We start from the raw sequence: 57,671 nt of genomic DNA, 5'->3' as shown, positions 1-57,671 counted from the left end.
GCTGGTACAATTCAACTGATTGCCGACATTGTCAGGCATCTCTTTATAAGTATGATTGGCGATTTGTAAGCCGCGACGTACTGCTGCGCCGAACTCATCATCTGGAATAGTGGACTCATCTGGCATGCTAACGCTCAGTTTGGCGCTTGGATTTGCAGCCATCTCGTCTTTAATTTCTGCAGCACGTGCCTCAAGTGACTTAACGCGGGCTAATGCTTCAGCTTCTTCGACACGGTCGACCGCCTTGGTATCTGATTCACTACAGCCTGACAGGCTAACTGCACCAATAGCAAAGATAGCAGCCAGTAAAACGGAGGAAGAGGGTTTGACCTTTAAAAGTATTTTCATTGGAATATCCTTATTATCAAAAATAATATGTAATAATATATTTTTATGATAATTTAGCTGTCAAAATGACAGAAGTAATCTTAATTTTTGTGCAAAAAATCTGAATGAGTCATCAATCTGTAAGTTGCTAGAAACATAATTGTACCAAATATTAAATAATTAAAGTATATAAATAGATAAAGTGTTTTGGCTTTAGAGGGACATGAATTAATTTCATACCGTATGAAGAACCATATTGAAAGACAGTGTTGAAATACTACCTACAAAAAAGCGCTTAAATATTGATAATATTTAAGTGCTTTTTTGTAGGTAGTGATTTTTAAAACATACTATTTTGGCGTGCTTGGTTTTTTATGGCGGCGTGGTTTGAGCTTACGAGAGAGCGTATGGACATCGTTCAATATTTGACTGTATGTCGCTGGAAAGACACGCTGTACCGCGTCAATTATCTTGGCATCGTTGCCAATCAGACAGCGCGGTTGATTGGTCGCGGCAGCCTGCAAAATAATCCAAGCGGCATTGCTTGCATCAAATTTCAGAAACTTATTAAAGCTCTGAATGGCTTTGGGGCCAGTACGCATGCCAATATCATTGATACTGTCATTGCCACGGGCACTATTGGCAATATTGGTTTTAATCCCGCCTGGATGAATGCAGGTCGATGACACACCGCAGCGCTGAATATCTAGCTCTTGACGCAAGCTTTCGGTAAAGCCGCGTACAGCAAATTTACTGGCGTTATACGCAGATTGTGATGGCTGAGCGGTTAAGCCAAACAGGCTTGAGATATTAATGATGTGACCATGCTCGTTAAATTGGCGCGATCTGTTTTTTTTGCTGCCATTTGTCGATTCGCTTTGTTTGACACTATTTTTAATCAATGGCAAAAATGCCTTGGTGCCATAAACCACACCCCAAAAATTGATGTCCATGACCCATTCAAGCTCGCTAATACTACTGCCTTCTACGGTCGAATATAGCGCCACGCCTGCATTATTAAAGATAAAGTTCACTTTGCCATGGTCTACCATCACGCTATCTGCCCACGCTTCCACGGCTTTATTGTCTGAGACATCAAGCACCGTCATAGTCGCTTTTATATTATAACCGACCAGCAATTCTTTGGTCTGTGCCAGTTGCACCGCGTTGATATCAGAGAGCGCCACGTGGCAGCCCATTTTTGCCAAATGAATAGCCAACTCGCGCCCCATACCAGAGCCAGCACCCGTAATAGCCGCGACATGATTATGATAATAAGGAGTAATATCTTGGTCTATCGTGGTATGAAAAGGCAAGTGTTGATGTAATGAGGTTGCGATAGAAGTAATATTGTTAAGCATGATAAACAGTCCTTTGTTTCATCAGTGATAGGTGTTGGTAGCACATTTACCTTAGCATGCTTTGTTGTTTTAGCTGTGAACGATTGATAGACGCCGCTGTCACTTTATCCATACATTGGCTGTCATAAAAAAATCATAAGTGAGCAGCCATAAAAAAACGTCTAGTATAAGATATGCTAGACGCCTTTACTTCAATGACAGTTTTAATAAAGCTGATAACAACCGCTAAGCATCTATCGCTATTTGCTCTGAGTCGTCGGTAGAAAAGATAATTTCAGGTGTTTTACCTTCATTAATCACTTGCTCATCGACGATGACAGTCTTGGCATTTTTCATCGAAGGCAACTCGTACATAGTCTCAAGGAGCGCATTTTCAACGATAGAACGCAAACCACGAGCACCAGTCTTACGCGCCATGGCTTTTTTGGCAATCGCATCGAGCGCTTCTTTGGTAAAGCTAATGTCAGCGCCTTCCATATCGAATAGATACTTATATTGCTTAACCAAAGCGTTTTTTGGTTCTGTCAATATCTGCACCAATGCGTCCTCGTCCAGCTCTGTGAGCGCAGCAAGAACAGGAAGACGACCGATGAGCTCAGGAATAAGACCAAATTTGATCAAATCTTCAGGCTCTACTTGTTGCAGTAATTCTGAGCTGCGTTTGCTATCGTCTTTTGAGCTGACATCGGCGTTAAAGCCGATACCGCCTTTTTCTGTACGCTGCTGAATAACCGCATCAAGACCGGCAAACGCCCCGCCGACGATGATTAAAATGTTACTCGTATCAACTTGGATCAGCTCTTGCTGTGGATGCTTACGACCACCATGTGGCGGAATGGCAGCGACCGTACCTTCGATAAGCTTTAGCAACGCTTGCTGTACGCCTTCGCCTGACACATCACGGGTGATAGACGGATTGTCGCCTTTCTTACTGATTTTATCAATCTCATCGATATAGATGATGCCTTGTTCCGCTTTGCTCACATCATAATCTGATGCTTGCAAAAGTTTTTGCACGATGTTTTCGACATCTTCACCGACATAACCTGCTTCGGTCAAGGTCGTCGCATCGGCCATCGCAAAAGGCACATCCAGTAGACGCGCCAAGGTTTGCGCCAGCAAAGTCTTACCAGAACCCGTTGGGCCAATCAGCAAAATGTTACTTTTCGCCAATTCAACCATGGCATCGTCAGCGCCAATCTTCGCTTTTTTGCTGTCATTGGCTAAGGTTTGGCTAACTTTTAGACGCTTATAGTGGTTATAGACGGCAACTGCTAGTGCTTTTTTAGCAGCGTCTTGTCCAATGACGTATTCGTCAAGCTTGGCACGCAGCTCTTTTGGCGTTGGTAGCTTTTTATTGACCCAAGACGTATCAATGTCGCTGTCATCATCGCCATCTTCGGCGCTATCTGCGATTAAATCGGTACATAGCTCAATACATTCATTACAGATATTGGCATCGTCAGCGGCAATCAGCTGCTGTACATCGCTTTTGGCTTTGCCGCAAAACGAGCAATGCGGGGTGTTATCTTCTGCCATAAAAGGCGCTCCTAAAATTTAAAACTTACAAATATTTTGATTTTTTACATCAAAGCCAAAACGTATAACGCTCAGGCTTTTGATGCCCATCAAAGCTTTTGCTCTTATGCGGTAATTATAAAGAAGTAGGGCGGCGCTCTAATACTTCATCAACCAGACCGTACTCTTTGGCTTCTTTCGCATCTAACCAAAAGTCACGCTCAACGTCTTTTTCAATTTTCTCTAATGGTTGACCAGTACGTTCTGCCAAAATCTCGTTTAAGCGGGCACGCGTTTTTAGAATTTCACGCGCATTAATTTCGATATCGGTTGCTTGACCTTGCGCGCCGCCTGAAGGCTGATGAATCATGACACGAGCATTGGCAAGAGAGTAACGCTTGCCTTTTTGACCAGCCGCGAGCAAGAACGAGCCCATGCTATAAGCACCGCCCATACAGATGGTTGACACTTCAGGTTTGATGAAGTTCATGGTGTCAAAGATTGCCAAACCTGCACTCACTGAGCCGCCTGGTGAATTGATATACAAGTGAATGTCTTTATCTGGGTTTTCTGCTTCTAAAAATAGCAACTGTGCAACAATCAGATTGGCCATATGGTCTTCGACTTGACCAGTCAAAAAGATAACGCGCTCACGCAATAGACGCGAGAAAATATCAAACGAGCGTTCACCGCGAGAGGATTGTTCAACGACCATCGGTACTAATGCTGCATGCGCAGCTTGAGGAGCGCTTTGGGTATATTGCATGCCTTGTGCGTCATTGTGCGCACTCATCAGCATATCAAAATGTGGGTTGGCAGTGATGCGATCATAATCTGTCATAAAGATGTCCTGTTTATAAGTACATAAAATAAAGGGATTGAAGCTAGCGAGCGGCTACGCTTGTAGGGCTGCTTATCATGCTAGATGTTGCCGCTTTTTAATAATATTCGTTGGCTGAAATAATAAGCGCCAGATATCGCTAAAAATAATTGAGCTAATGGTAACTTTTTTATTGAGGCAATAGTAACTTTTTCATGTGAAAAATAATTTTCTATTTATAACATGAGTGCTATTAATAAAATGATTGACTCACTATTAATAAGGCGTCTGTAACCATTTATCAAGGGGCTTGGTTATAAACTGTCCATAAAGATAGCATATAAATCCCCAATAAAAATGCCCTAACACATATGTTAGAGCATTATGTTAGAGCATGTTTAGATTGAGATTAGCAATTTGCCATTGAATGGCAACTTGCTAAGTTATCTCACTAAATTACATGCCTTGCTGCTGTTGTTGCTGTGCAGCTAGCAAGTCTTGGTAGCTAACTTCTTTGTCAGTTACTTTACCTTGCTCGATTAAATAATCAACTACTTGGTCTTCTAGTACTACAGACTCAATGTTCGCGCGCTGCTGCTTGTCATTGGTGTAGTATTCGATTACTTCACTTGGATCTTCGTAGTTTTCAGCCGCTTCTTTGATGAAGGTTTCAACGCGTTCTTGATCGACTTCTAAGCCTTTGGTATCGATAACACGAGCAACGATGATGCCAAGACGAGCAGCACGTAGCGCTTGCTCTTCAAATAGCTCATTTGGTAGCATGTCTTTATCGAAGCTATCAGCATTGGCACCAAACTGCTGAGAAAAACGTTGCATCATCATGTTGCGCTGACGCTCGATTTCTTGCTCTAGCATAGCATTTGGTACATCAAACTCGTTCTTTTCTAGCAATGCGTCAAAAGTCGCTTGCTTAACTTGGCTACGAGCCGCGTTTTTGATTTCGCGTTCCATGTTTTTGCGAACGTCTTCTTTCAACTTCTCAACGCCGCCTTCTTTCACGCCGAATAGCTCAAGGAACTCTTCGTTGATTTCTGGTAGCTTAGATTTTTCAACCAATTTTACATTGATTTTGAACTGAGCTTCTTTACCCGCTAAGTTTTCAGCTTGGTAATCTTCTGGGAAAGTGACGTCGATAACCTTCTCTTCGCCAGCTTTCATGCCTTTGATACCCGCTTCAAAACCAGGAATCATCTGGTTGCTACCGATAACCAGTTTGAAATCTTCAGCAGAACCGCCTTCGAATTTTTCGCCATCGATAGAGCCTTCAAAGTCAAAAGTTACTTGATTGCCTTTGTCCGCTTTACCTTTTTTCTCAACGAATTCTTCACGTTGCTTTTGAAGGTTTTCGATCATAGTATCGACGTCTTCTTCGCTTACTTTAGCCGTGTGACGCTCAACTTCGATCTCATTGATACCTTGTACGTCTACTTCTGGGAAGATTTCAACAGTGGCTTGATAAACCAAGAAATCGTCTTCAAGTTTTACATCGTCGATGTTAGGCATGCCAACCGCGCGGATGTCTTCAGATTTGATCGCTTCAAAAACGGTATCACGGATCACATCGTTGATGACTTCTTGTTGAATGCCAGCACCATACTGAGAGCGGATGTGTGACATAGGGACGTTACCTTTACGGAAACCGTCAATCTTGGCAGTTTTCGCAACTTGGCGAATACGACCTTCGACTTTGTTTTGAATTTTTTCGACAGGTACTTTAACTGTCAATTGGGTTTCTTTATTAGATAGCTTGTTGGTTGTGACTTGTAAATCTGTAGCCATGTTAATTACACCTTTAGGATTAAATAGTACGTTTGATTAAATAGTACTTAGGGTTAAATGGTAATAGACAAACCGTGCCTCAAATTACGGGCGTGTACCATGGGTTGCCGTTGGAATAAATAGGGGATAGCGATAGCGCGCAATGTCAAAGTCAGTACCTTGAGCAATCGCCTTTGGTCACCACTGGCGCTGACTGATACTAAAATGTGAAACGGATATCTTAGTAATAGGCGCTATCAGATATCAATCATAAACCGTTAATGCACCGCATAATAACGCTTTTTGGTGAATTATACAGACAAATAACGGCTTTCAACAAAATTTTAAAAGTAGAACAGTATAATCTATCTGTTTATTAAAGTAAAAATTATCTCTTTATCGTCCATTCACTTTGAATCTGCTACATCGTCAATCTCGCTTAAAGTACGATTTGTACCTCTGCGCTAGACTTTTAGCTATCTTGTATCAGCATTAATAGCTAAAGGAATAAATTGAATCGACTATAGCTTTTAGAAGTTATCTACAACGGTAACTGCGCCAATAATCGCTGAATCGCCTGACCACGATGACTGATGCTATTTTTATCAGCAGCACTTAAGCTCGCGGCGCTAGCTTGTAACTCTGGCAACCAAAACAGCGGATCATAACCAAAACCGCCGTCACCATGCGCTGTCTCTAAAATCTCACCCTGCCATAGACCTTGCGCGATAATCGGTAGCGGATCATCAGCATGGCGCACCATCGCCAGTACGCAAACAAATAACCCTTTAATAGGTTTGTTAGCGTGCTCAGTACGAATAGGCTGCAAGTCAGCGATGAGCTTGATGTTGTTTTTACCATCGTTACCATGCTCACCAGCATAGCGAGCAGAGTAGATGCCCGGTGCGTTACCGAGTGCAGGCACACATAGTCCTGAATCATCTGCAATCGCAGGTAGACCACTAATTCGACTGGCATGTCGCGCTTTTATAATGGCGTTTTCTACGAAGCTTAGCCCGTCTTCGATTGCATCTTCGATATCAAGCTGTCCTTGCGGGATGATCGTCACATCCAAATCTGCCTCGGCAAACAGCCTTTTAAACTCAGCCAGTTTGCCTTTATTATTACTGGCGAGCACCCATTGATTATCAGGGGTCGATTGGATGGAGGAGCGTGAGGTATTCGTGGTGCTCATAGGGTTATTCCGTTATGTCATTATTAAGAATATGGTTGGTGAAAGTATGATCGGTTTTTAAATTATATCGGTATCTTAATGCCAATTTCATCAGTTTATCAGTCAGCTAAGTGCCTAGCACGATTGGCATGGCAAGGCATTCTGCGCTTAGTCTATAGACAACCAAAGGCTATACTAACAGTGTTATCCATAACATTTGGTAACTGATATTTGTCGCTACTGTTGCTATAATAGCCGCCAAGCTACCGTGAATGATATCTTATGGCTTGTGAATATTAAGTTAATAAATGCTTATGAAGTCAAGCACTTGGCTTTTGAGCAAACTGTAACAAAAGTAAGTTAATTTTGGATTCATAATAATACGTGATACTGTGTTAAACAATAAACGGTATTAAGCAATAATATTCATTTCAAACAATAAACTCAGCCAATTTAGTCCGCCATTTTATCGTGTTTTTTATCATGTAAAAATAGCGTAAAATTCAGTTTCTATAATGAGTTTTTATCAAATGACGGCTAAAAACAGCAAGGATAAAATAACTATGTCAAACATTACTTTACCAGAGCTACCATACGCAAAAGACGCACTAGAGCCACATATCAGTGCCGAGACGCTAGAATACCATCATGACAAGCATCACAATGCCTACGTGACTAAGCTCAACGAATTGCTACCAGGTTCTGGTCTAGAAGACAAAACATTGCCAGAAATCATCGTGGCAACCGCTAAAGATGACAGCAAGCAAGGTATGTTCAACCAAGCAGCCCAAGTATGGAATCACACGTTCTACTGGAACTGCATGACGCCAACTAACGGCGGCGGCGAACCTACTGGTGATCTAAAAGGCAAAATCGAAGAAGACTTCGGTAGCTATGATAAGTTCCGTGAAGAGTTCAAAAATGCAGCATTGACTCAGTTCGGTTCAGGTTGGGCATGGCTAGTCGCTGATAAAGTCGGTGGCAAATTGTCTATCGCCAAAACAGCTAACGCTGACACGCCACTTGCACATGACCAAATCGCAGTATTGACTTGTGATGTATGGGAACATGCGTACTATATCGATTATCGTAACCGTCGTCCTGATTATGTTGACACGTTCCTAGACAAGCTAGTGAACTGGGACTACGCAAATGCGAAATATAAAGGTCAAGATGCTGGCGTAGAAGAGTAATCTTTAACGACTAAGTATTTGATTGATAAAAAAGGACGCTGCGAGGCGTCCTTTTTTTTGTGGTTATTTAGCTGTACTTATTATTAGCTAGCTTTAAGTTTTTCTCGCACTTCTTTATTAGCTTGCATTAATATTTCAAAGGAGTTTTTTATACACCCAGATGACCATGCTAAGCTCCAAATTGTTTTATCCAAAATATCATCGTTAAAGCTTCTATTAGTTAGGCGGGACATAACTCTTTTTTCTTGATTATCACAAGTAATTTCTTCTATATGTGACCAATAGCTTGTATTTCCTATAAAGCTAGGATGAGCTATGTCACAAAGAAACTCGTAAGTTGGCATTAACGCTTTGGCGTTTGGATGTTTAGCTACTTTCTGTAAGGAAGTCATAATATTGGTTTGTATAAGGTGCTCTTCGGGTTTTCCATAGCGTGTACCCCAAATCATTTTCGTTACTAAGCCCTCAACTTCTGTAGAAAAAACAATTGTTTTACTAGGGAATTCTAGCTCAGCAAAAGTTTTCTCTAAAATATTGGCATTTAACAAAAATATTGCAGAGATTTCAAGTAAAGATCTAGTAGCTATAGCTGGAACTATGGTCTCTTTAGTATTTAATCCATTTATACATGATTTAATAAGTTCAATGCTACGCCACAAGGTCATATAGCAATATGCTTCTATATTTGAAGTTTGATCATTCCAATATATAGAGTTCATTTTTTTATAATCATTTTTATTTAAAGACTTTAGTTGTTCAGTTATGGACTCAACAGAAGAAAAAAGCCAATGATATTCGCTAGGCACTTGCCTATCAACATCTGAAAATTGTGAAAGAATAAGATTCACAGATTTAATCATTGGGTCTTTATGGTTTTCTGTATAGTCAATTAAATCTCTATTAAGAATATAACTCAAATTAAAAATCCTTTATTAATACGCACATTATATTATCTAAATATAAGATATCGTCATTATATATACTCACTATGTTGAAGTGCTTTTTTATCGCATCTTTGAGTATAAGTTTGTATTATCGTACTATGGATAACTAACTCTACAACACCTCAAACCTAAACTTACTCAACGCTTCCCGCAGCATTGCAATATTATAAAACGCATGCGCATTGACGGTATTTTGGAAGAAGATATATAGCGTATCAAAATGCTGACGCTGATTGGCAATCGCTTGTGCCCAGTCCTGCATTTCCGCCTCGCTATAACGATAATCATGACGGTCAGCGGCGCTCATCGCATCCCACCAGTTTAGATTATTACCATGCATACGCAGATAGCCAGTTCGCTCGGTAAATATCAACCGTGATGGCGGTAAGCCACTGACCTTGGGATAATCGACGCTACACCAAATCAAACCTTGTTTGATAAAGCTATCGACCACTTGCGGGGTATGCCAACCGTTATGACGAAACTCAATAGCGAGTGGATAATCCTTAAACCAACTAACGAGATTTGCCAGATATAGACGGTGCTCACGAGTACGATCAAAGCCGTGTGGGAACTGTAATAATAGTGGCGCTAGAGCATCCGCTTCGATAAGTGGCGTTAGCGCAGTCAGGAAAGCTTGCGCATGTTCAGCAGTGCCCTTACGCGCATGAGTGAAGTCCTGATGCAGCTTGACCGCGAACTTCAACTCGCTATCTGCTTGCACATAGGCTTTATCAACCATCCCAGCAAAAGCCTTTTGTCCGATAGGCGCGTAAAAGGTGCTATTAATCTCGACAGCACCGTACTGCTTAGCGTACTCGCGTAAGAAATCCGTTTTCTTTGTGCCCGTTGGATACAGCGTACCAAGCAAGTCGGTATCGCTATAACCGCCAGTACCAAGGTAAATACGCGGGGTAGGGTTACTGTCCATGTTGACCACTCATTACCGTTCTTTGATGATTAAATTTTTGGCTATTTTTTACGTGCCCATAGCCATTCTATTAATGCCAGTAAAGCATCATTGTTTGCGTCATTGCCAAGCTCGCTACTGCTTGATTCATGACGACTCAGTTCACGAATGATGGCTGTGCGTCCATCATTAAATAGCGATTGCGCATAGCTAGTCGCGTTTTCGACACCCATCAATTTCACATAGGTGGATTTATCTAGTTTCTCATCGCTGCCAGCAGGTTTGCCAAGGGTATCGGTGCTAGTCGTCACATCTAAGATATCGTCTTGTACTTGAAAGGCGAGACCAATATGCTGCGCGCACTCTTGTAATGCCATACGCTGCGGAGCGGTCGCACCAGCACAGATACCGCCCATAAGAATAGCGGCTTCAATCAATGCACCTGTTTTATCACGGTGGATAGCTTCTAGATCGCTTTGTGAAATATTAGTACTAGCCTCAGCATTCAGGTCAAGCATTTGACCAGAAACCATACGCCGTGCACGTGGCGCAAATATTGCGATAAGCTGGCTGGCGATAGCTGAATCAAAGGGCGCAAAAGTGGGCAGCTCTGCGGTCAGTATTTCAAAGGCGAGTGTTTGCAATACGTCGCCAGCGAGTAGGGCGGTTGATTCTTCAAAGACGATATGCGCCGTTGGCTGACCACGGCGCAGCTCATCATCGTCCATACAGGGCAAGTCATCATGTACCAATGAATAGGTATGCAGCAGTTCCACCGCCAATGCCGCACGGCGCGCCATATCATAATCGGAATCGTTTTCTAACAGAGCTTCCAAACCATCAGCGTTAGCCATACTGTTTTTATTGTCAGTGCTTTTATCTGTATTTTCATTGGCATTAGCATTGCTTTGATTGACACTATCAAAGGCACTGGCAACCAATAGTGGACGCACCAATTTACCTTGACCGGTCATCACATAACGACAGGCATCAAGCAGCGGACTTGGCAGCTCAGCGTAAGCAAATAGCATCTCGATATCTTGCGCCAGTTGCGCGCGCACGGCGCTATGAAATTGCTCAGTATTATTATTAAAGCTCGCAAAAGGTACCGTTGTTGAAACAGTGTTTGAAGCCGTTGTTGAAGACATAGGGCTTGGCATAGAAGTAGAAGCAGGGGAAACAGTCATAACCCAACCATTTATCAGGTGAATAATAAAAATATCGCTAGTGTAGCATGATAGATTATATAGCTTATGGGGTGAGCATCATCAATGCCATATTTTTGCAGCTTACTATTAAAAATCCGATTAAGCACACCGAAATAATGCAACAAGCCCTCGTTACGTATTGGTGATTTAACTTAGTCAGTGGATATGTTTTGATAAAGAATCAAGTTAAGCGTGTGACGGCGTGTGACGATAAGCATCTGTCATTATAATCTTTAAAAGACGAATTTTTAGTATACAATTTCAGTATACAAACCGTCACTTAAAGCACATTACTAGTCAGGTAAAGGGCTGCTGCTGATTTAAGAGTGACTTGCGAGTATGGTATTAGCTTGTGACAGTTAGGGGCATAATCCCCTACACTAATTGGCGTAAAAATGATCTGATGATTCAGGGCAGAAGGTTTGCGTGCTTATTTCAGCGAAAAATTTGCTCAACTCTCAGTCCATATTTTTAATGTTAGTATGTTCAATATCAGTACTGGTCACAATATATATAAATGAAGCGCCGTATTCACTTGTGCTAACGCAGTAATATTAAGCATAAAAAATGAATATATAACCATGAGCGCTGGATAATAAAGACATCTTCACTGCTTACTCTATACTGACTTTATAACACAGTATATTGGCAGTGTTATTACTCGTTTTACTAACAATAACTGGCTATGTACTTTAATTTTAAAACTTTTAATTTTAAAACGTAGCTTTCGTTATATAGCAAGGAGTTCCAAATGGTATACCAAGGAAATCGCATCACGGTGACAATGCTAGAGGATGGCATCGCCAACATGCAGTACAACGCCGAAAATGAGAGCGTGAACAAGTTTGATGCTGAAACCAATAAGCAATTTGGTGAAGCCGTTACTGCTTTAGAAAAAGCCGATGACGTTAAGGGTTTAATTGTTACTTCGAGCAAAGGCGTGTTTATTGCTGGTGCTGACATTACAGAATTTGTGGCGTCTTTTAAACAGCCAGAAGAAGAGATTAAAGATTGGGTTATTAATATTAATGACGCCTTTAATCGCTTTGAAGACCTGCCTTTCCCGAAAGTAGCGGCCATCAATGGCGCGGCGCTTGGCGGTGGTTGTGAGATGACCTTGGTTTGTGAATATCGCGTCATGAGCGACAAAGCCATCATCGGTCTACCAGAAACCCAACTGGGTATCTTCCCAGGTTTTGGTGGTACGGTTCGTAGTACGCGTGTCATCGGTATCGATAATGCGCTTGAGTTGATTGCGACTGGTACACCAAAGAAACCACTTGATGCTCTAAAACTAGGCTTGGTTGATGCGACTGTTGCTGCTGATGATTTGCAAGATGCTGCTATTGATTTGGTCAAAAAATGTATCTCAGGTGAGCTTGATTGGAAAGCGAAGCGTGAAGAGAAACTCGTTCCTGTTAAATTAAATCAGCTTGAGCAAGCGATGGCGTTTAACAGTGCCAAAGGTATGATCTTTGCTAAAGCCAATCCTAAGCAATATCCTGCGCCAGCACTGGCTATCGCTGCGATGGAAAAACACGTTAACTTACCACGTGATAAAGCGATTGAAGTAGAAGCCGCTGGTTTTGCAAAAGCGGCGAAAACCCCACAAGCAGAAAGCTTGGTTGGTTTGTTCTTAAGCGATCAGTTGGTTAAAAAATTAGCCAAGCAGCATAGCAAAAAAGCGCATGAAATCAATGAAGCGGCAGTACTAGGCGCTGGTATCATGGGTGGCGGTATCGCTTATCAAGCAGCCAGCAAAGGCTTGCCAATCATCATGAAAGACATCAAGTCTGAGCAATTAGACCTTGGTATGGGCGAAGCCAGCAAGTTACTTGGCAAAATGGTCGATCGCGGCAAAATGACCCCAACTAAAATGGGTGAAACCTTAAGCCGTATCCGTCCTACTTTGAATTATGGTGATTTTGCTGAGACTGATATCGTTATCGAAGCAGTCGTAGAAAATCCAAACGTGAAGCGTGCGGTATTAAAAGAAGTGGAAGGCTTGGTAAAAGACGACTGTATCCTAGCGTCAAACACGTCGACTATCTCTATTACATTCTTGGCTGAAGCACTTGAGCGTCCAGAAAACTTCGTTGGTATGCATTTCTTTAACCCAGTACACCGTATGCCATTGGTAGAAGTTATCCGCGGTGAGAAATCATCTGAAGAGGCGATTGCAACCACCGTTGCGCTAGCCTCTAAAATGGGCAAAGTGCCAGTTGTGGTTAATGACTGCCCAGGTTTCTTAGTGAACCGTGTGTTGTTCCCATACTTTGGTGCATTTGACTTGTTGCTTAAGCAAGGTGCTGACTTTGCTCATGTCGATAAAGTCATGGAAAAATTCGGCTGGCCGATGGGTCCTGCTTATCTAATCGATGTGGTTGGTTTGGATACGGGCGTACATGGCGCTGAAGTCATGGCAGAGGGTTTCCCTGACCGCATGAAGCCTGATTATAAAGGCGCTATTGAGCTTTTATATGAAAACAAACGCCTAGGTCAGAAAAACGGCGTTGGTTTCTACAAGTATGAAATGGACAAGCGCGGTAAGCCAAAGAAAGTTGCTGATGAAGCCACTTATGAGCTATTAAAAACCACCACTGATAGCGACAAACAAACGTTTGAAGATCAAGCAATTATTGACCGCACTATGCTGGCTTTCTGCAATGAAACTGTACGCTGCCTAGAAGACAACATTGTCAGCACGCCATCTGAAGCCGATATGGCGATGATTATGGGTGTTGGTTTCCCGCCATTCCGCGGTGGTCCTTGCCGTTATATCGACCAAATGGGTCTAGATAACTACTTGGCTCTGTGTGAAAAATACGCATACCTTGGCAAAGCTTATGAAGCCCCGCAAAAGATTCGCGACATGGCAGCAGCAGGCGAGACCTTTTACGCCACCGCGTAATGGGTAGTCATTACTAGGATGAAGTGCCGTACGTTTACTATTTAGGCTGAGAAAAATTAGTTTATCACTACTCTTTAGTAGCAAGGTTCTTTAATAGTAGACGTACGATTATAGTTAGTTTTATTTAATGCTAGTACAAGGAAATCGAGCGCAGAGGCACGTATTGTACTTCAAGTGAGATTGACGAAGTAATAGCATTGAAATGGGCTGACTACACTGACAATAAAAATTGAAAAGGAAGTATAGTATGACAATTTTAAGTCCAAAAGACGTGGTCATCGTAGATGGCGTACGCTCAGCGATGGGTAAAACCAAAAACGGTATGTTCCGTCATGTCCGCGCTGATAGCATGTCTGCTGAATTGGTTCGTGCATTGGTTGAACGTAATGACTTTGACCCACGTGACGTCGAAGACATCATTTGGGGCTGTGTCAATCAGACCTTAGAGCAAGGCTTGAACATCGGTCGTAACATCGGTCTGCTAGCTGGTATTCCAAAAACTGCTGGTGGCCAAACAGTCAACCGTCTATGCGGTTCATCTATGCAGGCGCTTCACACTGCAGCGGCTCAAATCATGACCAACCAAGGTGATGTGTTCATCATTGGTGGTGTTGAGCATATGGGTCACGTCGGCATGATGCATGGCGTTGATCTTAACCCTGAAGCATCAAAGCATTATGCCAAAGCCTCAAACATGATGGGCTTGACCGCTGAAATGCTTGGTCGCATGAATAATATCACTCGTGAAGAGCAAGATGCCTTTGGTCTTGAGTCGCATCGCCGTGCATGGGCTGCGACGACTGAGGGTCGTTTTGACAATGAAATCATCGGTATCGAAGGTCATGACGAAGCAGGTCGCCTGCAACTATGTACCGTTGATGAAGTGATTCGCCCTGATGCGACGATGGAGCAAATGCAAAAGCTACGTCCAGCCTTTGATCCAGTAGGTGGTACGGTGACTGCTGCTACCTCATCTGCATTATCTGATGGCGCATCAGCGATGCTAATCATGAGCGCGCAAAAAGCCAAAGAGCTAGGTCTAAAGCCACGTGCGCGTATTCGTAGCATGGCGGTTGCTGGTTGTGATGCTGCTATCATGGGCTATGGTCCAGTACCTGCAACGCAAAAAGCATTGAAGCGCGCTGGCATGAGCATCGATGATATGCAAACGATCGAGCTAAACGAAGCATTCGCTGCACAAGGCTTGTCAGTACTTAAAGCCTTGAACTTGACGGATAAGCAAGACATCGTCAATATCAATGGTGGCGCAATTGCTTTAGGTCATCCACTAGGGTGTTCAGGTGCTCGTATCACGGTTACTTTGCTAAACGCCATGGAGCAGTCAGATACTGAAATCGGCCTTGCAACGATGTGTATCGGTCTTGGTCAAGGTATTGCGACTATTATTGAGCGTGTTTAAGTTTTTTAACTAGCAATTTTAGTCTAATTGATCTAATAAAAACCCTAATCTTCGCGATTGGGGTTTTTTTATGGGTGAATGTTAAAAAGTGCGTTATGAGCTCATGTTCATAACGTGTGCATAAGTTGTTAATAAAAATTATCTCCATTGACGCCCTCAGCAAACTATGACTAAATAAGAGTAAGGCTAATAAAGACAATATCAATGATAAAATTAACATAGCCTTTAACAATAAAGTCAGCCGTACAAGGAGTGTGCCATGTCTACTATGATTACCGACCGTACCTATCGAATCGCTCGCGAAAATACCCAAGCGATGATAATCGATGTTCAAGAACGCTTAACACCGCATATTTATGACCATGAAAACATCATCAAAAAAACAGTGACGCTTATTAAAGGTCTGCAAGCACTGAATATTCCTATCATGCTCAATGAACAGTATAAAAAAGGGCTCGGCGATACGCTACCTGAAATACGCGAGGTGTTAGAAGGCAATAACGCCAAAAGCTTTGAAAAGGTCACTTTTAGCGCCTGTGATAATGATGATTCGTGGCATTATTTAGCGCAGCAAAATCGAAGTATTGTTTTGCTATTTGGCGTAGAGACACATGTCTGTGTACTACAAACAGCGCTTGATTTGCTAGATAATGGTATGCAGCCCGTCATCATTGGTGATGCGGTGGGATCTCGTTTTCCATATGATAAAAAGCAAGCAATTCGCCGTATTCGCCGTGCTGGTGGTGTGATTACCACAGTTGAAACCATTCTGTTTGAGTTATGCCGCAGTAGTAAAGACCCTGCTTTTAAAACCATTAGTAACTTGATTAAATAGTTCTTTTACTCAAGATAGAACCGATAGCGCTTACTCACATAAGCGCTATTTTTTTATAATGGTGACGCTCATTAACGCTATTCTGTCATTCTCTTTTATAGCGCTGATAAAAGGTATAATGTATATCGGTGCTCAAAAGCGATTTTGAGTGTTATAAACTTACCTGCCAAATGCTAGAGATAACATAACCATGCCATCAACCAAACCCCTTTTATTAACCAACCCAACGCTTGCCTCAAACATTGACATAGATCATGTCACTCATTTCTTATTAGAGCTTGATGCGCTTAAACGTATCAATCGTCGTAGTTATGTGACGCATACCACACGCAAAGAAAACTCTGCCGAACATTCATGGCATTTAGCCATGGCGTGCTGGTCTATCGCTGAACAGTTTGAGCTAGATGTCAATCATGAAAAACTACTTAAGATGGCATTGGTACATGACTTGGGTGAGATTGACGCTGGCGATACGTTTTTATTCGCAAACAGTCGTAGCGAGGCGCACATTGAAGAACGCGCAGGCATTGCTCGATTGCAAGCTGAGCGTGGCAATGGCATCATGGATTTAAATGAGATTTGGGAAGAGCAGGAGACGGGTAGTAGTAAAGAAACCCAGCTGCTCAGAGTGGTTGATCGCTTATTGCCTTTTTTATTGAATTTAAATACCAATGGAAAAACGTGGATTGATGCTAACGTCACACGTTCGCAAGTGGCTGCGGCACTTGCTTTTATCAAAGACAGCTTTCCTCCCATTCATGATTGGCTATCAAAAAATATCGACTATGCGACTCAGAAAGGATGGTTGGTTGATGCTTAAGTAAAGCCATCATTTTGCCGTTTACATGTTTGCAAATATTTGTATTCTTTAAATATTAAAGCATTTAGAATTAGCTAAATGAGCGATTAAATACATTATATAGAGAGATTGTTAAATGAGAGTCACTGGCACTTATAAGGTTTTCGCTAAATCGCTCGTCTTTGTTAGCCTATTAACTTTGGCGCAACTAACTCAGGCCGCCGAGCCTATCAGTAATGGTGATAAACTGGCGCACGATGCTAAAAAACAGATAGGCATTACCACCAGCTATGATCCTGCTTACCGCAAGTTGGATTTTCCGCGTGGTGATGTACCGATAGAAACTGGCGTCTGTACCGATGTTATTGTCCGTGCTTATCGCTTGCAAAATATAGATCTACAGCAATTAGTCAACCATGATATGAAGTCAAATTGGTCGGCTTATCCAAAGACTTGGGGGCTGAAATCAACCGATAAGAATATCGACCATCGCCGAGTGCCCAATCTTGAAGTGTTTTTTGCGCGTCACGCAAAGACATTATCGACGACTGATAAAGCCAGTTTTCAAGCAGGCGATGTGGTGACGTGGCGGCTACCGAATGGCAATTTGCCGCACACGGGCATCGTCTCCGATAAAGTCGCTGCGGATGGTACACCGCTGATTATTCATAATATCGGACGCGGTACGCAAGAAGAAAACATCTTATTTGCTTATCCTATTCTCAAGCACTTTCGTTATTAACTACTTTTTTTATTAACTACTTTCATTATTAAGCTAGTACGTTGCGATAAGATAATTACCCACAATAAAAAGCTCAGTTCAACATAGATTAGGATGCTGGACTGAGCTCTTTTGAGTCGTTAAATCGCTTGCCTATGGAGTGTTAGCGACACCCAATAACTGTCCCATTTTCACCACACTATCGGCTTTCATACTGTCTTGCCAATCTGCTTTTGCGCCTTTTGGTAGAATGACAATTGCGGTTGAGCCTAAATAAAAACGACCCAGCTCATCGCCTTTCTCAAAGCTCATATTGTGCTCAGCTTCTTGAATATCATCAGTGCGAGCAATCTTACCAGTCGCCACTGTTTCGATACCAGCGACAATCATCGCCCCAACCATCACCACCGCTGCTTTACCATATACTGTATCAAACAGACAAACCAAGCGTTCATTACGCGCAAATAAGTCCGGCACGTTCGCCGCCGTAGTATTGTTGACCGAAAACAGCGTACCCGGTACATAACGGGTTTTGGTCAGAGTGCCGGCGAAGGGCATATGTACACGGTGATAGTTACTGGGCGCAAGATAAACCGTTGCAAAACTCCCATCCGCAAAATAGCGGCCATCTTCACTGTCAGCAAGCAGTTGACCAACGTCATAATAGCGACCTTTTGCTTGGAGCAATTTATGGTCGTCAATTTGACCCAACTGCGAGATAATACCATCGGCAGGACTGACGATACCATGAGGCGTCATGTCGATAGGGCGCGCGTCTTCTTTTAGCTCACGAGTAAAAAAATCATTAAAGCTCTCATAGGCGTTGAGACTTTGGCGCTCATACTCGTCTAAGCTGACGTTGTAGGCTTTAGCAAAGCTACGGATAAACGTGCGTTTAACATAAGGGTGGCGGCTAGCAGCTAGGCGCCCAGCAACTTTACTCAGTTGCTGCTGCGGGACAAGCTGTTGTAAAGTAATGAATACATTCATAATGAGGCTACCAAAATAGGGTGTGATGTAATAATTAATAAGCAAGAGAATGGCCGTATTTTATCATGGACGGCGTATTATTGTATGGGCATAATTGGTAAGGAATCCGTAAATGAAAGCACTTATACAGCGCGTACGCCGTGCTAGTGTCACCGTCGATGCGCAGTGTGTTGGTACGATTGAGCAAGGCATATTGGCTTATATTGGTTTAGGGCCTGATGACGACCTAACAAGCGCTCAGCGCATGGTAGATAAAATCCTCACCTATCGTATTTTTGACAATGATGATGATCCTGCCAAGTACGGCAAACTGGATAAAAATGTCCAGCAAGTTGGTGGCGGACTGTTATTGGTATCACAGTTTACGCTAATGGCAAAAACAGACAAGGGTCGTCGCCCTGACTTTGGTGGGGCGATGGCACCTGATGCGGCGCAAGCGTTGTTTGCGCAATTGGTCGCCTATGCCAACACGCAACATCCAAACCTGGCAACGGGTCAGTTTGGCGCTAATATGCAAGTGTCGAGCGTCAATGACGGGCCATTGAATTTCTTGTTAGAAGTGAATTGAGTAAACTAAGCATTAGCCGTCATTAGACTTATGAACCGCCTAAAAGTTGAATGTCATTAAACTGTCATAATTACCCCGTTTAATAGGGAGCAGCAGGCGAGCATTTATCGCCTTTTTTGTCAGCTAAATGTTGTCCTCTAACACTGAGAATGCCGTATGTATAATGAGCAAATTTTGATTGTTGAAGATGAACCTGCGATTCGTGAAATGATCGTCATGACGCTAGAGATGGCGGGATTTGATAGTCTGCAGGCAGCGGATGTATCTGAGGCGCACCAACAAGTGGTCGATCACCGCCCTGCGCTGATTTTGCTAGATTGGATGCTGCCCGGCGATAAAAGTGGCATTGATTTTTGCCGATTGCTCAAAAACGATGAGCTACTTGCTGAGATACCAGTCATTATGTTGACAGCTAAAAGTGAAGAGGACAGCAAGGTGCATGGCCTCGATGCTGGTGCTGATGATTATATGACCAAGCCTTTTTCGACACGTGAGTTAATATCCAGAATCAAAGCAGTACTGCGGCGTAGTAACGCGCTCAGTAGTGATAAACCTATCGAAATCGGCAATCTGAGCCTTGATCCCAAGAGTCAGCGAGTGACAGCGGCTGGTAAAGTGGTTGATGTTGGTCCTACGGAATATCGATTATTGGCATTTTTTATGAGTCACCCAGAGCGTGCCTATACGCGGACGCAGCTGCTAGACCAAGTATGGGGCGGTAATGTATATATCGAAGATAGAACCATTGATGTGCATATCAAACGTTTGCGGACATTATTACGACCGCATCAATGTGATACGTTGATACAGACAGTGCGTGGGACAGGCTATCGATTTTCTAGCTTTATTGAACCAATTTAACGGACGGTTTTTATTCGCTATAAAAGTAGTATGTTAATTGCAGCACAGTGAAAAACGGCGAATAGTGATAAGGATGATGGATGAACACCCTAATATCGGCTCAAGGCGACCAACAAAATAAGTCACTGCTAGCAACTCAGCAGAATACAACGGATCAACTCAAAAAAATTAGAAGCGCACTACGCGCATTGCGTGATGCGGTGGTTTTGCTCAATGACGATGATGGGCTCGAATGGTGGAATCAGGCTGCCGAAGATTTAATGTTGTTACAGTTGTCAGATAAAGGTAAGTGCATTTTTGACTTTATTAGTGCGCCTGAATTTCGTCAGTATTATCAGGCGACGACCAACCCTATCGATGGTGCTCAGGATGGTGTGCACATTGTCTCGTGGCGCGCGCCCAAGCGTTATCTAAAGTGTGAGCTCACGCCTTTTGGCGATGAGAAGCTGCTCATCATTTATGATGTGACGCGCTTGCATCATTTAGAAGAGATGCGCCGCGATTTTGTGGCGAATGTCTCGCATGAGTTACGCACACCGTTGACCGTCATGATGGGTTATCTAGAAAATTTTTCGGATCAGCCAGATATGCCGCCGCATTGGAAGCGCGGGTTTGAGCTGATGAGCCAACAGACTGCGCGTATGAATAGAATTGTAAATGACTTATTGCTGTTATCTCGCATCGAAATCGAAGAAACCCATGAGCTCAGCTATATTGATATGACCAAGCTGCTGACCCATGTTTATGATGATGCGCAAGCGTACAATCAAGAATATGGGCATACCATTCACTTGCAAATAGACACTTATGACGGACTGTATGGCTCAGAGATGTATCTAAATAGCGCGCTTTCTAATCTGGTGATTAATGCCATCAAATACACGCCCAAAGGCGGTAATATCGCCATTAGTTGGACAAAAACGTCAGAAGGTTGCCGATTTGCCGTCGAAGACAACGGTATTGGTATTGCACCTGAGCATATCGCACGGTTGACGGAGCGCTTTTATCGTATTGATAAAGGTCGTAGTCGGGCGACTGGCGGCACAGGGCTAGGTTTGGCCATCGTTAAACACGTCTTGTATCAGCATGAGGCTAATTTAAAAATTGAATCAGTAGAAGGAGTAGGCTCGACGTTCAGTATGGTTTTTCCAGCTGCCCACATTAGATCAGCTGCGATACCCTAATCTTTTTGTAAAAGTGGATAGGGGTTCACTGCACTGCCGCTGATATAAATACCGTAATGCACATGTGGCGGCGTACCTTTTGCATTGCCACTGTCGCCGACGTAGCCGATGATATCGCCAGCATCGACCCAGTCGTTTGGACTAATATCTGCATAATCTTCTAAATGCGCATAATAATGCCCTGCGCCGCCTGGTCCAACCACGACCACCACACGACCGCCTAACGTATTTTCACCAACTTTGCTGACGATGCCTTGTGTCGTGGCTCGTATTGGTGTGCCTCGTGCGGCAAAGATATCGATACCTTCATGACTGCGACCTTGACTGCGTGCAGCGCCCCATGTATCTGTTAGATGTTGTTCTGGAAGTGGACTGGGTAAGCTGTTTTCCGTCGGTAGTTCTTGCTGTAATAAACTGAGCTGTTGCCATTTTGCCATCACAAATGACTGAGTTTGTTGGCTGATACTGGGTAAGAGCCTGTCAAATACAAATAATAGCATCAACAATACAGCCGCTTTCATGAGTACACTGAGTACACGATTTAAAAAGGTTGGCCTTTTCTTTTGTTTTAATTGCGGATTATTGTCATCTGCTAGCATCGATCTCTCTTTAGTTTTTTAAATGGACTTCAATTGATATTATATAAGTGAAGTTATCTATTCTTTGTATGCCATTGTTATCTCTAGTTTTTATCCCCATAAATATAACGTTTCTTTTAAAGTTTACGTATTTTTAAAACGTTACATAAAATATCAATGTTGTTATCTATTATTGTTATCCATGGCTGAACTTTTATGACTGACACTGCGCTGATTATCGATACCGAAACCGACCAAGGTCGTGATCCGCGTCCGATTCAAGTGGCGACTATTAATGCGATGACGGGTTTTGAGTGGATGAAGTATTTTAATAGTGGTCGTTCGATATCACCAGTTGTCATTAGAATTCATGGCATTACTGATGATGATGTCGCTGGTCTTGAGCGCTTTGATTTAGAGGCGTTTGAGTTGCCACAGTATTTGATTGGTCATAATGTCCGCTTTGATTGGCGGGTTATTGGCAGTCCATCTACTAAGTTGATATGTACGGTTCGGTTGGCGCGTGTGGCTTTTCCAGAGTGGAGTGCTTATGGTCAGTCCAAATGTATCGAGCAATTATTAGGCAAAGAGGAAGCAAGTAGGATGACGATTGCCGCTCATGATGCGCTGGGTGATGCGCGTATGTGTTATCTGCTTTATCAGGCGTGTTGTGAGCGCCTAGCCATAGCACCGACGGATTTTGCTGCTGTCCATGCTATCGCTAATAAAGCCAATCCAGTGAGCAAAATGCCCTTTGGCAAACATAAAGGCACGCTGATTAAAGACGTGCCCATCAGCTACGTAAAATGGATGCTGGGTAATATCCACAATATGCAGCCGTCGCTTTATTCTGCCTTAACCAAGCGTGTCAAAGTAGAACAGGCAGCAAACATGAAAGAATCAATAGACGAATCCGTAGTTAAATAGGCTCTGAAGTCTATTGATTCTTTAGCCAATCAATCGCCATTTGCCACAGCTGCGGTGCTTTAGCGTTGGTTCTGCTACTAAAATAGCGCATATGACCGATGCTGTTTAGACCAAAGTCTTTGGGATCTAAAAACTGCTTTTCGACTGGCATTTTAGTAAAAACACGAATCATATCATCCATATTTTTGCTATTGGCAATGTCATCATCACTAAACCCTAGCCATAATGATGGCATAGTAATGTCATCATAAAAGTGCGTTTGTATACTTTTGCCAAAGGCTGTTTTGATATAGCCTGCGCCATTACACCATTCGCGCCACTGCCGAGACACGCCCCGTGGTAGCGGTTCGCCCATACCAATTTTATCTGACGGCGTGTACCCTAACGCCAAGTTGGCGAGTGGAATAAAGGCATCCATAAAACCCATCGCCTTGAGTTTATAAGGCATGCTCATATTTTTAATACGACCTGATGAGCAGGCGACATTGAACACTGAAGCGAGCGCACTATAATTTGGCATCAAACCAATCAGCTGACCGCCTGCACTATGACCAATTAAATGATAAGTGGCGTCGGCAAATTCATCTTGCAACGCATCAAGGACGGCTGGCATATCATGGCGACCCCAGCTAATCAGCGAGGCATCGCATTTAGCCAATGCAGACGACAGCGATTCACCGATGCCTTCATTGTCAAAGGTTAGTACACCAAAGCCATTTTCTGCTAAGTGAGTGGCAAAATTGTGATAAAACTGGCGCTTGATACCCGTTGCTGGCGCGATCATAACCGCTTTTTTTACCTCATTTTTAGGGCGATAGACAGTCGCTGCCAATGCCTGATTGCGCTCAGTCATGATACTCAGTGAATAAATATCCGTCTGATACTGTTTATTTTCCATGCTGTAACCTTCATATTGTTATGGTTCTATGCGGTGTGGAGTGGTTATTTATTTGCAATTATTTATCAATAATCTGCTCTTAAAATGTAGTCATTACGTAGTGATAAACCGCTTAAATTAGCTGATAGCCACCTGATAGCATCGCTTATGTTAAGATAAATGCTGGCAAGCAAGGCGTTCAATTGTGACTTTCAAGTTCTATGCTATTTATCTGGGGTGGTATTATCCATTAGGGTTTTAACGAGTATTTAACAAAAACAATCGATATAAAAATTAAGGAAGCTATATGCAAATGAAAATTAACAATGACACTTATGAAGTCATTACCAGTCAAGACATTACCAATATTGAAAAAGCAGTGGATAAATCAACGTTAACGATGCCGTTGGTAGCGGTTTATTGTGGTTCGCGTTTGGGCAATAATGAAGTCTATGAGCAGGCAGCCCGCGAGTTGGGTAGTGCTCTTGCCGACAATGGCATGGGTTTGGTCTACGGCGGCGCGAGCATCGGGCTGATGGGTGCCGTTGCAGATGAGGTGATTCAAGGCGGCGCGCAAGCGGTCGGTGTGATTCCAACCTTTATGCTCAAACATGAGATTGCTCATGAGCAGCTGACTCGCCTGCATTTGACAGATACCATGCACACTCGCAAAACCGTGATGGCGGAGTATGCAGATGCCTTTATTACCTTGCCGGGCGGGCTTGGTACTTTAGAGGAAATTATGGAAATCGCCACGTGGCGTCAGCTCTATCAACATGAAAAACCGATGATTATTTTGAATATCAATGGTTTCTATGATCGTATGATCGAGCACTTAAAATATACGGCTGACCAAGGTTTTATGAAACAAGAAGATCTGGAGCGTTTGGTGGTATGTAACACGATTAATGAAGCCATTGAGCTATTAAAAACAGTCGTAAAAATAGACGATGCAGTCGATACCGAAAAAATGGCTGGTAATTAAGAGTACATATTCTTATTTATAAATGCTTTGATCTGTAAATGCTTTTATATATAAATGTTTTCATCTTTAAAAAAGGAGAGAAGGGCTGATCATTAGCCCTTCTCTCCTTTTTTTGTTCAATTTTTAATAGAACGCTTTTTATATCTCAGTAGCACTTGCATCATTAGCCGTGTTAAAACCCTTTAAAGTTGTCCCGCCAATACCGTGATTTACATCAGCCATTGCTAATGGAAAGCCTCGTTGCTCAGCCAGTGTACGCGCGACTTCATCAATCGCCATGCTATCGTTTTTTGTCAAATACGCCCACTCATGAGCATAACGATTGCGGTTGGCTGGCGTGTCATGATCGATTAAGCCAAGTTCAGTCAATTCATCAACGATTTGATCAGCAGCAATCAAAGTTGATGATGCTTTGACGTTTTCCGCACGAGCATAGCGAATATTAGAGTACAAGCTGACATCAGCCACTCGCAGCGTATCGTCCTCACCGGGAATTTGCTGCCCACCATATAGCGCGTTACCGACCGTACGTGCGCTATGGAAGGTCGGTACAAACTCCGCCACATAATCAATCGCTTGCTGACTACGCGCTTGTAACGGTGCCTTATCCCAGCCATCTTCGATATAGTGCACATACTGCGGCGGCAGCTTAGGTTGGGCGCTGTCTTTGCTAGAGGCGACCAAGCCATCATTGAATAGCGTGATAAATTTACTCATGCCATGTATTTGAAAATAACCACCGGGATAAGGCGTGAGTTGAGCCATGCCTTCTGGTGTGCCGCGACTGCCATAAACGATAATCTCTGGTATCTGTCCGCCAGTATCATCCCAGTGGGTGATATAAGACGATTTAAACTCGACCATACGCGTGACTTTGACTCCGACCATATCGTCGATGACGCCCGTACGAAAACCGCAAGCGTTGATTAAGTAATCCACTTCGATAGATTCGGTTGTATTTTTGGTCTCAGATTCGGTTGTAAGCGGAGTTTCAGAGCTGGCAGCTTGCTGATAATCAATACGCCATTTAGTGACATGATGGTCTGCGTTTGAGCAGTTTTCACAATCAACAGGCATGACTTGCTTAACTTGTGTATCGGTAAAGACGTGTGCATGCTCATAATCTGCTAATGCCAATTGCGCAGAGGCTGCCAAGCGAAAAATATTCCAGCCGTACTCTTGTACGACAATCAGTGGAAACTTGACTTTATTCAAGTCCAAATATTTAGCGACTGGTATCATCCATTCATCAACCGACCGCGGCACAGTGACTTGTTCACGTTCTGACAGCGCAATGAGTTGCTCATGACTATAAAGCTGATAATAGTTTTCAGGTTCGCCCAACACTTTGTTATTAGCATCTTCGGCAATAAGCTTACGATACGCATCAGTCAAGATATCAAGACGTGGTAGCAAGTCTTCTGGCAAGCCTTCATCGCGGGTTGGCACAGCAAATACTGTTGGGCGAACATCGATGGTATAAGGATAAAGGCGCAATATATCGATACATTGTTTGAGGAGAGCCACACAATCTTCATCAGGAATTTCGCGGTATAGATTGCCGCCAGCATGCAAGTGACACATCGGTGGACCATCAATCAGCGATTTGTTTTTTTCAAATACATAAGTTTCAAGCCCCAATGCCGCAAGGCGAATAGCAATGGTTGCTCCTGCCGTACCACCACCAAGAATACCGACACGTTTGGCAGAGTGCGCTTGGTTTTTCACTGGGTTTTTAATGAAAGAGTGAGTCATTGTCGTTGTTATATCCTTAATAGCAGTTACAGCAGGTCATGCTCGGTGTATTTGTTAAATGTTTTATTCTAAAATCTTATTTTAAAAAATTTGTCCTAATGGATGTTGTTCTAAGCCGTTTATAACTATTGATATGCGTGCAAAGGACGTCAAGTTCAATATGCATATGAAGCCGCAAGGGTCATATTTGTCATTGTGTAGTAATTCTTAAGCTGTATAGGGTATTCTACGAAAAATGATAACCAATATGACGGCAAATACGTAAGTAGATAGGTGAGTTTTGTCAATGAATGGCTATGGCGCTTGATAGTAATGGCTGGCTATGCCAGTTTACCCAATTTGCAAATACATAAGCTTTTGTAAATTTATATATGGATAGAAACGACTGCGCTGTTGCATATGCTATATTAAAACTGCTTGAAGTCAGCGGTAGGTTTTTTTTGCCGTTTAAATCGTCTGACGATGAGAAAAATCCAAATAAAAACTTATGATGATAATCACAATCAAAATGACAAGGAAGTTATTATGAAACGTATGCTTATATTATCGGCTCTCACCGGTGTTTTAACGCTTACTGGTTGTACTACGTTAAACAATGTATTCGGCAATGATGATTCTGGCATGCATGATGTACAAGCCACCAATAAAAATACCGCGCCAGTCGCGAGTAAAAACGGCATGTTAGTCGATGCAAGCAATCACATGACCTTATATACCTTTGACAAAGATGGGATGAACAAATCAGAGTGTGGGAGTGCCTGTCTAATTGCTTGGCCAGCATTTATGGCACCGAGTAATGCCAAAGCATCAGGGCAGTTTGCAGCATTTCAACGTGAAGATGGCAAGTATCAATGGGCGGTAAATGGTAAACCGTTGTATTTCTATGCCAATGACACAAAGGTGGGCGATAAAGATGGTGACAATAAACTGGGCGTTTGGCATATCGTCAAAACCAAGTAAAGTAAGCCCATTGTCTACCGAAATGAAAGACAATTAGCATCAAAAAAGCAGCCATCGTAATGGCTGCTTTTTTATTGGCTTGAATGATTAGAATCGTAAAATAACGCGATCAAATATCTGCCAAAGCTTCAGCTTGTTCAGTCTCCAAGATAGTTTCTTTAGTAGGCTCTTTTCTATATAAAGGGAAAAATTCGGAGCGTAAATCATTTTCGGTGAACCAGCTATTAGCGACTAATGCTGCGTATTTTGCTGGATTAACGACGAGTCTATAAGTTTTGAATAATAACTCTTGTGAGCTAAACCCTTTTTTATACTCGTATAAAGAATCTAGATTAGAGCCTACGCCGCCGCCAAGATGCAGTAATTTATAATGATTGGTTCGGCCCCAATCACGAGCCACATGGGTAATGAGCTTGGAAGGTTGTAGATGGGTATAGGCGTTGAGCGTGCCTCCGAGATGAAACTGCATAATCCCCGATTCTTTGCAGATTGTGTAGATAGAGGAACCAATGGCTTTATTATCCTGATAGGCAGTTATCAGTAGTATTCTGTCTTGCAAATTTTCGAGCAAATTAAAAAAGTAATCATCATCAAAGAAGTAGTACTGATCTGCCTTCACCTGCGCCATCGTTTCTTTGTAAATATTAGAAAACATCACTGCATTCTCTCTGGTTAAACGCTCAATTTTTGTCACGACATCCATTTTTAAGGCTTTTTTAATACCTCTACGATGACGATTTTGAGTCTCACTCCAGTGCTCCTCTTCAGACTTACTCAAGTCAGACATCAATGTCAATCCATGAGTGAGTGCTTTGCCGACCGTTGGTAGCCACTCTTTATTGATGATTGGATGCAGTCGCATGAATAAAGACACACAGCCTTTTTCTAAGAGAAAGCCCCTTACTTCTGCCAATATTATGTCTAATTCGGCATCAGTGAGAGACTTATCCATGACAGGACCGCCGTAACCATAAGTAGAGGTGGCATCCCAATGCTCTGAGTCGATTTCTCTTATAATGAGAGGCAAAAAGATTTTTTTATTATTATAAGTGGCAATCACTCCTTGAGGAGTGCCTTTATCGACAATAGCTGACGCAGCAATCCAACCAGATAAGTGATAAATATCAAAGTGATAATCAGCGATGTTTTTATCCCAGTCTTTATTTATCTCGGTAAAGTCTACCTGTACTGTATCCATCTTTCTGCTCCCTCAGCGTTATGTTTTATATTCGTAAATCCGTATATATGAATATAACAATAAAAACTGAGGTTAACAAGCAAATGGGAAGTATTTATGCGACTTATTGAATATATATAAATGTTGAGTTAGTTGATTCATTATTGTCAAAAAAGCAGCCATCATAATGGCTGCTTTTTTTAGAGTATGTAGAGGAAGTAGTGATTTGTGCTTGACTAAAATTAGAATTATTTAGATTTTTTGGTGGTTTGCGCTTTTTTCTCTATCAACTCACCATCGATTTGGATCGGGACATTGGTGGTAATGCCATCTGCGAAAGCTGTCATACCATAGGCTGCGCGATCAATATTACCCGTTGCACGGAAGCCAATAACTGGTTCTTTGGTAAGAGGGCTGTTGGCGATTTTATTCAAAGTCACATCCAAAGTTAATGGTTTGGTTTGACCTAACATAGTAAAGTCACCTGTGACCTTGGCTTGTTGCGGATTTATAAATTTTACGCTGGTTGATTTAAAGGTCATGGTTGGATATTTGGCGACGTTAAAAAATTCAGCCTTTTTTAAATGCTCATCACGTGCATCCCAATTGGTGTCAATGCTATCGGTTGCAATGGTGAAGCTCATATTGGTTTTACTGGGTGCTTTAACATCGTAATTAACGACCCCTTTGACGTCGTTAAAATGACCCATGGTGGTCGAAAATCCTAAGTGATTGACAGAAAATCCCACACGGGTGTGCGAGTTGTCTAATTGCCATTGATTAGGTAATGCCGCACCTGCAACAGTAGTGAGTGCCAGTGCTGAACTGATAAGCAGGGCTTTTGCGCTATTTTTCATAACAGTATTTATCATTATATTGTCCTTATTGAGTGTTTATAAATAGTGGGTGCTTGATTAATGAGGCGAAATAAGACGGTATCCATCATCATTAACGAATGATGAATATCAAAAACAAATTATTAACTAAATCTAAATATAAAATGTCTATTGGTTATTTTAATTAATTTAATATTATACTAATATAGCGTGTACCTCTCAACAAAATAGAGATTTTGGTCACAACTTATCACATATATCACTCACAACTGCTGCTTGCGTCTAGCGATAAAAACCGTTAAAATCGCGGTTTGATTTTCCCGCTGGGGAAAGGCTAAGTGAGCAGAGGAATGGTGTTGGGTGCTGGAATAAGCCAGTGACGCAGCTGCCATACTTATCAATGTCCCTTAGTGCCTCAGTTACGTATGTCATGACTTGTTTGACACATCGTCTAAGATGGTGTTCAAGAGTGCTATACATACATCGGACATAGAGAGTTTATTATGCGTAAAGATATCCATCCTAATTACCAAGAAGTTTTATTCCATGACACTAACGCTGACGTGTTTTTCTTAACTCGTTCAACGGTTAAAACCAAAACCACTCGTGAATACGAAGGGTCAGAATATCCATACTACCCGCTTGATATCTCAAGTGCGTCGCATCCATTCTATACTGGCGAACAACGCAAAACTTCTACTGAAGGCCGTGTTGCTAGCTTCAACAAACGCTTTGGTGCATTTGGTGGCCGTAAGAAAGCTGCTGATACTGACGCTGCAGAATAATTCACACGTATTGCGTGATATTATTTTGAGCATGTGTTTTCTCAAACATGCACAGCTATAGTATTAAGAACATAAAAAAACCGCTGACTATTCAGCGGTTTTTTTTGTTTAGATTTTTAGAAGTAACGGCTCAATGGTTTGTAATCAGTCAACTCAGCATCGGAAGGGGAAGGGTTCAGTAACTGTATAATCAACTCTGACAATTGCTGCGCCCAATAGCCATACATGAGGCTGCTAGGATGAAAACCGTCACTGGCAAACATCACTTTGATATCGATTGGAGTACCGTTCGAATGCTCTGCTATCATTCGTGGAAAGTCAGTGGCCATGTAGGTGACACTATCATGAGCGGCGCAAACTTGCTGCAACGTGTTATCAAGGATAGAGGCTTTAGCACCCACAAAGTTACTTAGCGGGGCAGGTATCGCAGGCATTTGTGCCATCGGCGGTAGGCTTAAAAAAATCAACTCTCGCACGCCAAATTTACGCTGAGCGATAGCGATAATACTTTCAATTTGCTGTTGCCATTTATCCACCGAGACTTTAGAGGTGGTGTCGTTGACGCCGACACTCAGCACCATCACATCAACAGGCTGGCTAGGTGCGGGTAGAACATAAAGCCTACGCAAGATATCAAAGCTGGTATGCCCCGTCGTCGCTTGCAATGACCAGTTCAGTATATCAAACTGATTTTGGATAGCAGACTGCTGCGTCAGAACAGGAATTAAGTTACCGATAAGCGCTTCTTGCTGCGTCTCACTACCGACGCCAGCCGCCGCCGAATCGCCAACGACCATTAGGTTTAATGTGCGCTTGTGCGCATCTTTTGGCGACTCAATCGCGTCATTTAATTGAACTTGCCCGTGCCTTTCACCATTTGGCTCAGGTAGACGTACCGTATCACGCTTAATTTTGCGCCCTTGATAAAGATAAATAGGAGCAAGCAGTACATCTCTTGCCACCGAGGCGATTTTATTGCTATTTATCATATTGCTACCATCCTGCACGCTCCCGAATAGTGGTGAGATTGTCTTCAATTAATAATTTACCATCGACATAAATATCACGCAGTAGGTTATCTGCGTCTGCAGATAGGTCTTCAGCCTTGATGGTTTTTAGCTGTCCATTGCTGTTTTTGACCAGCGCCAAACGTCCCTTCTTTGAGCGTTTTGAGCGGCTGGTAATCGGGTCTTTATAGATGTCTGTCCATGTGCCATCGATAGAGATAGCGCTGGCTTTCATCGCCCAGCTCATGGTATCGCGGTTGACTTGTTGTAATAGACCACCGCCCATACCAAAGGTCACGTTATCTGCGCTAAAGCCTGCTTTCATGACCACATCAATGATCTTAGTTAAGCTTTGTGGGCTGATACCATCCCCTTGGATGACACGTACATAATCAGGTAGCACTTTATAGCCTTTACTATTAATCGTCGTTCCAAATTTTACTGCCAAGCGCTCTAAGGCTTCGCGAACCACTTTGGCAGGCTCACCACTATCGGGTCGGATGACTAAGGTGCCGCCCATATTTTTGACGTCGTCTTTCAGGCTGCCGCCCCAAATATTATCAATGGCGTTCCATAAGTCATAGCTGTCAGAGACCACTGAGAAGCTTTTACCAGCGCCGCCAAACTGCTCAATCATATTGGCAAAAGCAGCGGTTTCGCCATCACGACCCCACGCGGTCATGGTGCTATGCTCAGCGGCAGGAATAGAAAACGCGGGCATGTCCTTATCCATGTGGTACCAGCGGCTGGCAGCCACCAACGCTGTCATCGAATCGGTTCCAGCAAAGTTCACCAAATGCGCTAAGCTGCCGAGCGCGACAGACTCTTGACTAGATGCCCCGCGCGAGCCGAAATCGTGCAAACGAAAAGTGAGCGATTCGGTATTGTCCGCAGATTTTTCTAACGCCTGACGAATAATGCCTTTGCAATAATGCGAGACACTAGCGACGGTTGATGGATACCAAATGGCACGGAGTAGCGCCGTTTCGATATAGCTTGGCAGCCAATAAAACTCAGGATCGGTATTGATAACTTGGCAGACCACATTGGATACTGGCACGATGCTACCTTCAGGTATGGCTTCGATGCGCAGTGGCATGTAGCCGCCATGTTTATCAACCAAACGCTCCCAGCCAGCACGGTTAAAGGTCAAACCGTGTGCTTGAATGACCATTTCGGCTTCATCAATGTCTTGATGAGTGATTGGCGTGCTTAGATATTCTTTAATAAAGGCTTGCAAGCCAAAGAACACCACATCGTAGTCACCTTTACGCGCCTCAATATAGCTGGACAGATACTCACTACCTTTTGGGTATTGCACCCAATGTGAGGTTTTATAGCTGTCGCTATTTAGAATTAAATTATTTAAATTGCTGGTATACATCACAGAACTCCTCTGCTTTGAGTTGCCGTAGCTGCGTTAATGAAAGAACAGTTACGGCGGTTAGCCCTTGCTGTCTATCAGCTTGGGCGTGGAAAATTGTTAATGAAAAATCGGATAATCGTCTGATAAAACCTACAAACCAACCATTTTAGTAATAATTGCATAATGGTCTTCAAACATCATGGTAGCGTCAAGCTCAGCGAGTGGTAACCAAAAAGCCGTGGCTGCATCGTCGCCGCCTTTCACTTTTGGCAAGCCTTTTGGGTCATTTTTAAGTTGAAAATAAAAGGCTTGGGTAATCGTACGACCACGTGCTGAGCGATATGGGTCGTCAAAGGTATGCTGACTATGACAAGAGCCGCGCAATACTGGCTCAGGGACTTTAAGGCGAGTCTCCTCACGGAGCTCACGGATACAGGCGTCAAATAGTGTCTCTTTTGGGTTTAAAAACCCACCCGGCAGTGCCCACAATCCGCGCCCTGGCATACTACGACGCTCAACCAATAGAATATGTCCTGACTGGACAATTAGGGCATCTGCTGTCATAAAGGTTGGTGGATAAGGCGCTGATTCCCACTGTCTTTTATATTTATCAATAAAGTCCGCTTCTTCGTGCAGATTTTGATATTCGTCTGTCTTTTTGAAATCATTCAGAACCTTGCGCGTCGATTCAGGCGTGCGTTCAGGAGTCGGGGTCGCGCCCATTAGATAGCTATCACGAATTGGGGTGGCGGATAGATTGTGATAGCTCGGTACTGAGACGGACGCCCAGTTGGGGAATAGCGATAAATAATATGAGGAGCTGTCTTTCGAATGACCAATCAAGCCGATATCAGTTTGCAAATCACCAGTGACAGACTTCACGCCTGCTTGCACGTACTGTAGCCATCGCGTGTCGTTGTAGAGTGCATCATCTAGAGCAACGCAGTGAATGCGTGCCGCTTCTGCTGCTGAATACGCGCCTTTAATCATGGCAGCACGCTCAGCGACACTAAAGGGATTGCGTAAACTACGCGGTAAGTTAGCAGAGCCGATCAACATAATGACATTATCAGCACGCTTCAATGCTTCGTCGATGACCGCTTTATGTCCACGATGGAAGGGCTGGAAACGCCCGATAAAAACCAAATAACGATAGTGTTTATTGTCTTTAGCTGAACTTTGCTCTGATGATTCGCTCATATACGCCACTTTCCTACTACGGATATTTCATTGGTTAAAATTTATTGAGTAAAAAGTAATGACGCCAATACTGACACAGCCTATCACTCGCTGACAAGTATAAAGATGTTTAGAGGTGTGCGGTTTTTGGTTATAGTCCGTACCATGCTGTAGTTAGGCTACAACCGCACCGCTATTTTAACGGGCATGCTGCTCAATCCACGCGGTAACTGTTGGCCAAATTTCGTGAGCGGCGTTACGACTGATCATAATGCGGCTGTGCGTATAATCGTCCAAATCCCCATGGCTGAGCGAGTATTCTCGAAAAATATTGGCAGGGTTTTTAAAGGGTTCAAAAAACAGCTGACAACCACGAGTAGGGGAGATGAAATTGTCGCCTTTTGCGCTGATAGCATAGATAGGTATCGTGATTTTTGGCATCTGTTGCCGGTAGTCTAAAGGTGCATCATTAGCGGCGAATGTATCCATGCTGGCTGTATTAAATGTACGTTGCTTAAGAAAACTGCTGTTAAAGTTTTTTTGTAGATTCCAGTCGTACCACTGGTTCATCATATGATAGCTTTCATTAAAAGGCCCTAGCTTGATTTTTTTAGCAGGGATATAGCCAACCAGCCGCGTGAATAATTTTGCTACAAGAATTTTAGTATGATTTATCGGATTTATTGCAGCGCCATAAGCTTGGCAGGCAAACATGCTGGCGCTATTAATTTTATCGATATAGCAGGGATGCTGGATCAAAAACATCGTTAAACCAACCCCGCCGCCGCTGTGGGTGACGCAATGTAGATTATCGAGTTTTAATTCCTCAAAAAGATAGCGAAAAGTCGCTTCATAGTCATAGGTTGCAACCGTTTCGAAGTTGAATTTTTCTTTGGGTATTGAGCTTGCGCCATGACCGCGCCATTCCATGATGTAGCAATGATGACCGAGGCGGGCTAGATACTCAGCGATTTTCAGACAGGTTTGTTTGTCCGAAAACGTGCCGTGCGTCAAAAATATGTTTTGCGATTTTATGGCAAAGGTATTGGTGGTAGAGGTATCGCTCTTTGTTTCGTCTTTTGTATTATCCACAATCTTCCAAACGGCGATTTGTTCGTCGTCTTTGGTCGTTACTAGATTCAGTGTTTGTGTCATCATAAGATTGATTCAACTAAAATATGAAGTTTCTGCTAGCTTAAATGTAATGTTTAACAATGAAAATTATAGTAATAAATATAAAGATGCTAAAAAATTGCGTTATAAAATAACGTTTGAACATCCTCTTTTCTTCGATATCTAAGCGATCTCTATAGTCAATATAAAAGAATATCAACTGGAGTAATGGATTGCGAAAAAATACCAACGCTACATGAATTTTGATATAGCGAGACATAATTTCTTTTACAGCTTTGGTATAGTCAACACCCTCCGGTACTAAAAGCGCGACGACTATAATAAGGGCAACAAGAATGCCTAATATAATGATCAATAAGTAAACCTATAAGAAGATATTTAGGACAATACACTTTACCTTGTAAATAGATCTAAAACTAGCGCTAGAAAATAGCAAGCATGATAAGTGCTTTGGTTGTATGGTTTCACACAGTGTTAGACATGCCATAGTATTCGGAAGAAAGTAGGTGGTTAGTTAGTGTTCTAGGTGCTTGATAATCACGGTAGCTGTCTTTATATAGTAGGGGATATATCAATCATTAGATAAGCGCTATTTATCGTAACTATTTCGTCATTGTTAATAAAGCATTGATAAAACCGATAGCAGTCATTTGTGAGCATTTTGGTTTAATTCACAGTAGCGCAGTCGGAATTGTCGTCTGAGTACGTTATAATAGCTGCTATAAATTGAGCAAAATGTTATAACAACGGCAGTCCGTATTTTAAGACAACAGACCGTAATGATTGATAACCCGCATAACTTATACCCGCTACCTAATTTTAAATTCACGACACAGTAGCCATGACAGATATAGCGTTTGTGTCATAACGCATAGGACATATTATGAGTGAGCACAACCAAGCTGAGAGCCAACTAGACCAGTCAGCAGACTATGAATCAGCGCTAGATACTGAGCAAACTGTAGCAAAAAGCAATATTACTATTACTGAGTCAGCCCAAAGCTACTTAGCAGATTTGTTATCCAAGCAGGATACCGATGGTATCGGCGTGCGTATTTTCGTTGAGCATCCAGGTACGCCGCGTGCAGAGTGCTGTATGGCTTATAACCAACCGGGCGAAGAGGATAGCGCTGACCTGCGTTTTACGTATGACAGTTTTTCTGCGTTTATCGAAGCGGCGTCCGTTCCTTATTTAGAAGATGCGGTGATTGATTATAATAAAGACCGTTTTGGTGGTCAGCTGACCTTCCGTGCACCAAATTCTAAAGTACCTAAAGTGGGTGCAGATGCCAGTGTCGAAGAGCGTATCAACTACGTATTGCAGTCAGAGATTAATCCCGGCTTAGCAGCGCATGGCGGTGACGTACAGTTGCTAGAGCTGATTGATGAAGAAGGCGTTGGGCTGACTGCGGTATTAAAATTTGGTGGTGGTTGCCAAGGCTGTTCAGCCGTTGACATGACCTTACGTCAAGGCGTTGAAGTGCAGCTGAAACAACAAATTCCAGAGCTGACCCAAGTGATTGATGAAACCGATCATACCCGTACCGAAAACGCTTACTATAAATAGAAATCTCAGTAAAAGCCAAAGCGTTAAGTAATATCTGAAGAGTTATTTTAATTAAAAAGCCAAGTTTTGATGAACTTGGCTTTTTTTATTGCTATGATTTGGTAAATTGTTTTTTAGCTGAATTTTCAGTGGTAGATTGTTAATTAATAATTTGTTGATTAGTCATTTATTGATTAATAACTTTTATCGAAATAAAGGAATATATAATGAGTGACGAACAAGCAGCCCAGCAAACAGCCCAAAAATCAGCGACGCCTCAACGTCTTGAGACCTTGGCAATTCACGCCGGTTATAGCGTTGAGCCAACGACCAAAGCGGTCGCAGTGCCTATTTATCACACCAGCTCGTACGCCTTTGATAACACTCAGCATGGTGCTGATTTGTTTGATCTAAAAGTTGCAGGCAATATTTATACCCGTATTATGAACCCGACCAATGCCGTGTTGGAGGAACGCGTCGCGGCGCTCGAAGGCGGTATCGGTGCCCTTGCAGTAGCATCTGGCATGGCAGCCATTACTTATGCGATCCAAACCATCTGTGAAGCGGGCGATAATATCGTTGCTGTGTCGACCTTGTATGGTGGTACTTATAATTTATTTGCCCACGCATTGCCGCGTCAAGGTATCGAAGTCCGCTTCTTTGACCACAAAAACCCTGAGGCGATTCGTGATTTGATTGATGACAAAACCAAAATGGTCTTTGCCGAAAGCATCGGTAATCCATTAGGCAACATCGTTGATATTCAGGCATTAAGTGATATCGCACATGAATATGGTGTGCCAGTCGTGATTGATAGTACGGTTGCGACGCCTGCGTTATGTCGTCCTTTTGAGTTTGGTGCGGATATCGTGATTCATTCATTGACCAAATATATGAGTGGTACGGGAACCTCGATTGGTGGTGCGATTGTCGATAGTGGTAAATTCGCATGGGGCGACTATCCTGAGCGTTTTCCCTTATTGAACATGCCAGATCATAGTTATCACGGTGTGAACTTTGTCAAAGATGTCGGTGCAGCAGCCTTTATCGCTCGTGCTCGTGTGGCACCGCTGCGTAATACTGGCGCGGCACTTAGCCCGCTCAATGCTTTTGGTATTTTGCAGGGCATGGAGACATTGAGTCTACGTATGGAGCGCCATGTACAGAACGCCCAAGCCGTTGCAGAATATCTACGTGACCATGATAAAGTTGCCTGGGTAAAGTATGCGGGTTTACCGGATCATCCTGAGCACGAGCTTGCCAAAAAATATATGAAAGGCACGCCTTCTGCTATTTTGACCTTTGGAGTCAAAGGTGGTCTAGAAGCAGGTGCGCGCTTTATCGATGCGCTGCAATTGATTACTCGTTTGGTCAATATCGGTGATGCCAAATCACTAGCCTGTCATCCAGCGACAACGACCCATCGCCAGCTCAATGAGCAAGAGCTCGAAAATGCAGGTGTAAGCACTGATATGGTTCGTTTATCAATTGGTATCGAGCACATCGAAGATATCAAAGCGGATCTTGCGCAAGCATTAGCCTCGGCTTAGTATTAAACGCTTTTTATTGAACTGAGCCATGTGAGCTGAGCAATGTGAACTGAATAATTTGTCTCATAATTAATAATAAAAAAGCCCATATCAATCGATATGGGCTTTTTTTATTATCGGCAATGACAGATTTTTATAAGTTAAGCAGATAGTACACGCTTTGCAATATCTCTATAATCTTGTGAGGCCAATCGTGGTCCAAACTGTTGAATCACCTGCGCCGCCACTTCGCTGGCAAGACGACCACATTCAGGCAAGCTATAGTGCTGCGACAACGCGTATAAAAATGCTCCTGCGTAATTATCACCGGCACCGTTGGTATCAATGACATTAGTAACGATTGGTGTAGCAACTTCATAAATCTCAATCTCTGATTTGTCATCAGCTTTATGGGCGATCGTTGCACCATTGGCACCATCAGTGACGACTGCCGTCTGGCAATACTCAAGCAGTGCGCGTGCGGCTGCCTTGACTTGTTTTTTGTCTGTAAAGAGTTTGGCTTCCTCACTATTACAGAATATCACTGCCACTTTATTGCCCAGCATATTGAGTAAACCGTCTTTGGCAAGCTTCACCACGGCAGGATCAGCAAAACTTACGGCAATTTTTGCAGAATGAATCCCTGCTTGTTGACGCAACTGAGTCATGGCAGGCTGAATACTCTCAGTCATGGCCAAGTAGCCTTCTATATATAGCCAGTCAGCTTGTGTCAGCGCATCAAAATCGACATTTTCTGCGGTGATTTCGCTTGAAGTGCCGAGATAAGTTTGCATGGTGCGCTCGCCATCTTCAGTCACTGCGACCACACATGAACCCGTTACTCCGCCTGCATGGATAGACTTTTCTGAAGTTGCAACACCTGCTTCATGTAAGTCTTTTAGATAAAACTCGCCTTGTTGATCGTCACCAACGCGACATGCATAAAATGGCTTGCCGCCTAAACTGGCAAAGGTATACATCGTATTGGCCGCTGAGCCACCACCAGCCTGCTTTGATGGTGCAATTTCTGCCAGCTTAAAATACGCCAATAATTGCTGTTGCTCGTCGATACCTGCCAGCGTCATATTGCCTTTGGTCAAATCAGTCTCTTCTAGCGCCGCATCTGACAATACATATTCATGGTCAACCAATGCGTTGCCTATCGCCATTACATTGTACATTGCTCACTTCTCCTCAATAGTTTTATAACTGTCTGTAATATTAATATCCAAAAATTATTCAGCTTGTAGCTCAAGTAAGCGCTGATATAGCGCATTCTTTTTGACGCCAGTGATATCAGCGCCCAATGCAGCGGCTTTTTTAACCGATAAGTCCTCAAGCAAGCGCTGCAATAATTTATCATGAATACTGATGTCATCCGCATCCTGCGCCACATTCACGCCAGCGACGACCACGACTATCTCACCGCGCTGTTGATTGTCATCAGCTTTGACAAATTCCACCAAATCCCCAAGAGTGCTTTTATGGACAGTCTCAAAAGTTTTGGTCAATTCACGGCAAAAAGTGACTTCACGATCTGCGCCAAATACCGCCGCCATGTCTTCTAAACTGGCGATAATACGATGCGGCGCTTCATAAAATATCAACGTTTCAGTACGTGTGTTTAGAGCGGTAAGCTGTTTTTGGCGACCGTGGGTTTTGGCAGGTAAAAACCCAATAAAGCTAAAGCGGTCTGAGGGCAATCCTGCGACTGACAGTGCGGCAATGGCAGCAGAGGCACCAATGATAGGAGAGACTCTAACGCCTGCGGCATGAGCGGCCTGTACCAGTTGATAACCTGGATCACTGATGAGTGGCGTACCGGCATCACTAATCAAAGCAACCGAATGACCTTGCTCGATCATCTCGATAATTTTGGGTGTTTGAATGGCACTATTGTGCTCATGGTATGCCCAAAGCTTGTTATGACCTTTTTGCTTGGTCGCGATATCAGCGTCTGTCACGTTATTATCGGTATTATTTTTAGTGTTAGGAGTTTCTGACTCTTTTTCGTCGTCGGCTTTACTGCCTTTGGTATCAATGCCAAAATGCGACAATAGCTTACCTGAGGTACGGGTGTCTTCACAGGCAATGATGGCGACTTGCTTTAAAACATCAATGGCATGCGGCGTCATATCGCTTAAATTGCCAATCGGCGTGGCAACGATATATAGACAAGCTGGCATCGCGGTAGGGCTGGACATGAAAACCTCGGAGTGTTAAAAGCGGGAATTAAAATATGATGTGGCGCGCTGACTGACAAAACTGGTTAAAAATAGGGCTTAAGCAAAGCATAAAACACCATACCAGCATCTGCACGCGAAAGTGGCTAGTTTAGCATGATGTGCTATGATAATTCTGAAATGTTAACCAGACCTATCGACCTTATGTCCAGTCATAAACCTTTGAACCTCACTTCACCAAAGCAGCGCCAAGGCAGTCTGTTCGAGCAGCAGGCGTGTGAGTTTTTACAATCGCAAGGATTGATTTTGATTGCCCAAAATTGGCAGCAGCCCAAAGTGGGTGAGCTGGATTTGATTATGCTGGAGACAGGTTCAGCATGGTCGACACTGGTATTCATTGAAGTACGTCAACGGCAGCGTTCAGGTTTTGGTGGTGCTGCACTGAGCGTGACGGCAAGCAAACAACGTAAAGTGATTAAAACGGCGCAATATTTTTTGCAACAGCATCCTGAGTATGAGGATTATGACTGCCGGTTCGATGTCATCGCTTATGATACGGTAGGTAATCATATTAAGACCAGTGGTCAAAATATAGAAAATCAACCACAATGGCTCAAAAGTGCTTTTATAGTAGATACGTGATAATAGGATGTAAAAGCAATCTAACTAAAAGGTAGTAAGTACTTATCATCAAATAAGCGTTACCAAAAACCTAACCGCTGATAGTAAAAATTAAGTAAAGTAGCTAAGTTGTTATTAACTGAATTAACAGTTGTCAAAACAAACGTTACTAGATTAAAACTGGCTCAATCAATTGACTTTATACGATCGTCACACTCATGTTCTAAGAGGTAAATCATGACACGGATGCATTTGCGCACTGCTATTTTTGGCTCATCACGCCGCACCGCGGTAGGCGTCATGCTAATGACCAGCATCGTCACTACGGGCTGTACCACCAATTATTTGACCAACAGTACAGAAGGTACGTATGGTGTGCCAATGACAGAGCGTACCATTCCGCAGCGACTACTGGATCGCAGTATCGAACATACCGTCAAAATCAATGTTTATGGGTTAAAAGAAGACCTGCAACAAACCAGCCGTATGGGTATTGATAGCTTTAATAGTGAAGTGTTATTGACAGGCGAAGTACCCACTGAGGCCATCAAAGTAGAAGTCGAAAAAGTCGTCAGCTCTATGCCAGATGTGCGTCATGTCTATAATGAGCTAAACGTCAGCGCGTCTAAAGGCTATAGCTCGACGGTTCATGATGGCTATATCACCTCAAAGCTGCTGGCAAAAGTAGCCGCGAGTGATGGTGTCAAAGCCTCACAGATCAAAGCCGTGACCAATGATGGTGTGGTTTATATTATGGGACGTATGACACCGACTCAGCAGAGTCACCTAATCGATATCGCCAATAGCACCGTTGGTGTGACTGAGCTGGTGCTGCTGACGACCGTCGTTGATGACAGGGGCGTAAAGATAAGTAAAGACGACATTATGTCTGAAAATAACTTGGTAAATCCTGCTTCAGCGCCAGTCGTTGTGGATGCTGCTAGCATTAGTAATTCTGAAGCGCCAGCGTCCGTTGGCACATCGACTCCTATCGTCGTGACCGAAGATGGCACAACCGTTGAGCAACCGTCATCAAGCCCATATATAGACCTGTATCAAGATCCGTAAAAAGTGTTCTAAAATACAGCTGTTATTTATCAATGAAACAAAAAAACAGTGGTTAAATAGCTTGTAGGGCAAGCTATTTGCCCCGTCAGTTTAAACCGTGTTTAATGACAAGAAACCTAAACACTGTTAACAGGAAAAACACGAGAACGTCTGAGCCAGCCAGTAAGATATAAAAAGCGAAGAATAGACAAGACAGTATTAGTGCTTATTTTATAAAAGGGCTATCGCGGTGCTGTTAATTTTGATCCATGTATAAATATAATAGGGATACTGGCAATGAAGGATGCAAGCAAGCGCTTAGAATATAATAAAAGCCGTCAAAAAATAAATAATGAAAGCATGACTAATAATACTGCTAGCAAAGTAGGCATTCTAAAATTCACAGGTGTCGCCGCCTTAGCACTGGGTAGCGTTGCCCTAGCCACCCAGAATGCGCAAGCCCTATCGCCACTGGCTATCGTCAATGGCATTACTGCTAGTGGCGGCGTTGGCGTCAGCAAAAACATTCTCTATGGTGATGAGCCTGATCAAGATTTGGATATTTATTATCCCAAGCCATTAGCACAAGCGATGAAAGCCCAAAGCGCCATCAATGATGGTTCGATTAATGATAGCTATCCGATGGTGGTGTTTGTCCACGGTGGCTCGTGGGAGAGTGGCAATAAAGAACAGTATGCCTTTGTTGGTCAGAGTTTGGCGCAAGCAGGTTATGTCACCGCTGTAATTAATTATCGTAAAGCGCCTGAGCATGTGTACCCTGATTATGTCAAAGATACGGCGCAAGCGATTGCTTGGAGTATCAATAATGCTCCGAGCTTACATGCTGATCCTAAACGCTTGGCGGTCATTGGACATTCTGCTGGTGCATTTAACGCGGTTGCAGCGGTCGCCAATGAAGATTTTTTAGCGCCTTATGGTATTAAGCCAAAGGATATTACCGCGGTCGTGGGTATTGCTGGTCCTTATAGTTATGACTTCCGTAAATTTGATAGCGCCACCGCCTTTGCTGCTGAGGCTACGCCAGACGACGTTATGCCAGACCGTCAAATCAAAGGCGAGCAGCCCCCGTATTTATTGTTGACTGCCGAAAAAGACAAAGTAGTGTACGCGACCAATACGATTAAAATGACCAAAGCGTTGCAAGAGGCGGGCGTCACCGTGGAAAACGGTGAAATAAAAGGTGCCAGTCATGCGACCAGTATTGGTGCAATGGCACCGCCGCTACGTTGGGTCAATGATGTGCGCGCGCAGGTACTGACGTATTTGGATAAAATGCTCAAATAATGGATGGCAATCAGAAGTTAGGTGCAGTTGCGTAAGACAGTACTGTAAGATGCTTAAACTCTTGTTATAATGTCGTCACTTTAAATCTATACCCTATCTGACACTTTAAGGCAGAATATTCTATGAGCATGAACGCTGACGATTTGATTGCATTTTTACAGACTCACTTCCCAGACGCTTTTATTCAAGCTGCCAATCAAGGTAATAAGTTTGATGTACGCGTGGTTGATGCCAGTTTTGAAGGTAAGCGTGCCGTGCAACGTCAGCAGGCGATTTATGCATTAGTCAATGATAAGATCGCCAGTGGCGATATTCATGCGCTCAATATTCAAGCGCTGACGCCTGCTGAATGGGACGTTCAATCCAAAGGCTAGACCGTTATACATATGATTGGGCTTATTAGACTGGCTATTATATTGGCTGGGTGTGATTGGTCTGATTTTCACTATTTTAATACTCATCGTTAGGTTGTCACTTCTATGGATCAATTTTTAATCACTGGTAGTAGTCGTATCGCAGGGGAAGTTACTATCTCAGGCGCCAAAAATGCTGCTTTGCCGTTACTTGCCGCTATGATATTGGCCGAGACGCCAACGACATTGCACAATGTGCCATCGTTACAAGATGTGCGGACGTTGATTGAATTGATCGGTGGTATGGGTATCAAAATCCAAAAGCAGGACGATACTGTCACCTGCGATACCAAGAATATCGATAATTTCTATGCACCGTATGATTTAGTAAAAACCATGCGCGCCTCGATTTTAGTGCTTGGACCATTGCTAGCACGTTTTGGTGAGGCAGAAGTGTCATTGCCTGGCGGCTGTGCCATTGGTTCACGTCCTGTTGACCAACACCTAAAAGCCTTTGAAGCGATGGGTGCTGAAATTAGTGTCGAAAATGGTTACGTAAAAGCACAAGCGCCAAAAGGCGGTAAGCTGATTGGTTGTAACTACTCTTTTGATATGATTACCGTGGGCGGTACTGAAAACGTCATTATGGCAGCCGCACTTGCCAAAGGGACTACAGTCTTAGGTAACTGTGCACTTGAGCCAGAAGTCGTTGATTTGGCCAATATGTTGGTTGCGATGGGTGCTAAAATCAGCGGTATCGGTACTTCGATCATGACCATCGAAGGCGTTGAGCGCTTACATGGTTGTGAGTATTCAGTGGTGCCAGACCGTATCGAAACAGGCTCATACCTTGCTGGCGCACTCATGACGCGTGGCGATGTGTTGACTAAAAACACCTCTGCGCTATTACTAACACCTGTGTTAGAAAAATTCGAAGACATGGGTGCCATTATTACCAGCGGTGATGGTTGGATTCGTGCGCAGATGAAAGGTCGTCCTAAGGCGGTTGATATCCGTACTCAGCCACATCCAGGTTTCCCAACCGATATGCAAGCGCAGGTCATGGCTATTGCGTGTCTGGCGGATGGTACAAGTACCTTTATCGAAAACATTTTTGAAAACCGCTACATGCATGTCCCTGAGCTTAATCGTCTAGGCGCTTCTATCCAAGTAGATGGTCATACGGCCGTAGTAAAAGGCGTCGAAAACTTCACTGCTGCCCCTGTGATGGCGACTGATTTACGTGCGTCTATGTCATTGGTGATGGCAGCGGCAACTGCTGAAGGTGAAAGTTTAATCGATCGCATTTATCATATCGATCGTGGCTATGAGCATGTCGAAGAAAAGCTGCGTGCGCTTGGGGTCAATATCGAACGTATCAATACTAACGACTAATATCGATTTGCTTATCAAATCCATGACCTCAATGATTGACACGATTGGCATTGATATGAATAGCTTGGTAATCTACCACTAAAAGCCCCCCTTCAGCGGGGGTGTTAACTGCACATGGACACGATGTCATTATGACTGAAGCAAGCAATAGCCTACCAAATGATGGTTTATTAAATGAAGTAAATGATGAGTTTTCAGGCTTAACACTGGCCTTATCAAAAGGTCGTATTCTAGAAGAGACCATGCCACTGCTACGCGCAGCTGGTGTTGAGTTATTAGAAGATCCTGAAGCCTCACGCAAACTTATTTTTCCAACCTCAAACCCCAATGTGCGTGTATTAATTTTGCGTGCCAGTGATGTGCCAACCTACGTTGAACATGGCGCGGCTGACTTTGGAGTGGCGGGTAAAGATGTGTTGCTTGAGCATGGTGCCAACCATGTCTATGAGTTACTTGATTTGCAAATTGCTCAGTGTAAGTTGATGACAGCTGGCGTGAAAGATGCGCCGCTACCCAATCGTCGCCTACGTATTGCGACCAAATACGTCAATGTTGCACGCGCTTACTTTGCCAGCCAAGGTCAGCAAGTGGATGTGATTAAACTGTATGGCTCTATGGAGCTTGCGCCGTTGGTCGGATTGGGTGATTTGATCGTCGATGTGGTTGATACAGGTAATACGTTACGCGCCAACGGTCTTGAAGCACGCGATCATATTTGCGATGTGTCCTCACGCCTTATCGTCAATCAAGTGAGCTACAAGCGTAAATTTGCGTTACTTGAGCCGATTTTAGATAGCTTCAAAAACAGTATTGCCAGCGCTTCATAAATTAATTCCTAATGAATCAATGTCTTATCAAACGATACTAATCATTGGTAATCTTAAGCATTGTCATACAAATTTTTAAACCAGTTTAGCGCTATAAGATAGATATAGCGTGCTAAACTGGTTTTGTTGTATTTGCTTGCCAGAAAGTATGAGGTTAGTATAATCTGAACAAACTAAATATATGAAAACTGGTATATCAGCCATCACAATTATTATTAATACTCAAGACCCCTCATTTTTACATCGCTAATTTTCAGCAGTCTTTTATGCTCAGATATAGGATTAAGTCATGCGCCAACTAAGTACCCAAGATGCCGATTTTGACAGTCAATTGACAGAGTTACTTGCCTTTGAAACCGTCAATGATGCAGATTTACTTAAGACCGTTGATGATATCATCGCGCAAGTTCGGGATGATGGCGATAGCGTCGTACTGGCGTTAACCCAGCAATTCGATCAGCATCCAGCGACGACAATGCAAGAGCTAGAGCTGTCTAAAGAGGCGCTTGCTGAAGCGTTTGCGAATCTTGATGATACAGTAAAATTCGCATTGACCACCGCAGCAACGCGTGTGCAGACCTTTCATGAGCGCCAAGTACAAGAGACTTGGCAGTATGAAGATGAGCTTGGTAATCGCTTGGGTCAAAAAGTCACCGCACTTGATCGAGTAGGCATCTATGTCCCTGGTGGTTTGGCCTCTTATCCATCTTCTGTATTGATGAATGCCATTCCTGCCAAAGTGGCGGGTGTTAAAGAGGTCATCATGGTGGTACCAGCGCCAAAAGGCGTGCTCAATCCATTGGTATTGGCAGCTGCGCATTTGGCACAAGTCGACCGTGTCTTTACCATCGGCGGTGCGCAAGCGGTTGCTGCCTTGGCATATGGTACCGAAACGATTCCAGCGGTGGATAAAATCACTGGCCCTGGTAATAAATATGTTGCAGCGGCAAAGCGCGCGGTATTTGGTCAAGTTGGGATTGATATGATTGCTGGTCCTTCTGAAGTATTGGTCTATGCAGAGGGCGAGGCGCAAGATCGCGCCGAGTGGTTGGCGATGGATTTATTGTCACAAGCTGAACATGACCGTATCGCTCAAGCTATCTTTGTCACGACCAGTGAACAGCAGCTTGCAGAAGTAGCGGCTGAAATTGAAAAAGCGCTGGCAGAGTTGCCAAAAGCCGATATCGCCCGCGATTCGCTAAAAAATCGTGGCGCACTTATTTTAGTCAAAGACCGCGTGGAAGGTATGGCCGTGATTAATCGGGTTGCCCCTGAACATTTAGAGTTGTCAGTTGATCATCCTGATGCGCTACTCAACGATATCCGTCATGCAGGTGCTATTTTCATGGGGCGTCACACACCTGAGGCGATTGGTGACTACTGTGCAGGACCCAATCACGTGTTGCCAACCTCTGGCACCGCGCGTTTCTCTTCACCGCTTGGTGTTTATGATTTCCAAAAGAAATCCTCTATTATTTATTGTACTGAAGCCGGTAGTAAAACATTGGCTGAGACCGCAGATATTTTAGCGCAACGTGAGGACTTAGAAGCCCATGCGCGCTCAGCCCGTTATCGTTATCAGTAACGTGGCTTAATGATTACTTTTGAATTGTACTTTTGAGATTTATATTTAATAATTTATTAGTAGGATAACTTATGAGTGAGTTAAAGATAGACACCAGACTTTGGTCATCTAAAGCGCGTAATTTGTCACCTTACGTTCCTGGTGAGCAGCCTCAGCATGAAAATTTATGCAAATTAAATACCAATGAAAACCCATTCCCGCCGTCACCAAAAGTAGGCGAGGCAATCGCAAAAGTCCTAGAGCAGCAAGCGGATGATCTGCGTTTATATCCAGCGCCTGAGTCTGATGATTTGCGTGCCGCATTGGCACAACTCTATGATATTGATATTAACCAAGTGTTTGTTGGCAATGGCTCTGATGAAGTATTGGCGCTAGTATTTGCCAGCTTTTTCCTAAAAGAGCGACCTGTTTTAGCACCCGATATCAGCTATAGTTTCTATCCAGTCTATGCGCAGACCTTTGGTATCGAGCTGGTACAAATCGCCTTGGAAGAAGATTTTAGTATTGATCCTGATGCCTATCGCCAGCCTTGTAGCGGCATCATCATTGCCAATCCAAATGCCCCAACTGGACTGCTATTATCGCTTGCCGATATTCGCAAGCTGGCTAGTGAGCACTCAAACTCAGTGATTGTGATTGATGAGGCTTATATTGATTTTGCGCAGGCAGCTGACGGTAGCTCAGATGCAGAAATTTCAGCAGTGAGCTTAATCAATGAGTTTGACAACATTCTTGTGACCCAAACTTTTTCAAAGTCACGTTCGCTTGCTGGATTACGTGTCGGTATGGCTTTTGGTAATGCCTCATTGATTGAAGCCTTAACCCGTATGAAAAACAGCTTTAATAGCTATCCACTGGATAAGCTGGCGCAAGTAGGGGCGACTGCCAGTGTATTGGATGTTGAGTATTTTACCCAGACCTGCCAGCAAGTCATCGACTTACGCCACTCTCTGACAGCAGAGCTGACAGCGTTAGGTTTTGATGTGTTGCCATCGCATGCCAACTTTGTTTTTGCCCGCCCTAAAGACGGTAATGCCAATATGGTAGCGAATGCGTTACGTGAGCAAGGCATTATCGTCCGTCATTTTGACAAGCCACGCATCAATGAGTATTTGCGTATCACTACTGGTACAGCAGAGCAAAACAACCGTTTGATAGATGCTCTACAGATGTTGCAGAAAGAGGCTGAAATTATTGCTGATTAATATCTGGTTCGCGATTATGACAGTTAATAATTGAATGACGATGCTTATATTGATAAAAAAGCCTGCCAACATTGTATTGCGCAGGCTTTTTTATGGATTTCTTTGCTCGTACTTTTAGAGCAACCTTAAGGATATTTGTGGATATTTTCTTGAGTTAAAACGCTTAATAGATTACCGACTTTATCCAAACATTCTTGGTATTCAGCATCGCAATCAGAGGCGACAGTGATACCACCGCCTGCCCATAAGCTGATATGTCTTTTTTTATCCAACTCATTATGTGATGAAGTGTTAGCTTGCAGCGTACGAATGAGCACATTCCATTGACCACTGCCATCAAAGTTCATATAGCCCAATGTGCCGCAATAAGCACCGCGCGGCGCAGTTTCTAGTTCAGATATAATTTCAACCGCTCGCTTTTTTGGTGTGCCAGTAATTGAGCCAGCAGGCAAACTACCAAACAAAACGGCGAGTGGGTGAGTGTCCGTCTGTAATTCTGCGGTAATGGTGCTGACCATATGGTGCACATTGCTAAAACTCTCAATCGCGAATAACTGCGGCACTTTTACGCTGCCTATCTTGGCATATTTACCCAAGTCATTACGCAATAAATCGACAATCATCACGTTTTCGGCGCGATCCTTTTCACTATCAGTCAGTTGCTGTTTATAAGCATGGTCTTGTTGAATATTGGTGCTGCGCGGCATGGTCCCTTTGATGGGCTTAGTGATGATATGGTGCTTGCCAGTATCGATATCCTTGGTAAATGTAAAGAACAATTCAGGCGAGCAGCTCAATAATTCAAATGGATGCTGGGACGTATTATCTTTGATTTCACGGTTAAAGGGATTAACCGCTAAGTATCCAGCAAAAGGTGCTCGGGTATTACGATGTAAAGCAGGTAAGTAATCAATCAGCATCGGCAAAGCGCTATTATCGCTGGGGTTATGATCAAAAAAACCTTGCCATTCTTGGGTTAGGTTGATTTGATAACAGTCGCCTTGCTGTAGATAGTTTTGGGTTTGATTAAATGCTTGTTGATAGTCTTGTTTGCACCATCGTGACTTTAATACTAAAGGAGCAGGCGTTGATGATGCTGTCAGTTGCGTTTTATTGAGACAGTCATCAGCCAGCCTTTTATCTACTATATCTAAATAAGAGACAAGTGCCGTGATCATTTTATTTTTTTGCTGATTATTAAAGTCGTTTTCAGAGTCGTTAGCAGTTGCCTTTATCGTTAACTCCCAACCCGTGTTGCCATCATTTCCATCAGGTCTTAGGTAAATATCATAATGTCCTAATACGGCACAAGGCTGTGCTGCTCGCTCAATTTTGGCGGCCGGGCTTAGCTCATGAGCCGCAATATCATAACCAATAAAACCTATCAGACCATGATGATAACTTGGTTTTTCATTTAAATCGCTTACTGATTCTGAGTTTGCATTATCAGTCTCATAAGTTTGACTATAACTGATTAATTCATCTTGCCAGTCGCTATAACTCATATGAGTGATATCATTGTGAACGGCGTTACGATAGGTTTTTGTGACTTGATAAAGGGCTGCTTGTTCGTTCGAATCTAGCGTGTTTTCAGCGCAATCATAAACAGACCAGCTTACTTTTGGCAATAAGCCAATCACTGGTTGACCATCATTGTTGAGCCAAACCAATTGCCAGTTTGCCTCAGTATCTTGTGCGATCAAATACTGCTGTAGCAGCGGCATAAGTTCTGCAGACGATAGGTCACCAAAACGCCAGCTAGGTTTAGTAGCTGGCGATGGGTCAGACATTATCTGCTCAATTTTGAGAGGATGTGCTGCGAGCATAGTTAGGCGTCAAACTTTTTAATGATTAATGTGGCATTAGTACCGCCAAAGCCAAAGCTGTTGCTCATTAGTGTCTCAAGCTTGGCTTCACGCATTTCGGTGACAATATCAAAACCTTCAGCCGCAGGGTCTAAATTATCAACATTGATACTGGGCGCAATGAAGCCTTCTTGTAGCATCAATAAGCAATAAATCAGTTCTTGCGCACCAACGGCACCAAGGCTATGACCTGTCATAGATTTAGTAGAGCTGATCGCAGGTACTTGACTGATATCGTTATTAAATACTTTGGCAATGGCTTTAAGCTCAGTGATGTCACCAAGTGGCGTACTAGTACCGTGGCTATTGATATAGTCGACAGTTTGCAAACCAGCTTCGGCCAGTGCTTGCTGCATACAGCGCACGGCACCTTCACCACTTGGCGCAACCATTTCAGCGCCATCAGAGCTGGCACCATAACCGACGATTTCAGCCAGTATATTGGCACCACGTGCTTGTGCATGCTCTAGACTTTCAACCACGACCATCGCACCACCAGCAGCAATCACAAAGCCATCACGATCTTTATCATAAGCTCTTGAGGCGCGCTGCGGTGTCTCATTATATTGCGTACTGACTGCACCCATGGCATCAAACATACAAGACTGTGTCCAGTGTTCCGCTTCGCTACCACCCGCGAGTATCACATCTGCTTTGCCTAACTGAATAAGTTCAGCCGCATGACCGATGCAATGGGTCGACGTCGCACAAGCAGAGGTGAGCGAGTATGATACGCCTTGGATTTTTAAACCGGTAGCAAGCGCCGCTGATACTGAGCTGCCCATTGTTTTTGGCACAGCCATCGCGCCGACACCGCGCAGACCTTTATCCCGCATGGCATCTATGGCATTGACAATATTCTCTGTCGATGCGCCGCCAGAGCTTGCGACCACGCCCACGCGTGGATTATTATTGATGGTTTCAAGCGACAAACCAGACTGCTCAATGGCGTTTAAAGCACTGACATAAGCGTATAGACTGGCATCACTAAAAAACCGCTTCAACTTACGATCGATACCACTGGTATCAAGCGTCGACTGGTCGATACTGCCGCTAACGTGTGATTTAAACCCATGCTCAGCATAAGCCTCATTAAATGTAATGCCAGACTGCCCTTGCTTTAGAGCGGCAGTAACCGTGGCTAAATCATGTCCGATACAAGAGACGATCCCTGCTCCAGTGATAACAACGCGGCGCATATTCTATTCCTTATGAGTAACGATTTTTCACAATTATTTTTAATAATCGTTTTTAAGTATGTATTTCTATTATTTAATATTAGGGTATGTTGAGCGTTAAAGTCTCATTTTACAATCATTGTGATGATCATAGTAAAACTATATGCTTGGTAACTGATTATCTATAAGTAACGAACTACTTATAAATAGAAGTACAAGTGTACTGTGAGTTATGGCACATGATAACGTATCGAGCGTCCAAAATCTTTGTACAAGTGCAAAATAACGACAAAATCGCGCTTGCTGTCTAAAGCCATCTAAAAAGCTCATTTGCTTGAAGACAGCTTATAAGATGGTATCAATCATACATCAAGTGATACTTTTGGATACAAAATTTGTGATTGCGATAACATTGTTCGCACTGACATCGATTATAGTGATTGACTAGAATGGCACATCTATTATTATAAATCGCTTACAATAAAACAAAATTACTCATCACATTAAGGACATCACGATGGCGAAGCGTAGCACTCTCTCTAAAGGTATCACTACCGTTGGCTCTTTTACTCGCAATAATCTAGAGCGAATGGGCGCTATGATTGATAGCATGAATGCTAAGACGGGCAAACCGCGTCAATACAAAGCAGTCAACTTAGGCGATGAAGACTATCAGCAGGATTTATTCCGTGAGCAAACGTTAAAAGCCACTCAGCAGTTGTTAGGGCCACGTTTTGCCACTTATGGTAAATATGCCAAAAAAGTAGTGCCAAACAGTTTTTTTCAGTCGACGGTCGATAGCGCTTTTGCACAAGTGGCAAACCTTGCTTCTAACTGGAGTCAGATTGATTTACCTAATGAGCATCGTTTCGCCAATATCGCAAGCTTAGATGATGAAGAGCGTTATGCATTAGCCACTGATATCGCCAATCAAAACCGTGCATTGGCAACGATAGGGGGCTTAACAGGTTTGGCTGGGCTTCCTGGTCTGCTGGCTGATACGCTTTGGCTTTTATTGGTATCATTACGTACCGTCTATCAGTTGGGTGCTGTCTACAATAAACCCCTCACAGGTAAGCAAGGCGTCAAGATGGCATACGAGCTGCTAGCAAATGCTGATCTGAGCAAGATGCAAGAAAAACAAGCATTGCTAGCAGGTATTGGTATCGGCAAAGGCTTATTGGATAATGCCCAAAGCAGTGGTCTACACAATGAGCTAAAAAACCTAGGTCTAAAGGATAAAAACGTCAACTTTTATGCAGAACAAGTTGACAGCATTGCCAGTCAGGTCGGTATTGACTTGGATAAAATCAATTTAACATGGATACGCAAATTCTTACCAGTTACCGCTGTTATCGTTGGTATGCGCTACAACAGCCAGCTCATTGATGAAGTGATTGGCGTGGCTCAAGCGACTTTTGCCCCAGAAGCCAAACTTGCCAATCGTGCAATCACTGATGATAGCGGTAATGAAGCTAAGGTAAACAAAACAGCTGACAATGACAAGCAGCAAGATGCTGAGAAAGAGTCAAGCAAGGATACCGATAGCAAGAAAGATACTGCTGAAGAAAAAAATAACCATCAAGAAGCTGATAAAAAGGTCGTGAAAGAAACGCAGATAGACGACAATGACAGCAAATCAAACAAGACGGCTAACAAGAAAAGCAAATAAGGGCGCCTAAATAATCAGACTTAAGTACCTTCTTTCTTAAGCCAGTTTATATCATAGAAGGATTATGAGCTGCGTATCTACTACTAATTTTGGCGATAGTGTCTTCTTTCTCTTGAAAAACAAGATAATATCGCCATTTAGTACTCATAAATTGCTATTTATTTATAGTCAAACATCTTATTTAAATCGTTCGTGACGCTACTTTCGATATACTGTATGACAATCTACTTTTTAGCTGATTCTTAACTAAAAATAGATAAAGTGTCATAGTAGTAGGGTGAATGCATATCTATCAAATGTTGTAAAGTGCAATCACGCATAAGTGGTTGAAATAGCAGCAACAACTCTTTATAATACACTGTCCTAAAAATGGGTGTACCAAAATCTGTCATTAAAGTCAGATGGATGGTGCGTTTCCCCATTTTTTTGTTTTATACCAAACGGGAGAAGGATGCCTCATGGCAACAACTAACCAATTGATTCGTAAAGGTCGCAAAACCATCAAGGAAAAGTCAAAAGTTCCTGCGTTGGAAGCGTGTCCACAACGTCGTGGTGTATGTACTCGCGTATATACTACTACCCCTAAAAAACCTAACTCAGCCATGCGTAAAGTATGTCGTGTACGTTTGACTTCAGGCTATGAAGTATCAAGCTACATCGGCGGCGAAGGTCATAACTTACAAGAGCACAGTGTTGTTCTTATCCGTGGTGGTCGTGTAAAAGATCTACCAGGTGTACGTTATCACACCGTTCGTGGTGCATTAGATTGCGCAGGCGTAAAAGACCGTAAGCAAGGTCGCTCTAAATATGGTGCTAAGAAGCCTAAAGTTTAATAACTAATCGTTATTAGCTAAGCTTTTTTATACCAAACATTAACTGTGCATGGGTCTGGTGTTGACAGTATTATTAAATTAATAATTCACTGTTAAAACATACCGCCGTGCAGTAAGGCTGACTGACAACTCGATATAACGCCATCCAATATTAATTGGTGCGAGATTGTGAATGTCAGACACTCCTGAAGAAAAGGATTATTATTATGCCAAGACGTCGCGTCGTTGCTACCCGTGAGATCCTACCGGATCCTAAGTTTGGTAGCCAAACTGTTGCAAAATTCATCAACCATGTAATGAGTCATGGTAAAAAATCTACTGCTGAGCGTATCGTTTACGGTGCACTTGAAACAGTAAGCGAAAAACGTAAAATCGAAGATCCAGTATCTTTCTTCGAAGAAGTTTTAGAAAATGTACGCCCAATGGTAGAAGTGAAAGCTCGCCGCGTTGGTGGTGCAACCTACCAAGTACCAATGGAAGTACGCCCCTCCCGTCGTACTGCCTTGGCTATGCGTTGGTTAGCTGAAGCTGCTGCTAAGCGTTCTGAAAAATCAATGGCTTTGCGTTTAGCTGGCGAATTGAATGATGCTGCTGATGGCAAAGGCGCTGCTATGAAAAAGCGTGACGAAGTTCACCGCATGGCAGATGCTAACAAAGCGTTCTCTCATTACCGCTTCTAAGCTACTGTTTATTAGTAGTAGCTTTAGATTAGCTGGCTGAAGTCAGCTAATCTTACATTGTTATTTATTCTATTGATTGCCGCCATCATTTATCTTGTTGTAAATAGTTTTTGACTATCAACAACGAGATGGCGGACATCTATCAAGATGTCTCTCTTAATTAAGTATGCTTGTCACAAGAGAGCATCCCAAATCTGATGCCGCACTATTCTTAGTATTTGCTCTTTTTTTGTCCGTATTAGGCTCAATAATCAGTAAGTAATATGAAGCTGACCGCTTTGTCATAGAGTATGAGGTAGAGACACAATACATTATTATATACACGACTTTTCCTAGGAAAACACTATGGCTCGTAAAACTCCCCTAAAACGCTATCGCAACATTGGTATCTCAGCGCACATCGATGCTGGTAAGACAACCACTACTGAGCGTGTTTTATTCTATACCGGTGTTAGTCACAAACTTGGTGAAGTACATGATGGCGCAGCCACTATGGACTGGATGGAGCAAGAACAAGAGCGCGGTATTACTATTACCTCAGCAGCGACGACTTGTTTTTGGTCAGGTATGGCAAAACAGTTTGACGAACATCGTATCAACATCATTGACACCCCAGGTCACGTTGACTTCACGATCGAAGTTGAACGTTCTATGCGTGTACTTGATGGCGCTTGCATGGTTTACTGTGCAGTAGGCGGCGTTCAGCCACAGTCTGAGACCGTATGGCGTCAGGCTAACAAATATAAGGTTCCACGCCTTGCATTTGTAAACAAAATGGATCGCGTTGGCGCTGATTTCTATCGTGTTATTGAGCAGATCAAAACTCGTCTAGGTGGTAATCCTGTGCCATTGGTTATTCCAATTGGTAAAGAAGATGACTTCGAAGGCGTTATCGATCTAGTTACCATGAAAGCTCTTTATTGGGATGAAGCATCTCAAGGTATGGAGTTTGAAGAGCGCGAAATCCCAGCTGAACTACAAGAAAAAGCAGAAGAGTATCGTGAGATTCTTGTAGAAAATGCGGCTGAAGCAACAGAAGAATTGATGAATGAGTATTTAGAAAATGGCGAGTTGTCTGTAGAGCAGATCAACGTTGCTATTCGTCAATTGACTATTGATAACCAAATCATTCCATTACTTTGTGGTACTGCATTTAAAAACAAAGGTGTACAAAAGATGTTGGATGCGGTTATTCAGTATCTTCCAGCACCAATGGATGTACCTGCTATTAAAGGTATCCTTGATGACAAAGATGAAACTGAAGGCACTCGTGAAGCATCAGATGACGCACCGTTCTCAGCTTTAGCATTTAAAATCATGAATGACAAATTCGTTGGTAACTTAACCTTCGTTCGTGTTTATTCAGGTGTTTTGACGCAAGGCAGCAGTGTTTATAACCCAGTTAAAATGAAGCGTGAGCGCGTTGGTCGTATCGTACAGATGATGGCTAACTCTCAAGAAGAGTTGCAAGAAATCCGTACTGGTGATATCGCTGCATTGGTCGGCATGAAAGACGTAACGACTGGTGATACGCTATGTGATGAGCAAAATGTTATCACGCTTGAGCGCATGGAATTCCCAGATCCAGTCATCAGCCTAGCGGTTGAACCTAAGACCAAAGCTGACCAAGAAAGAATGTCAATCGCTTTAGGTCGTTTGGCGAAAGAAGATCCATCGTTCCGTGTACATACTGACGAAGAGTCTGGCCAGACAATCATCAGTGGTATGGGTGAGCTGCATCTAGAGATTCTTGTTGATCGTATGAAGCGTGAGTTTAACGTTGAAGCGAACATCGGTGCGCCGCAGGTTGCTTATCGTGAAACGATTCGTAACACAGTTGAGCAAGAAGGCAAATTCGTACGTCAGACTGGTGGTCGTGGTAAATTCGGTCACGTTTGGTTACGTCTTGAGCCACTTGATCCAGCGGGCGATACTGAATATGAATTCGCTGAAGAAGTTGTTGGTGGTACGGTACCGAAAGAATTCCATGGTGCTGTTGATAAAGGTATCCGAGAACGCATGAAAAATGGCGTACTTGCTGGTTATCCAGTGGTTGGCGTAAAAGCGACCTTGTATGACGGTTCTTACCATGACGTCGACTCGGATGAGCTATCATTTAAGATGGCTGGTTCTATGGCATTCAGAAAAGGCTTCATGGCAGCAGATCCAGCGCTACTTGAGCCAATCATGAAAGTTGAAGTTGAAACGCCTGAAGATTATATGGGCGATATCATGGGCGATCTTAACCGTCGTCGTGGTTTAGTACAGGGTATGGAAGACCTACCTGGCGGTACTAAGCAGATCCGTGCCGAAGTACCATTAGCAGAAATGTTTGGTTATGCCACACAAATGCGCTCAATGTCACAAGGCCGTGCTACTTATTCAATGGAATTCCAAAAGTACGCTGAAATTCCAAAATCAGTTGCTGCTGACATCATCTCTAAATTCAACAATAAAGATGATGACGAGTAAGTAATCGTCTATTAAATATGACAATGTAGCTATTATCTCTATGTTGTCATAGAAGAATACGCCAATAATTGGTTAAAAGACTTGTTATTGGCGGTGATTTTCTTATAATATCTGCACATTAGTATGTGTACCCTTTTAACAATTATCTTAATGTGGTCAAGATCGTATTTATACGAGCTTAGCATTTGACCCCAAAAAAAGAGGAAATACCCATGGCAAAGGCCAAGTTTGAACGCGTAAAGCCACACGTCAACGTCGGTACAATCGGACACGTTGACCACGGTAA

50 protein-coding genes and 1 pseudogene (1 of these 51 running past the window's edge) are annotated in these 57,671 nt (G+C 43.1%); 28 read left to right on the top strand and 23 right to left on the bottom strand.

Annotated features, from left to right (window positions below; all coding sequences use genetic code 11):
• From C8D84_RS12175 to rdgB, 6 genes are all read right to left on the bottom strand, one after another.
• Positions 1-348 carry the 5' end (the start) of a c-type cytochrome gene (locus C8D84_RS12175; protein ID WP_109592476.1) on the bottom strand. 603 nt of this gene lie to the left of the window's left edge, so only the first 348 of its 951 coding nucleotides appear in the window; the start codon lies at positions 346-348; its stop codon lies off the left edge, out of view.
• A 329-nt stretch (positions 349-677) separates the two neighbouring features.
• Positions 678-1,688 carry an SDR family NAD(P)-dependent oxidoreductase gene (locus tag C8D84_RS12170; RefSeq protein ID WP_109592474.1) on the bottom strand — a complete coding sequence of 337 codons (1,011 nt, stop codon included), beginning with the start codon at positions 1,686-1,688 and terminating at the stop codon, positions 678-680.
• 225 nt (positions 1,689-1,913) lie between these two features.
• On the bottom strand, positions 1,914-3,227 hold the full coding sequence (gene clpX, locus C8D84_RS12165; protein WP_087814795.1) for an ATP-dependent protease ATP-binding subunit ClpX: 1,314 nt from the start codon (positions 3,225-3,227) through the stop codon (positions 1,914-1,916).
• A 115-nt stretch (positions 3,228-3,342) separates the two neighbouring features.
• On the bottom strand, positions 3,343-3,972 hold the full coding sequence (gene clpP / locus C8D84_RS12160) for an ATP-dependent Clp endopeptidase proteolytic subunit ClpP (RefSeq protein WP_045448048.1): 630 nt from the start codon (positions 3,970-3,972) through the stop codon (positions 3,343-3,345).
• A gap of 510 nt (positions 3,973-4,482) precedes the next feature.
• Positions 4,483-5,826 carry a trigger factor gene (tig, locus tag C8D84_RS12155; RefSeq protein WP_109592472.1) on the bottom strand — a complete coding sequence of 448 codons (1,344 nt, stop codon included), beginning with the start codon at positions 5,824-5,826 and terminating at the stop codon, positions 4,483-4,485.
• A gap of 520 nt (positions 5,827-6,346) precedes the next feature.
• Positions 6,347-7,000, bottom strand: coding sequence for an RdgB/HAM1 family non-canonical purine NTP pyrophosphatase (gene rdgB / locus C8D84_RS12150; RefSeq protein ID WP_109592470.1), 654 nt, complete (start codon positions 6,998-7,000; stop codon positions 6,347-6,349).
• Between the two features lie 542 nt (positions 7,001-7,542).
• On the opposite strand from rdgB, the gene C8D84_RS12145 reads away from it, so the two are divergent.
• Positions 7,543-8,172, top strand: a complete 630-nt coding sequence (locus C8D84_RS12145) for a superoxide dismutase (protein WP_109592468.1) — start codon at positions 7,543-7,545, stop codon at positions 8,170-8,172.
• Positions 8,173-8,255: 83 nt separating this feature from the next.
• Here the strand turns inward: C8D84_RS12145 and C8D84_RS12140 are convergent, their stop codons facing one another.
• The 3 genes from C8D84_RS12140 to C8D84_RS12130 all read right to left on the bottom strand — a co-directional run bounded on the left by C8D84_RS12140 (position 8,256) and on the right by C8D84_RS12130 (position 11,174).
• On the bottom strand, positions 8,256-9,089 hold the full coding sequence (locus tag C8D84_RS12140; RefSeq protein WP_109592466.1) for a hypothetical protein: 834 nt from the start codon (positions 9,087-9,089) through the stop codon (positions 8,256-8,258).
• A 139-nt stretch (positions 9,090-9,228) separates the two neighbouring features.
• On the bottom strand, positions 9,229-10,047 hold the full coding sequence (locus tag C8D84_RS12135) for a DUF72 domain-containing protein (protein ID WP_109592465.1): 819 nt from the start codon (positions 10,045-10,047) through the stop codon (positions 9,229-9,231).
• A 41-nt stretch (positions 10,048-10,088) separates the two neighbouring features.
• Complete coding sequence (locus tag C8D84_RS12130) at positions 10,089-11,174, bottom strand: polyprenyl synthetase family protein (RefSeq protein ID WP_109592463.1); 1,086 nt, start codon at positions 11,172-11,174, stop codon at positions 10,089-10,091.
• A gap of 811 nt (positions 11,175-11,985) precedes the next feature.
• Here C8D84_RS12130 and fadB point away from each other — a divergent pair.
• The 5 genes from fadB (at position 11,986) to C8D84_RS12105 (ending at position 17,941) form a co-directional block, all read left to right on the top strand.
• Positions 11,986-14,145, top strand: coding sequence for a fatty acid oxidation complex subunit alpha FadB (gene fadB, locus C8D84_RS12125; RefSeq protein ID WP_109592461.1), 2,160 nt, complete (start codon positions 11,986-11,988; stop codon positions 14,143-14,145).
• A gap of 247 nt (positions 14,146-14,392) precedes the next feature.
• A complete protein-coding gene (fadA, locus tag C8D84_RS12120; RefSeq protein ID WP_045455299.1) occupies positions 14,393-15,565 on the top strand; it encodes an acetyl-CoA C-acyltransferase FadA in 1,173 nt (390 codons plus the stop codon).
• 259 nt (positions 15,566-15,824) lie between these two features.
• Positions 15,825-16,400: an isochorismatase family protein gene (locus C8D84_RS12115; protein WP_109592459.1), complete on the top strand. Its 576-nt coding sequence runs from the start codon at positions 15,825-15,827 to the stop codon at positions 16,398-16,400.
• 190 nt (positions 16,401-16,590) lie between these two features.
• Positions 16,591-17,220 carry an HD domain-containing protein gene (locus C8D84_RS12110; RefSeq protein ID WP_109592457.1) on the top strand — a complete coding sequence of 210 codons (630 nt, stop codon included), beginning with the start codon at positions 16,591-16,593 and terminating at the stop codon, positions 17,218-17,220.
• A gap of 115 nt (positions 17,221-17,335) precedes the next feature.
• Positions 17,336-17,941, top strand: a complete 606-nt coding sequence (locus tag C8D84_RS12105; protein WP_109592455.1) for a DUF1287 domain-containing protein — start codon at positions 17,336-17,338, stop codon at positions 17,939-17,941.
• Between the two features lie 132 nt (positions 17,942-18,073).
• Here the strand turns inward: C8D84_RS12105 and asd are convergent, their stop codons facing one another.
• Positions 18,074-18,910: an archaetidylserine decarboxylase gene (gene asd, locus C8D84_RS12100; RefSeq protein WP_109592453.1), complete on the bottom strand. Its 837-nt coding sequence runs from the start codon at positions 18,908-18,910 to the stop codon at positions 18,074-18,076.
• 112 nt (positions 18,911-19,022) lie between these two features.
• On the opposite strand from asd, the gene dtd reads away from it, so the two are divergent.
• The 3 genes from dtd to phoR all read left to right on the top strand — a co-directional run bounded on the left by dtd (position 19,023) and on the right by phoR (position 21,523).
• On the top strand, positions 19,023-19,478 hold the full coding sequence (dtd, locus tag C8D84_RS12095) for a D-aminoacyl-tRNA deacylase (RefSeq protein ID WP_109592451.1): 456 nt from the start codon (positions 19,023-19,025) through the stop codon (positions 19,476-19,478).
• A 156-nt stretch (positions 19,479-19,634) separates the two neighbouring features.
• On the top strand, positions 19,635-20,339 hold the full coding sequence (gene phoB / locus C8D84_RS12090) for a phosphate regulon transcriptional regulator PhoB (protein ID WP_055125876.1): 705 nt from the start codon (positions 19,635-19,637) through the stop codon (positions 20,337-20,339).
• An 80-nt stretch (positions 20,340-20,419) separates the two neighbouring features.
• The gene (gene phoR, locus C8D84_RS12085) at positions 20,420-21,523 is read left to right on the top strand and encodes a phosphate regulon sensor histidine kinase PhoR (RefSeq protein WP_109592449.1); all 1,104 of its coding nucleotides are present in this window, start codon (positions 20,420-20,422) and stop codon (positions 21,521-21,523) included.
• Here the strand turns inward: phoR and C8D84_RS12080 are convergent.
• Entirely contained in the window at positions 21,520-22,122 is a 603-nt protein-coding gene (locus C8D84_RS12080; protein WP_109592447.1) for a M23 family metallopeptidase, read from the bottom strand. The genes phoR and C8D84_RS12080 overlap by 4 nt on opposite strands.
• Positions 22,123-22,317: 195 nt before the next feature.
• Here C8D84_RS12080 and C8D84_RS12075 point away from each other — a divergent pair, with 195 nt between their 5' ends.
• On the top strand, positions 22,318-23,028 hold the full coding sequence (locus C8D84_RS12075) for a putative quorum-sensing-regulated virulence factor (protein ID WP_109592445.1): 711 nt from the start codon (positions 22,318-22,320) through the stop codon (positions 23,026-23,028).
• A gap of 10 nt (positions 23,029-23,038) precedes the next feature.
• Here C8D84_RS12075 and C8D84_RS12070 read toward each other — a convergent pair whose 3' ends face one another.
• A complete protein-coding gene (locus C8D84_RS12070) occupies positions 23,039-23,926 on the bottom strand; it encodes an alpha/beta hydrolase family protein (protein WP_109592443.1) in 888 nt (295 codons plus the stop codon).
• A gap of 286 nt (positions 23,927-24,212) precedes the next feature.
• Between C8D84_RS12070 and C8D84_RS12065 the strand changes: the two genes are divergently transcribed.
• Positions 24,213-24,890 (top strand): LOG family protein, encoded by a 678-nt coding sequence (locus C8D84_RS12065; protein WP_045455284.1) that lies wholly within the window; start codon positions 24,213-24,215, stop codon positions 24,888-24,890.
• Positions 24,891-25,028: 138 nt separating this feature from the next.
• Here the strand turns inward: C8D84_RS12065 and C8D84_RS12060 are convergent, their stop codons facing one another.
• The gene (locus C8D84_RS12060) at positions 25,029-26,645 is read right to left on the bottom strand and encodes an FAD-dependent oxidoreductase (RefSeq protein ID WP_109592441.1); all 1,617 of its coding nucleotides are present in this window, start codon (positions 26,643-26,645) and stop codon (positions 25,029-25,031) included.
• Positions 26,646-27,170: 525 nt separating this feature from the next.
• Between C8D84_RS12060 and C8D84_RS12055 the strand changes: the two genes are divergently transcribed.
• Positions 27,171-27,605, top strand: coding sequence for a COG4315 family predicted lipoprotein (locus C8D84_RS12055; protein WP_045447953.1), 435 nt, complete (start codon positions 27,171-27,173; stop codon positions 27,603-27,605).
• Positions 27,606-27,714: 109 nt separating this feature from the next.
• On the opposite strand, the gene C8D84_RS12050 is transcribed toward C8D84_RS12055, so the two are convergent.
• Both C8D84_RS12050 and C8D84_RS12045 read right to left on the bottom strand, forming a co-directional pair.
• Positions 27,715-28,803 (bottom strand): peptidoglycan bridge formation glycyltransferase FemA/FemB family protein, encoded by a 1,089-nt coding sequence (locus tag C8D84_RS12050; protein WP_109592439.1) that lies wholly within the window; start codon positions 28,801-28,803, stop codon positions 27,715-27,717.
• Positions 28,804-29,030: 227 nt separating this feature from the next.
• Positions 29,031-29,654, bottom strand: a complete 624-nt coding sequence (locus C8D84_RS12045; protein WP_109592437.1) for a YceI family protein — start codon at positions 29,652-29,654, stop codon at positions 29,031-29,033.
• A gap of 467 nt (positions 29,655-30,121) precedes the next feature.
• Between C8D84_RS12045 and C8D84_RS12040 the strand changes: the two genes are divergently transcribed.
• Entirely contained in the window at positions 30,122-30,403 is a 282-nt protein-coding gene (locus C8D84_RS12040; protein ID WP_011281173.1) for a type B 50S ribosomal protein L31, read from the top strand.
• Between the two features lie 116 nt (positions 30,404-30,519).
• Here the strand turns inward: C8D84_RS12040 and C8D84_RS12035 are convergent, their stop codons facing one another.
• From C8D84_RS12035 to C8D84_RS12020, 4 genes are all read right to left on the bottom strand, one after another.
• On the bottom strand, positions 30,520-31,392 hold the full coding sequence (locus C8D84_RS12035) for an SGNH/GDSL hydrolase family protein (RefSeq protein ID WP_109592435.1): 873 nt from the start codon (positions 31,390-31,392) through the stop codon (positions 30,520-30,522).
• 4 nt (positions 31,393-31,396) lie between these two features.
• Positions 31,397-32,794, bottom strand: a complete 1,398-nt coding sequence (locus C8D84_RS12030; RefSeq protein ID WP_109592433.1) for a nicotinate phosphoribosyltransferase — start codon at positions 32,792-32,794, stop codon at positions 31,397-31,399.
• A gap of 132 nt (positions 32,795-32,926) precedes the next feature.
• On the bottom strand, positions 32,927-33,976 hold the full coding sequence (locus tag C8D84_RS12025; RefSeq protein ID WP_055125886.1) for a bifunctional nicotinamide-nucleotide adenylyltransferase/Nudix hydroxylase: 1,050 nt from the start codon (positions 33,974-33,976) through the stop codon (positions 32,927-32,929).
• A gap of 177 nt (positions 33,977-34,153) precedes the next feature.
• Positions 34,154-35,113 (bottom strand): alpha/beta fold hydrolase, encoded by a 960-nt coding sequence (locus C8D84_RS12020; RefSeq protein WP_109592431.1) that lies wholly within the window; start codon positions 35,111-35,113, stop codon positions 34,154-34,156.
• An 859-nt stretch (positions 35,114-35,972) separates the two neighbouring features.
• On the opposite strand from C8D84_RS12020, the gene nfuA reads away from it, so the two are divergent.
• Together nfuA and C8D84_RS12005 are read left to right on the top strand one after the other, a co-directional pair.
• On the top strand, positions 35,973-36,656 hold the full coding sequence (gene nfuA / locus C8D84_RS12010; protein ID WP_045455268.1) for a Fe-S biogenesis protein NfuA: 684 nt from the start codon (positions 35,973-35,975) through the stop codon (positions 36,654-36,656).
• 206 nt (positions 36,657-36,862) lie between these two features.
• Positions 36,863-38,185 (top strand): O-acetylhomoserine aminocarboxypropyltransferase/cysteine synthase family protein, encoded by a 1,323-nt coding sequence (locus C8D84_RS12005; RefSeq protein WP_109592429.1) that lies wholly within the window; start codon positions 36,863-36,865, stop codon positions 38,183-38,185.
• A 140-nt stretch (positions 38,186-38,325) separates the two neighbouring features.
• On the opposite strand, the gene C8D84_RS12000 is transcribed toward C8D84_RS12005, so the two are convergent.
• Complete coding sequence (locus C8D84_RS12000; RefSeq protein ID WP_109592427.1) at positions 38,326-39,345, bottom strand: adenosine kinase; 1,020 nt, start codon at positions 39,343-39,345, stop codon at positions 38,326-38,328.
• Positions 39,346-39,399: 54 nt separating this feature from the next.
• Positions 39,400-40,368, bottom strand: coding sequence for a 16S rRNA (cytidine(1402)-2'-O)-methyltransferase (gene rsmI / locus C8D84_RS11995; protein WP_109592425.1), 969 nt, complete (start codon positions 40,366-40,368; stop codon positions 39,400-39,402).
• Between the two features lie 135 nt (positions 40,369-40,503).
• Here rsmI and C8D84_RS11990 point away from each other — a divergent pair, with 135 nt between their 5' ends.
• The 8 genes from C8D84_RS11990 to hisC all read left to right on the top strand — a co-directional run bounded on the left by C8D84_RS11990 (position 40,504) and on the right by hisC (position 48,685).
• Positions 40,504-40,989 carry a YraN family protein gene (locus tag C8D84_RS11990; protein ID WP_109592423.1) on the top strand — a complete coding sequence of 162 codons (486 nt, stop codon included), beginning with the start codon at positions 40,504-40,506 and terminating at the stop codon, positions 40,987-40,989.
• 216 nt (positions 40,990-41,205) lie between these two features.
• On the top strand, positions 41,206-42,036 hold the full coding sequence (locus tag C8D84_RS11985; RefSeq protein ID WP_109592421.1) for a BON domain-containing protein: 831 nt from the start codon (positions 41,206-41,208) through the stop codon (positions 42,034-42,036).
• Positions 42,037-42,312: 276 nt separating this feature from the next.
• Positions 42,313-43,320 carry an alpha/beta hydrolase gene (locus tag C8D84_RS11980; protein ID WP_228244546.1) on the top strand — a complete coding sequence of 336 codons (1,008 nt, stop codon included), beginning with the start codon at positions 42,313-42,315 and terminating at the stop codon, positions 43,318-43,320.
• 128 nt (positions 43,321-43,448) lie between these two features.
• The gene (locus C8D84_RS11975; RefSeq protein WP_025652491.1) at positions 43,449-43,694 is read left to right on the top strand and encodes a BolA/IbaG family iron-sulfur metabolism protein; all 246 of its coding nucleotides are present in this window, start codon (positions 43,449-43,451) and stop codon (positions 43,692-43,694) included.
• A 105-nt stretch (positions 43,695-43,799) separates the two neighbouring features.
• On the top strand, positions 43,800-45,068 hold the full coding sequence (murA, locus tag C8D84_RS11970; RefSeq protein ID WP_109592419.1) for a UDP-N-acetylglucosamine 1-carboxyvinyltransferase: 1,269 nt from the start codon (positions 43,800-43,802) through the stop codon (positions 45,066-45,068).
• Between the two features lie 131 nt (positions 45,069-45,199).
• Complete coding sequence (gene hisG / locus C8D84_RS11965) at positions 45,200-45,895, top strand: ATP phosphoribosyltransferase (protein WP_045447985.1); 696 nt, start codon at positions 45,200-45,202, stop codon at positions 45,893-45,895.
• Between the two features lie 289 nt (positions 45,896-46,184).
• Complete coding sequence (hisD, locus tag C8D84_RS11960; protein WP_109592417.1) at positions 46,185-47,480, top strand: histidinol dehydrogenase; 1,296 nt, start codon at positions 46,185-46,187, stop codon at positions 47,478-47,480.
• Positions 47,481-47,551: 71 nt separating this feature from the next.
• On the top strand, positions 47,552-48,685 hold the full coding sequence (gene hisC, locus C8D84_RS11955; RefSeq protein ID WP_109592415.1) for a histidinol-phosphate transaminase: 1,134 nt from the start codon (positions 47,552-47,554) through the stop codon (positions 48,683-48,685).
• A 125-nt stretch (positions 48,686-48,810) separates the two neighbouring features.
• On the opposite strand, the gene C8D84_RS11950 is transcribed toward hisC, so the two are convergent.
• Complete coding sequence (locus C8D84_RS11950; RefSeq protein ID WP_228244545.1) at positions 48,811-50,475, bottom strand: anthranilate synthase component I family protein; 1,665 nt, start codon at positions 50,473-50,475, stop codon at positions 48,811-48,813.
• Positions 50,476-50,513: 38 nt separating this feature from the next.
• Positions 50,514-51,749 carry a beta-ketoacyl-ACP synthase II gene (locus C8D84_RS11945; RefSeq protein ID WP_109592411.1) on the bottom strand — a complete coding sequence of 412 codons (1,236 nt, stop codon included), beginning with the start codon at positions 51,747-51,749 and terminating at the stop codon, positions 50,514-50,516.
• 496 nt (positions 51,750-52,245) lie between these two features.
• Here C8D84_RS11945 and C8D84_RS11940 point away from each other — a divergent pair, with 496 nt between their 5' ends.
• From C8D84_RS11940 to C8D84_RS13795, 5 genes and pseudogenes are all read left to right on the top strand, one after another.
• Positions 52,246-53,400 (top strand): EcsC family protein, encoded by a 1,155-nt coding sequence (locus tag C8D84_RS11940; protein WP_109592409.1) that lies wholly within the window; start codon positions 52,246-52,248, stop codon positions 53,398-53,400.
• A 458-nt stretch (positions 53,401-53,858) separates the two neighbouring features.
• A complete protein-coding gene (gene rpsL / locus C8D84_RS11935; RefSeq protein WP_011281154.1) occupies positions 53,859-54,233 on the top strand; it encodes a 30S ribosomal protein S12 in 375 nt (124 codons plus the stop codon).
• A gap of 206 nt (positions 54,234-54,439) precedes the next feature.
• Positions 54,440-54,913, top strand: coding sequence for a 30S ribosomal protein S7 (gene rpsG, locus C8D84_RS11930; RefSeq protein ID WP_021814163.1), 474 nt, complete (start codon positions 54,440-54,442; stop codon positions 54,911-54,913).
• Between the two features lie 345 nt (positions 54,914-55,258).
• Positions 55,259-57,385 carry an elongation factor G gene (gene fusA, locus C8D84_RS11925; protein ID WP_109592406.1) on the top strand — a complete coding sequence of 709 codons (2,127 nt, stop codon included), beginning with the start codon at positions 55,259-55,261 and terminating at the stop codon, positions 57,383-57,385.
• Between the two features lie 212 nt (positions 57,386-57,597).
• Positions 57,598-57,671: pseudogene (locus C8D84_RS13795) on the top strand (hypothetical protein); the annotation flags it as partial.

It is taken from the genome of Psychrobacter immobilis, assembly GCF_003148585.1.
Lineage (GTDB): Bacteria > Pseudomonadota > Gammaproteobacteria > Pseudomonadales > Moraxellaceae > Psychrobacter > Psychrobacter immobilis.
Note: the sequence above shows the minus strand (reverse complement) of the source record. Positions and strands in the feature narration are given on the sequence as shown.

What these genes read in the sequence shown, in the direction of transcription:
- C8D84_RS12170 (WP_109592474.1), bottom strand. Translation starts at nt 1,688, where the DNA reads ATGCTTAACAATATTACTTCTATCGCAACCTCATTACATCAACACTTG.
- clpX (WP_087814795.1), bottom strand. Translation starts at nt 3,227, where the DNA reads ATGGCAGAAGATAACACCCCGCATTGCTCGTTTTGCGGCAAAGCCAAA.
- clpP (WP_045448048.1), bottom strand. Translation starts at nt 3,972, where the DNA reads ATGCAATATACCCAAAGCGCTCCTCAAGCTGCGCATGCAGCATTAGTA.
- tig (WP_109592472.1), bottom strand. Translation starts at nt 5,826, where the DNA reads ATGGCTACAGATTTACAAGTCACAACCAACAAGCTATCTAATAAAGAA.
- rdgB (WP_109592470.1), bottom strand. Translation starts at nt 7,000, where the DNA reads ATGAGCACCACGAATACCTCACGCTCCTCCATCCAATCGACCCCTGAT.
- C8D84_RS12145 (WP_109592468.1), top strand. Translation starts at nt 7,543, where the DNA reads ATGTCAAACATTACTTTACCAGAGCTACCATACGCAAAAGACGCACTA.
- C8D84_RS12135 (WP_109592465.1), bottom strand. Translation starts at nt 10,047, where the DNA reads ATGGACAGTAACCCTACCCCGCGTATTTACCTTGGTACTGGCGGTTAT.
- C8D84_RS12130 (WP_109592463.1), bottom strand. Translation starts at nt 11,174, where the DNA reads ATGTCTTCAACAACGGCTTCAAACACTGTTTCAACAACGGTACCTTTT.
- fadB (WP_109592461.1), top strand. Translation starts at nt 11,986, where the DNA reads ATGGTATACCAAGGAAATCGCATCACGGTGACAATGCTAGAGGATGGC.
- fadA (WP_045455299.1), top strand. Translation starts at nt 14,393, where the DNA reads ATGACAATTTTAAGTCCAAAAGACGTGGTCATCGTAGATGGCGTACGC.
- C8D84_RS12115 (WP_109592459.1), top strand. Translation starts at nt 15,825, where the DNA reads ATGTCTACTATGATTACCGACCGTACCTATCGAATCGCTCGCGAAAAT.
- C8D84_RS12110 (WP_109592457.1), top strand. Translation starts at nt 16,591, where the DNA reads ATGCCATCAACCAAACCCCTTTTATTAACCAACCCAACGCTTGCCTCA.
- C8D84_RS12105 (WP_109592455.1), top strand. Translation starts at nt 17,336, where the DNA reads ATGAGAGTCACTGGCACTTATAAGGTTTTCGCTAAATCGCTCGTCTTT.
- asd (WP_109592453.1), bottom strand. Translation starts at nt 18,910, where the DNA reads ATGAATGTATTCATTACTTTACAACAGCTTGTCCCGCAGCAGCAACTG.
- dtd (WP_109592451.1), top strand. Translation starts at nt 19,023, where the DNA reads ATGAAAGCACTTATACAGCGCGTACGCCGTGCTAGTGTCACCGTCGAT.
- phoB (WP_055125876.1), top strand. Translation starts at nt 19,635, where the DNA reads ATGTATAATGAGCAAATTTTGATTGTTGAAGATGAACCTGCGATTCGT.
- phoR (WP_109592449.1), top strand. Translation starts at nt 20,420, where the DNA reads ATGAACACCCTAATATCGGCTCAAGGCGACCAACAAAATAAGTCACTG.
- C8D84_RS12080 (WP_109592447.1), bottom strand. Translation starts at nt 22,122, where the DNA reads ATGCTAGCAGATGACAATAATCCGCAATTAAAACAAAAGAAAAGGCCA.
- C8D84_RS12075 (WP_109592445.1), top strand. Translation starts at nt 22,318, where the DNA reads ATGACTGACACTGCGCTGATTATCGATACCGAAACCGACCAAGGTCGT.
- C8D84_RS12070 (WP_109592443.1), bottom strand. Translation starts at nt 23,926, where the DNA reads ATGGAAAATAAACAGTATCAGACGGATATTTATTCACTGAGTATCATG.
- C8D84_RS12065 (WP_045455284.1), top strand. Translation starts at nt 24,213, where the DNA reads ATGCAAATGAAAATTAACAATGACACTTATGAAGTCATTACCAGTCAA.
- C8D84_RS12060 (WP_109592441.1), bottom strand. Translation starts at nt 26,645, where the DNA reads ATGACTCACTCTTTCATTAAAAACCCAGTGAAAAACCAAGCGCACTCT.
- C8D84_RS12055 (WP_045447953.1), top strand. Translation starts at nt 27,171, where the DNA reads ATGAAACGTATGCTTATATTATCGGCTCTCACCGGTGTTTTAACGCTT.
- C8D84_RS12050 (WP_109592439.1), bottom strand. Translation starts at nt 28,803, where the DNA reads ATGGATACAGTACAGGTAGACTTTACCGAGATAAATAAAGACTGGGAT.
- C8D84_RS12045 (WP_109592437.1), bottom strand. Translation starts at nt 29,654, where the DNA reads ATGATAAATACTGTTATGAAAAATAGCGCAAAAGCCCTGCTTATCAGT.
- C8D84_RS12040 (WP_011281173.1), top strand. Translation starts at nt 30,122, where the DNA reads ATGCGTAAAGATATCCATCCTAATTACCAAGAAGTTTTATTCCATGAC.
- C8D84_RS12035 (WP_109592435.1), bottom strand. Translation starts at nt 31,392, where the DNA reads ATGATAAATAGCAATAAAATCGCCTCGGTGGCAAGAGATGTACTGCTT.
- C8D84_RS12030 (WP_109592433.1), bottom strand. Translation starts at nt 32,794, where the DNA reads ATGTATACCAGCAATTTAAATAATTTAATTCTAAATAGCGACAGCTAT.
- C8D84_RS12025 (WP_055125886.1), bottom strand. Translation starts at nt 33,976, where the DNA reads ATGAGCGAATCATCAGAGCAAAGTTCAGCTAAAGACAATAAACACTAT.
- C8D84_RS12020 (WP_109592431.1), bottom strand. Translation starts at nt 35,113, where the DNA reads ATGATGACACAAACACTGAATCTAGTAACGACCAAAGACGACGAACAA.
- nfuA (WP_045455268.1), top strand. Translation starts at nt 35,973, where the DNA reads ATGAGTGAGCACAACCAAGCTGAGAGCCAACTAGACCAGTCAGCAGAC.
- C8D84_RS12005 (WP_109592429.1), top strand. Translation starts at nt 36,863, where the DNA reads ATGAGTGACGAACAAGCAGCCCAGCAAACAGCCCAAAAATCAGCGACG.
- C8D84_RS12000 (WP_109592427.1), bottom strand. Translation starts at nt 39,345, where the DNA reads ATGTACAATGTAATGGCGATAGGCAACGCATTGGTTGACCATGAATAT.
- rsmI (WP_109592425.1), bottom strand. Translation starts at nt 40,368, where the DNA reads ATGTCCAGCCCTACCGCGATGCCAGCTTGTCTATATATCGTTGCCACG.
- C8D84_RS11990 (WP_109592423.1), top strand. Translation starts at nt 40,504, where the DNA reads ATGATGTGCTATGATAATTCTGAAATGTTAACCAGACCTATCGACCTT.
- C8D84_RS11985 (WP_109592421.1), top strand. Translation starts at nt 41,206, where the DNA reads ATGACACGGATGCATTTGCGCACTGCTATTTTTGGCTCATCACGCCGC.
- C8D84_RS11980 (WP_228244546.1), top strand. Translation starts at nt 42,313, where the DNA reads ATGAAGGATGCAAGCAAGCGCTTAGAATATAATAAAAGCCGTCAAAAA.
- C8D84_RS11975 (WP_025652491.1), top strand. Translation starts at nt 43,449, where the DNA reads ATGAACGCTGACGATTTGATTGCATTTTTACAGACTCACTTCCCAGAC.
- murA (WP_109592419.1), top strand. Translation starts at nt 43,800, where the DNA reads ATGGATCAATTTTTAATCACTGGTAGTAGTCGTATCGCAGGGGAAGTT.
- hisG (WP_045447985.1), top strand. Translation starts at nt 45,200, where the DNA reads ATGACTGAAGCAAGCAATAGCCTACCAAATGATGGTTTATTAAATGAA.
- hisD (WP_109592417.1), top strand. Translation starts at nt 46,185, where the DNA reads ATGCGCCAACTAAGTACCCAAGATGCCGATTTTGACAGTCAATTGACA.
- hisC (WP_109592415.1), top strand. Translation starts at nt 47,552, where the DNA reads ATGAGTGAGTTAAAGATAGACACCAGACTTTGGTCATCTAAAGCGCGT.
- C8D84_RS11950 (WP_228244545.1), bottom strand. Translation starts at nt 50,475, where the DNA reads ATGTCTGACCCATCGCCAGCTACTAAACCTAGCTGGCGTTTTGGTGAC.
- C8D84_RS11945 (WP_109592411.1), bottom strand. Translation starts at nt 51,749, where the DNA reads ATGCGCCGCGTTGTTATCACTGGAGCAGGGATCGTCTCTTGTATCGGA.
- C8D84_RS11940 (WP_109592409.1), top strand. Translation starts at nt 52,246, where the DNA reads ATGGCGAAGCGTAGCACTCTCTCTAAAGGTATCACTACCGTTGGCTCT.
- rpsL (WP_011281154.1), top strand. Translation starts at nt 53,859, where the DNA reads ATGGCAACAACTAACCAATTGATTCGTAAAGGTCGCAAAACCATCAAG.
- rpsG (WP_021814163.1), top strand. Translation starts at nt 54,440, where the DNA reads ATGCCAAGACGTCGCGTCGTTGCTACCCGTGAGATCCTACCGGATCCT.
- fusA (WP_109592406.1), top strand. Translation starts at nt 55,259, where the DNA reads ATGGCTCGTAAAACTCCCCTAAAACGCTATCGCAACATTGGTATCTCA.